Raw genomic sequence first — 56,333 nt, 5'->3', positions numbered from 1 at the left:
GCGTCCTCGGTGCCCTCCGGCACCCATTCGGACACCGGCACGTCCGGACGTACATCGATGACGAAGCGCGGGCGGCGCACCGGCACGTGATACCACTTCTCGCCCTTGGTCAGCGTGGGCGGCACGCAATGGATGACCACGGGGGTCAGCGCAAAGCCGCCGCGCACCGCCACATTGGCCGCGCCGCGCTGCAACTGCAGAGGCTGGCCTGGCCGCGTGCGGGTGCCTTCGGGAAAGATGATGAGATTGTTGCCGGCCCGCAGCGATTCGATACAGTCGTCCACCATGGCAGCCCCGCCGTCGTTGCGCACCCAGCCGGTAGCCAGCACCGGGCCGCGCGTGAACGGGTTGCGCGTCAGTGCGGACTTGACCACGCAGTCGGCCCGGCGGGTCAGCGCCATCAGGAACACCACGTCGATCAGCGACGGGTGGTTGGCCACGATCAGGAGGCCGCCGCGCTGGAGACGCTCGGCGTGGCGGACCTCGTGGCGGATCACTCCCACGACGTGCATGAGCCAGACGAAGAACCGGAACGCATGATGAATGACGGCGCGGCAGACACTCTGGCGCTTGGCATCCGTCCAGGGCAGCAGCATCAGCAGCGGGAACACCAGCACGCGCAGCAACAGCCCGCCGATGCCGAAGCTCGAAAAACAGAAACCGGTGGCGCACACCCGCCACGCGCGATCGAGCCGCTCAACCATGGCGGCGCCACCTCCAGATCGCGCGCTCGCCGCGATGCACCAGCTCGGTATCGCCAGCCAGCATGAAGCGCAGTACATCGAGCCCATGCGGCAATAGCGGATGCGCCGTGGGCGCATCGGCACCGCTGCGTGGGGCCACGATCTCCAGCGCCAAGACCGGTTCGCCGGCACGCGGGCGCCCGATGCGCCAGGCCCAGCCGAAAAGGCAGCCGGGTTCGTCGGCGAATTCGGCATACGCTTCGGGCAGCGGCGCGTCATAGCACACCAGCAGCACTTCGTCCGCACCGTCGCCCAGCGATGCACAGGCCTCGACCACCGCCGTCTCGACGGTATCGCGCCCGGCAGCTACCGCCTGCAGGTTCGACGCATCGCCACGGTCGATCGTGAACATCGCGCCAATGGCATTGTGGACGGACAGGCCGAAAGCGGTGGGCGAAAGCGGCTGCGCCGCCGCCAGTTCGCTGAGCATATCGAACGCACGCGGGGTATCGCCATGGCGCGACGCGAACACGGCAGGGCCATGGAAAGCCGAAGCGGGCGCGACTTCGCCAGAAGTCACGCCGTACGCTGGATGCAGGGCCGCCTTGCCCAGCGCATTGACGCGCCGGCGCAACATGGGAGCCATGGCGGCAAGCGCGGGGAGGTCGCCGCCCTCGGGCAGCCATGGGTCCCGGCTCCATGCCCGCCAGGCATCCGCCGTCTGCAATGCCGGCGCCGAGGCCGCCCATGCGCGAATTCCGAATTCCATTGCCATGCCGTGCGCATTGGGTGGATGGTGAGCCCGGAGCCTGCATCGAGGCGGTGGCCATGGCGTTCGCAAAGCGCGTGCCGCCCGCACGACCCCGGGGACATTTCCTTTTTTCCCTGAAATTAGCATCGAAATCAGGAGATTTCGGCGCTTTTATATTAAATGCAGTGCTTTCGCCGTCACCCTTCGAAGGTTGGGCGCCTGCATCAAGACCGGTCTCGCGCCAGGCGGGACAGGCCGGTAGCAGTGCAACTGCTGTTATAGGTGTCGGATAGTTGCGAGCTGCGACATACCCCACCAAAGATGGGATCGTGCCAGCACATCGAACTTCGACCCTCCATTTTTATCAGGGGCGAATTCTCGCACAAAGGCGTCCGCTATGGCGCAAACTGTAACGGTCTTGGGCAAATGTTACAGGGCGGGAGCAACCTGCCGGCTACCCCCGCCCCATGGACCTCTGCCGCCCCGTCTGGCGGGTATTCAGCGCGCCGGCAAGATGGTGCCGGTGACTTCACCAAATCCGACCCGATAGCCATCGCCCTGGCACCAGCCGGTCATGGTCACCGTATCGCCATCTTCCAGGAAGCCACGCGTCACGCCACCGGCCAGCGTCACGCGCTCGGCGCCGTTGCGCGTGGTTTCCAGCAGGCTGCCGAACGAATCGGGTGTGGTGCCGCTGATCGTGCCCGAACCCATCAGGTCTCCTACGCGCACATTGCAGCCCGACACCGTGTGGTGCGCCAGCTGCTGCGCCATGGTCCAGTACATCGCCTTGAAGTTGGTGCGGCAGACCGTGGTCGCCGTGGTTGCGCCCTGTGGCTGCAGCGCGACTTCGAGGGCGATATCGTAGGCGTTGCGAGCCGGTTGTTGCAGGTACGCCAGCGGCTCGGGGGATTGGGCCGGGTTCTCACTGCGGAACGGGTCGAGCGCATCCATGGTGACAACCCAGGGCGAGATCGACGTCCCGAATCCCTTGCTGTTGAACGGCCCGAGCGGCACGTATTCCCATTGCTGGATGTCGCGGGCGCTCCAGTCGTTCAGGATCACCATGCCGAACATGTGCGCGGGCGCATCGGCCGTGCTGACCGGCTCGCCCAGGTTCGACGGCTTCCCGACGATAAACGCCATTTCCAGCTCGTAGTCGAGCTTTCGGCATGGGCTGAACACCGGGCGCGCCTCGTCGGGCAGCTTGATCTGGCCGTTGGGGCGACGCAGCGGCGTGCCGCTGACCACCACGGAACTGGCGCGGCCGTTGTAGCCGATGGGGATCTCCAGCCAGTTCGGCAGCAAGGCGTTGGCCGGATCGCGGAACATGCGGCCGACGTTGGTGGCATGCTCGCGCGACGAATAGAAATCCGTGTAGCCCGGGATGTCGACCGGCAGATGCAGCTTCGCCGCCGACATCGGCACCAGGGCCTTGTCGCGCAGCGCGGCGTTGCCGGCAAGCGTCTGGTTGTCGGCGGACAGCAAGGCCGTCAGCGCGGCGCGTGTCTCGGTCCACACCGGTTTGCCCAGTGCGATAAAGCGGTTCAGGTTCGGCGCGGCAAAGGCGCCCTTCGTGGCGGCGGGCAGCAGGCCGGCATCGTCGAGCACGGACAGGTCCAGCACCTGGTCGCCGATGGCCACGCCCACGCGCGGTGCGCCGTTGCCAATCGAAAAGATGCCATACGGCAGGTTCTGCAGCGGGAAATGGGTCTGGCCGTCGTTGGCCGAGGCAACCCAGCTGGTCTTGGGGGCAGTCATTGTTCTGGAACTCCGGAAATCAGCGCACGTTCGGGTTGAAATGCTTCTTCAGGCCCTGCCAGCACGTGTAGTAGTCGTGCTGCAGCAGCGCCGATTCGGCGGCATGGCGAGTGGGCCGGATCACGCCCGGCGTTTCGAACATGAACGCCATCGTGTCGGTGATGTGGTGCGGCGTGGCGGTGTCCGATACCGACGCACGCTCGAACGTTTCCGCATCGGGGCCATGGCCGCTCATGCAGTTATGCAGGCTGGCGCCGCCCGGCGCAAAACCCTCGGCCTTGGCATCGTAGACGCCGGCGATCAGGCCCATGAACTCGCTGGCGACATTGCGATGGAACCAGGGCGGGCGGAACGTATCCTGCGCCGCCAGCCAGCGCGGGCCAAAGATCACGAAGTCGATGGTGTCCACGCCCGGCGTGTCCGACGGCGACTGCAGCACCAGGAAGATCGACGGATCGGGATGATCGAAACTGATCGAACCAATCGTGTTGAAGTGTCGCAAATCGTATTTGTACGGCGCGTAGTTGCCGTGCCACGCCACCACGTCCAGCGGCGAGTGGTCGATCTCGGCACGCCACAGGTTGCCCTGGAAGCGGGCCACCAGTTCGAACGTGCCCTCGCGGTCTTCATAGCTGGCCACCGGCGTCAGGAAGTCGCGCGGGTTGGCCAGGCCATTGGAGCCGATCACGCCGAGGTCAGGCAGCTTGAACAGGGCACCGTAGTTCTCGCAGATATAGCCGCGCGCCTCGCCGTCGGGCAGCTCCACGCGGAAGCGCACGCCGCGCGGAATCACCACGATCTCCTGCGGCTCGACGGCCAGGCGTCCCATCTCCGTGGCGATCAGCAGGCGGCCCTGCTGCGGCACGATGAGCATCTCGCCGTCGGCGTTGTAGAAGTAGCGGTCTTGCATCGACTGGTTGGCCAGATACAGATGGATGCCGCAGCCGGTCTGGGCCTCGGGGCCGCCATTGCCGGCCATCGTGACGATGCCGTCGACGAAATCCGTCGGCACCGACGGCATGGCCGGCGGGCTCCAGCGCATCTGGTTCGGCGACGGCGGCACCTCGTCAAAACGGCTCAGCCAGCGGTCCTGTTCGATCCGCACGAACGGCTTGTGCATGGCCGCCGGACGAATCCGGTACAGCCAGGCGCGTCGATTGTGGGCGCGCGGCGCGGTAAAGGCCGTACCCGAAATCTGCTCGGCATAGAGACCGTACGGGGCGCGTTGCGGCGAATTGCGGCCCACTGGTAATGCGCCTGGCAGCGCCTCGGTGGCGAATTCATTGGCGAAGCCGGACATGTACTCGGCGATACGGGTCTCGACTGCGTGCAGTTGTGTTTGCGTCATGGAGTCTTCCTCTCACACCTCCGCAGGCTTGAAAGCCGGCGTTTGTCATCGGTATGGCGGCGCCGCCATATCCATCGAATTACGAATAGTAAAATTGATTTACCAAATCGTAATCATGCAAGCGGGCGATGTCAAACCACAATTACGATAGGTCAGCGGGCGGGCGAGCGGAGACGTGCCATGGCGCGGGATGCCAAGCACAGTGGCCCCGGTCAGCACAGGGCCGGGAAGAAACGCGAAAGAGACGGGAAAAGCGAGGACAGCGGCGCGCGACGGCGCCCTGCGGGGGCAGCGGATCGGCGCACCCTCGGACATGGCGGCCGCAAGACAAGGCTACGCCCGGGCAAGCGACACCCGGCGCTGCAAACGGAATTCGTGACAGGACGGGGTGATCGCCTGTCCTGTCACGAATCCTGAGGGGTCAGACGGGCTTGTGGCCCTCCCCCGATGTGGGGCCCGAACCGAAACCACCGGACGACGGCGTCGATGTCGCCGGTGCGGCCGCCGCGGCAGGCTGGCCAGCCATCGAAGCAGCCGTCACGCCGCCATTGCGGCTGGCAATGAACGCGTTTACATCGGCAGCAAGATGCTGCGGCGCCAGCACCACTTCAAGCCCCAACGCCTCGCAGGCCGCCAGGAAAGTGGACATGCGCGGGTCGGCCTGACCCGATTCGGCACGAAGATATGCCTCGCGGGAAATCCCGGCCTTACGGGCGACGTCCTCCTGCTTCAGCTTGCGCGCTCGACGCAACGCCCGCAGTTGCCGGAACGGTTCGCTAGCGCCTCTTGGCACGGCTGTACTGTTCATGTCGGTCTCCAGTCACCAGTGAAAAAAAAGTGCGCGGACGTGCATTCGAGTATAGAGCACGCAAAGCGTTCCGTAAGGTCTGTTGTGGAACACTTTTACAGATTTCTTATGATGGCTTGATCTCTGCCGCCAGACTCTCATCCAAACGGCGGATAAAGCACAGCATCCTCCTCCCGCCCCCACATAACGGTAGTGCACGCTTTGCGTTGACGTCACATCAGTATCGTCCACGTGTGGCATAAGGCAAGTTGACAAACCGTCCGGTCGTGCTATTCTCGATCGCATGCAAAAGGGACAGCTCACGCGCACCGCGATCATCGAACAGGCTCTGCAATCGGCCGCGCAGGTCGGCTTCGAGCAGTTGTCGCTCGCCACGCTGGCCGCCGACACCCATATGTCGAAGAGCGGTCTCTACGCCCACTTCAAGTCGAAGGAGGCACTGCAGGAGGCGGTGCTCGCCCGGGCCATGGAGCGGTTTTCCGAGATCGTGGTGCAGCCGGCGATGCGTCAGAACCGTGGTGTGGCGCGGCTGCAGACCCTGTTCGATGGCTATCTGGCATGGATTGCGGGCGCCGTGATCGAAGGCGGCTGCGTATTCATGGCGCTGTCGCAGGAATACCGCAATCGGCCAGGCGTGATCCGCGACAGGCTCGTGCAGGCATTCAAGGACTGGCATAGCACCATCGTGCGCGTGGTGGCTGATGCCGTGGACGAGGGCGACCTGCGCCCCGACACCGATGCCCGGCAGTTTGCCTTCGAGATGGCAGGCATCGGCATGTCGTACCAGTCGTCGTCCCGGCTGATGGCCCGCGCCGACGCGGAATTGATGGCGCGCCGCGCGTTCGGGCGCCTGGTCAATGACTTCAGAGAGAATCGCACCCGAGAAACTGCCGGGACACACTGATCCGGCAGGGTCCAGTGGAATGCGATGGCGATTCCGGATTTCCACCCGCCACGGCGCAAGTGGCGTGGCGATGTAGAGGGGTGGTTCAGGCGGCATTTTTGCCCATTTTTCTTGCCCTGAAAATAGCACGACTGGTCGGTCGCAAAGCATAAAAAAGATAAGGCGCGCAACGTCTTATCACTGACCAGGTCCGTAAATGATCAGTTGGAGGTGTTCGTCGTGCCGCAAGTGCTGTCATCCGCATCCCAACGCGCCACCGGTCAGGACACTGGCGGCGCACTCTCCCATTCGCCACGGAAGGTAGCCGGCGCACTGGAAGCCAGTGTCATGGCGTGGCGCCGTCTGCGCTGGCAGGCTGGCAGCCTGTTCTTCCCCACCGCGACGGCTACGGCGCTTGAGCGGCTGTGGTTCAGTCCGCCGCGAGGCAAACACAGCCCGGAAGGCCGCCGGCTGCTCGATTCAGCGCGCTCGGAATGGGCTCTGGTGACCGGCCAGGGCGCGAGCCGGCGCGTACGCGTGTATCGCTGGGGCAACAAGGGGCCGGTGGTGCTGCTGGCGCACGGCTGGGGCGGCAATGCTGGTCAGTGGCACGCCGTGGTCGGCGGTCTGTTGTCGGCCGGCATGCGCGTGGTGGCCTTCGACGCGCTGTCGCACGGGGCATCCGATGCCGGCGCACGAGGGCAGCAGCAAACCTCGATCCTGGAAATGGCGCGATCGCTATTGGCCGTGGCCTGGCATGTCGGACCCGTGCACGCCGTTGTGGCGCATTCGCTGGGCGGTGCGGCGGCCGCGCAGGCGATTCGCGAGGGCCTGCCTGCGCGCGGGGTGGCAATGATCGGGGCGCCAGCCGACATGTACGACGCATGCGCCGCGATGGCCTGGCAGCTTGGCATCGCGCCTCACGTACTGGACCGCATGCAACGCCGCAGCGAACAGTGGCTGGGCGCGAGCTGGTCCACGTTCAATGTGCCCGATATCGGCCGTACGCGGCCGGTACCGCCATTGCTGGTGATTCATGACCGCGACGACAAGGAAGTCCGCTGGGAAGATGGCGCCGCCATTGCCGGCGCGTGGCCGGACTCGCGCCTGATTACCACCGAGGGCCTGGGCCACCGGCGCATCCTGCGCGACGCCGATGTCATCGCGCATCTCGCACGCTTCGTGTGCGGCCTGGCAGCCGCGCCGGCCCTGCCGCCCATGTCGTACAGGGCCCCCGCGTCGCAGTGATCAGAACCCTTGCAGCACCAGCTTGCCGATGGTCTGTCCGCCTTCCAGCAAGGCATGGGCGCGTCGCAGGTTGTCGGCACGAATGGCGCCGAGGTTGTCCCCCACTGTCGTCTGCAGCTTGCCGGCATCCACCAGGCGCGCCACTTCATTGAGCAGGCGATGCTGCGCGATCATGTCCGGCGTCTCGAACATCGCGCGCGTGAACATGAATTCCCAAACGAACGTGGCGCTCTTGCTCTTGAGTTCGCCCACGCTCAGCGGGCCGGCGTTCTCGACGATCGAGCAGATCTTGCCCTGCGGTGCAATGGCCGCGGCCATCGCATGGAAATGGCGGTCCGTATCGTTGAAGCAAAGGATGTAGTCGACGTGCGCAAACCCCAGCGCGCGCAGTTGCTTCGGCATGTCCTGACGATGGTCGATGGTGTGATCCGCGCCCAGGCGACGGCACCATGCCTCGGACTCCGGGCGCGAGGCCGTGGCCACCACGGTCAGTCCCGCCAGCACCTTGGCGAGCTGGATGCCGATCGATCCCACGCCCCCCGCCCCTCCAATGATCAGCACCGACTTGCCCGCATCGTCGCCTTTTGGCGAAACGCCGAGGCGGTCGAACAGGGCTTCCCAGGCCGTGATCGCCGTGAGCGGCAATGCGGCCGCTTGCGCGAAGTCCAGGGATGCCGGCTTGTGGCCGGCGATGCGTTCGTCCACCAGATGAAATTCGCTGTTCGCGCCGGGCCGCGTGATGCTGCCGGCGTAGAAGACCGGATCGCCCACCTTGAACAGCGTCACCTCGGGGCCCACTGCCACCACGGTGCCAGCCGCATCCCAGCCCAGCACGCGAGGGGTATCCTCGACCTTGGCCTTGGGCGCCCGCACCTTGGTGTCCACCGGATTCACGGCGATCGCCTCCACCTTGACCAGCAGGTCGCGGCCGGTGGCTTCGGGCTTGGGAATCTCCACATCGACCAGCGATTCGGGATCGGAAATGGGCAGGTAACGGGTCAGACCAATGGCTTTCATGTCAGCATCCTTTCGAAAAATGACGGATGCATGCATCGTAGCCAATCCCGACTCGATTGATTAGCCGGATAGTGTTGCAATCACTTTCCCTTTTTTCAGGAAAATGCGACCAATCAAAAAGCCCGCGCGAGGCGGGCTTTTCAACGATGCCATTGCAACGATGCGCAGGGATCAGGTCAGGTCATCCGGCACCGGACGATAGCCCATCGGGGTCGTCGCGGTGTCCTGAACGTACTTTTTTGCGTGGGCCTCGCGCATCGGCTTGAGTACGAAGATCGCCATCAGCGCCGAGACTGCTGCCATGCCCGATGCGAGCATGAACACCGCATGCCAGTCGCCAGTGGCCGCCGTGATCACGCTGGAGAACGGCACCAGCAGCGCGGCCGTACCCTTGGCCGTGTAGAGCATGCCGGCGTTGGTCGCCGCGAACTTCGGCCCGAACGTATCGCCACACGTCGCGGGGAACAGACTGTAGATTTCGCCCCAGGCGAAGAACACGATGCCGGTCAGGACCACGAATGCCACAGGATTGTGACCGTAACTGGCCAGCAGCAGGATGCCCACGGCCTCCACCGCGAACGCCAGGAACATCGTATTTTCCCGACCGATGTTATCTGACACCCAGCCGAAGAACGGACGTGTCAGGCCATTCAGCACGCGGTCGATGGTCAGGGCGAAGGTCAGCGCCGGCAAGGTGAGTCCCCAGATCGACACCGGCGAATCGTGCAGGCCGAAGTCCTTGGCGATGGGGCCCAGCTGCGCGGTGGCCATCAGCCCACCCGCCGCCATCATCACGAACATCGCGTACATGACCCAGAAGATCGGTGACGCCATTACCTGCCGCGGCGACGCGTTGTAGGTGGTCGCGGCCTTGAGCGTCGACTTCACGTCCGCCAGGATCTTGGCCGATGGCGGCAGCAACAACATGCCCAGGACCATGACGATGATGCCCTGTCCCAGACCGAAGTACAGGAACGTGGCCTCATAGCCGCTGCTCTTGATCATGTTGGCGATCGGCACCACGGTCGCGGCCGATCCTGCGCCGAAGCCCGCAGCCGTCAGGCCCGCCGCCAGGCCCCGGCGATTCGGGAACCACTTCAGCGCGTTACCGACGCAGGTGCCATACACCGCCCCGGCGCCGACACCGCCAATGGCGGCCGCCACGTAGAGCATCGGCAGCGACGATGCCATCGAGTTCAGCACCCAGGCCACCGCGCACAGCAGGCCACCGCCGACCACCACCGGGCGCGGACCGTACTTGTCCACCAGATAGCCTTCGATCGGCACCAGCCAGGTTTCGGTCACCACAAAGATGGTGAAAGCCACCTGGATCGCCGTGCGCCCCCAGTGGTACTTGTCGTCGATCGGGTTGACGAACAGGGTCCAGCCGTACTGCATGTTGGCGATCATCGCCATACAGATCACGCCGAATACAAGCTGCGTCCACGGCGATGAATACCAGGACGCGTGCGCGCGTGCGCTTTGCTGACTTTCCATGGTGTCTCCTTCTGGCGGGTGGGCCCGCTGTTGTGGATCGGCATCTGCATTGGTGCCGTGGTGTGTACTGCTGCTTTGTTTTTTGTATCGAACGGCTGGGCCGCTCTAGTGCTATACAGTATGTGGTATATCACGCAAGTCAAGGCGATTCGACGGGCTACCTGACCTATCAGGCAGACATTCGAAAGCACATAGTCGCGCGGCCGTGCCGACTGGTGCATCGGGTGCATGAAAGCCCCGCGACCGGACATACCAATCCCGATACCGATCAATAACTTAGGGTGGGTTCCGGCATCAATGGAAAATGCTGCGGCGCATGTCGCGGATTACCCCATCTAGGGAAAGTCCCGAGCGTTGCAACAACGCAGAATCATCAGCGGGCGCGCTGAATCCGACGCGGTTCAGGACAACGGCGCATGGATCGGGAAAGCGGTCGGGAAGCGAGATTCCGGAGAAATCCGGTGGAAACTGCCAGGGGGATGAGAGAGATGCCGAGCTGCGTCGCAACCTGAGATCGCGGGCGCAGGGGCATTGGCAATACGAATTGCGAACAACTGGGAAAACGGCCGCGGAGGACTGCGGGTGATTGCGGGTGACTCCGCACTGCGGGAGTTGCCGGCCGCCACAACTTCCCTGGTACTACCAACTACAGGTACTGCAAAAAATCGTCGAACAACGATCAGGCGTGCAGGAAGCGCGGCTGGAGGACCATATCCGATGCCGAGCTGCCGATGCCGGTGGACGACTCTTCCGACGAACCCAGACCAGCAAAGCGGCCATGTTCCTGAGCGGTGGTCAGCAGACCCATCGGCAGGAAGGTCGCGAGCACGTAAGTCACGGTAACACCCAGCGAAACAACACCGAGGGCGAGAAGGGTCAGCAGCGTGGCGTTCATGAAAACTCCTAAGTCGTAAGGATCAAGGTGGATTCATTATATGCTGCACTGCGAGGTCTGTAAATATTTGGTATGTGATATATCTCCAGAGGGATTGCTCTAAAAACGACAACGCACCCCGTGGGGTGCGTTGTTCGTCTCTTGGACGCAGCGAGAAGGCGCCGGATAAGTCAAATCATGGGCCGAAAGTGCCAGATACGACACAAAAATATTTTCTGCAGCGCGGCACGTGAATCCCGCTCATCGCCCTACCCCACTTTCTTCAACAGTTCCTGGTCGTACTCCTGTGCGCGCAGGTTGTCCCAGACCGCTGCCGCGTTGGGCTTCAGCGAGCGTGCCTTGCGCCGTACCAGCATGACATTGGAAGTGACCTGGGGCCGCAACGGACGCAGGACAGCGGCGGGAGCCATGCCACTGGCCTGCGCACGCGACGGCACCACGCCGATACCCAGCCCCATCGCCACCATGCCGAAGATGGCCGCGAAGTGCCCGAGCAACTGCAGCGAGCCCGGCCTGACGTGATACGTGGACAACGCGCGTTCTACCGCAGGCTGCACCCCGGAATTCTGGTCCAGCGACAGCACCGATGCATCGGCCAGTTCGCCCCACCCCAGCGAATCGCGCGACGCCAGCGGATGGTCCGCCGGCAGCACCGCTTGCAGGGGGTCGACGCACAGCGGTTCGCAGTACAGGTCGTCGCAGGGTGCCGGATTGCTGGCGATACCGAAGTCCACCTCGCCGCTGCGCACACTCTGCAGCACCGACTCATGCGAGCGGTCGCGCAGCGTGATGCCGATGCCGGGCCACGCCTTGCGGCAGCCCGCCAGCCACATCGGCACCGACATCGACGACAGCACGGGGTCGGTGGCGATCTGCACCGTGCCTTGGCTTGGCTTGCCGGTGCCGTGGCTGTCGCGCAGCGTCTGCTCGACTTCCTCGATCAGATGGCAGATGCGTTGCGACAGCATTTCGCCGGCGTCGGTCAGCTCTACCTGCCGCGTGGTGCGGTCGAACAGCCGCTGGTCGATTTCTTCTTCCAGTTCACGCACGCTACGGCTGATCGCCGATTGCGTAAGACCCAGTTCTGCCGCGGCGCGCGTAAAGCTTTTCTGGCGCGCCACCGCGGCGAAGGCCTTCAACTGAGGAAGCGAAACATTCATGGTGCCGCTCCTTCCTTGCTGGGTACTGCCGGGGTTGGGGGCCAGGATTATTCACCCTTGCCAGTGGAGAAACCTGCCATATAGGTACCGCTGTCGCTGACGGGGGCTGGCTGTGCCTCGGCATGGCCGGTGATAAAGCGTCGGCGCATCGGCTGCAGCACGAACTTCGCCGCCAGCCCCGCCGCCACCGTCATCACGGCCGCCACGGCAAACACCAGGTTCCAGCCGCCGGTATGCGACAGCACCGATGCCACCGGCACCAGCAGCGCGGCCGTGCCCTTGGCCGTATAGAGCGTGCCGGCGTTGGCCGCGGCGAACTTGCTGCCGAAGGTATCGGCACACAGCGCCGGGAAGATCGAGAAGATCTCGCCCCAGAACAGGAACGTCAGCGCGGCGAACAGCATGAACATGTACGGGTCGTGGCCGAATTCCAGCAGGCCGATCAGCGACAGGCCTTCGCCGATGAAGATCAGGAACATCGTATTTTCCCGACCGATGCGGTCCGAAACGAAGCCGCACAGCGGACGTGTCAGCCCGTTGCACAGGTTGTCGATCGACAGCGTCATCGTCAGCAGCGGCAGCGTCATGCCAAGCATCGTCACCGGCATCGACGCAAAACCGAAGTCCTTGGCAATGGGGCCCAGCTGCGCGGTGGCCATGATGCCGCCGGCCGCCACGGCCACGAACGAGATGTAGATCACCCAGAACACCGGCGTGCGCACCATCTGGCCAGGCGTGAATTCCACCGGGTTGGTCAGGATCTTCTTGTTGGCCACCAGTCCCTTGGGCGGCTGCGGCTTCACCAGCAGCAGCGCCATGACGAAGATCAGCACGCCCTGGATGATGCCGAACGTGAAGAACGCATGTTCATAGCCTGACTTCTGGATCATGTTGGCGATGGGAATCACCGTCAGCGCCGAACCCGCGCCAAATCCGGCGGCGGTCAGGCCGGCGGCCAGGCCGCGCTTGTCCGGGAACCACTTCAGCGCGTTACCCACGCAGGTGCCATAGACGCCACCCGCGCCGATACCAGCGATCACCGCTGCCGTATAAAGCATCGGCAGCGACGTGGCATAGGAATTCATCACCCACGCCAGGCCGGCGCAAATGGCGCCCCCGGCCACCACCGGACGCGGGCCGAACTTGTCCACGAGCCAGCCTTCGAGCGGCACGAGCCAGGTTTCCGTGACGATAAAAATGGAAAAGGCGACCTGGATCGCAGAGTCGCCCCAATGGTGCTTGGCGTTCATGGGCGTAACGAACAGCGTCCAGCCATACTGGAGGTTCGCCACCAAACCCATACAAAGTACACCGATGAATAGCTGGAACCAGCGATTGCGGAGGAAGCCTCCATTTGCATTGCCCATGGCGGGGCCTGCCGCATTGATGTGCGCCATGTCGTGTCTCCTTGCATTAGTGTCATGCGCGCTCTGCGGCGCGCGTGGTGGGCTTGGCCTTGGGGGATGCCCGCTTTCACTACTGAATGAGCGCGCCTGACATTGCGGCACGTGATTCGTGGATTGATGCTACTTCAAACTTAGATCAGCACAGCATAAAGTTTTTTATTATGATCATTGACGATCATTTATAGATTGCAGGAAATCGTGCAATGAAGAATGCGACGCTGCGCCAGCTGAAAGTCTTCGAAACGGTGGCCCGCCACCTGAGCTTTTCACGCGCGGCCGAGGAGCTGCACCTCACGCAACCTGCTGTTTCTACACAGGTTCGGCAGCTGGAACTGCATGTCGGCCTGCCCCTGTTCGAGCAGCTTGGCAAGCGCATCTACCTGACGCCGGCCGGCACGGAGATGCTTCACTACAGCCGCAGCATCATTCAGCAATTCCGGGAAGCGGAAGACGCGATGGCGCAGCTTAAGGGTATATCCGGGGGCCGGCTCAACGTCGCCGTGATCAGTGCGGGCGACTATTTCTTCCCTCGCCTGCTGGCGGAATTCATGAACCGGCATGAATCGGTGACATTGAATCTTGCGGTGCACAACCGCGAGGAACTGCTGCACCAGCTGAGCGGCAACCTGACCGATCTGGCGGTCATGGTACGCCCTCCCGAGGGCATGGACACCATTGCCGAGCCGTTCGCCCCGCACCCGTACGTCATCGTCGCCGCGCCCAACCACCCGCTGGTGGGCCAGCGACGTATCCCGCTGGCGGGCTTGACAGAGGAAGCCTTCGTCTCGCGCGAAAAAGGGTCGGACACGTGGAATTCGATGCAGGAAGGTTTTGCCGGCCGGCTTTCGAACCTGCGCATCGCGATGGAGATCAAGAGCACCGAGACCATCAAGCAGGCCGTGATCGCCAACATGGGCATCGCCTTCCTGTCTGCCCATACCGTCGGCCTGGAACTGCAGACCGGCAAGCTGGCCGTGCTCGATATCGAAGGCTTTCCGGTGATGCTGAACTGGTATGTGGTCCATCGCAAAAACAAGCGCCTGCCCCCGGTGGCGCTGGCGTTCAAGCAGTTCCTGATGGAGGAAGGCCACACGCTGATCCAGCAGATCACGGGCGTGGAAGGCCTGATCCGGCCCCATCACGGGTAAGTCATCTCTTGCATAAGCGATGACTTATGGTTTTTCGATGAAACTTTAATTATCGTAAATCGTTCCTGCTGTCTAAGCTTCGGACATCACACGCTGCCGTACAGACGTGTGCAACCACAGGAGACGATCATGAACCACCTCCAATCCGACGCGCCCGCCACCGTTGCAATGCCGACGGCCGTCAGCGAGATGCGCCACCTTGATCGTGAGATCCAGCTGGCCGCCTACAACGCCGCGTTCACCGAACTGGGCCTGCGCTTCCGCTGGGACGCCCCCATGTTCGAATGGCTGTGCGGCATCGACTGCGAAAAGATGCGCGTCACGCGCTATATCGAGCAGTACCATGCCCACCTGCTGAACGCGTACGACGCGCCGTTCCTGAGCCAGCTGATCTTCGACAAGAAGAACGAATACCTGCGCGCCATGGCCGGCGCCGGCGCGAACTAAGTTCCGCGGCACCGCCAGCGCAACAAGGGCCCCGTCACGGGGCCCTTGGCGTTTCTACGATGTCCTGCGCAGATAACGATCTCAGATCCTGCCTGCCCCGCGCGCCCACTGGTACTTGGCGCCCAGCACTGCCACCGGGATTTCGGTCGAATAGGCGTAGGCCGGCACGCCATGCTCGTACAGGTATTCGGCGGCTTCCTCCACCTGCACGTCGCCGGCCAGCGACGCCACGATCGGCTTTTCGATCCCCAGCGCCTTCATCTCCTCCTTGACCTCGACCACGAGCTTCGCGAACACCATCGGCGGCGTGATGATGGTGTGCCAGTAGCCCAGGATGATCGCGTGGATGCGCGGGTCTTCCAGGCCCAGCCGGATGGTGTTCCTGTAGGTCGACGGCGGTTCGCCACCCGTGATGTCCACCGGGTTGCCGGCCGCGCCGAACGGCGGAATGAACTTGCGGAACGCCGCGTCCAGATCGTCGGGCATGCTCATCAGCGACAGGCCGTTGTCCACGCAGGCATCGGACAGCAGCACGCCCGAGCCGCCCGCGCCGGTGATGATCACCACGTTCTCGCCCTTCGGCGTCGGCAGCTTGGGAATGCCCCGCGCGAATTCGAGCAGGTCGCGCAGCGAGCGGGCGCGTATCACGCCGGCCTGCCTGAACACGTCCTCGTAGATCTTGTCGTTGCCGGCCAGCGCGCCCGTGTGCGAGCTGGCGGCCCGGGCGCCCATGCTGGTACGGCCGGCCTTGAGCACCACCACCGGCTTCTGTTTCGATACGCGCGCGGCCGCTTCGGCAAACGCACGGCCATCCTTCAGGTCTTCGCAGTGCTGGGCGATGATCTCGGTATTGTCGTCCTGCTCGAAAAACGTCAGCAGATCGTCTTCGTCGATATCCGATTTGTTGCCCAGACCCACGATGGCCGACACCCCCATCCTGGCCGATCGCGAGAAACCAATGATGGCCATGCCGATGCCACCCGACTGCGACGACAGCGCCGCCTTGCCCTTGACGTCGTACGGCGTACAGAACGTGGCGCAGAGGTTCTTCGGCGTGTAGTAGAAACCGTAAATATTTGGCCCCATCAGCCGGACGTTGTACTTGCGCGCGATGGCCACGATCTCTTCCTGGCCTTCCACATTGCCGGTCTCGGCAAAGCCTGACGGAATCAGCACGGCACCCGGAATGCCCTTCCTGCCGACCTCTTCCAGCGCCTGCGCCACGAACCTGGCGGGAATCGCGAACACGGCCACGTCGATGTCGCCCGGCACATCGAGCACGCTCTTGCAGGCCTTCATGCCCATGATCTGGTCGGCCTTGGGGTGGATCGGATAGATCGTGCCCTGGTAGCCGCCGTTGATCAGGTTCTTCATCACCGAATTGCCAATTTTCCCGTCCTCGGCCGATGCGCCGATCACGGCCACGGTATCGGGCTTCATGATGCGGTTCATCTGGCGCACGATCTCTTCCTGGCTCGGGCGATATTTTTCCGCCGGCGGCGCGTGGTCGACCACGATGCGCACGTCGGCGGCGACGGCGCCGTTCGCGCTGGCGAACACCGGGTTCAGGTCGAGTTCGGAGATTTCCGGGAAGTCGCTGACCAGTTCCGACACCCGCTGGATCATGCTCGCCAACGCCTCGCGATTGGCCGGCTCGGCGCCGCGCACGCCCTTGAGCACCTCGGCGGCCGCGATGCCATCGAGCATCGACAACCCGTCGTCGTACGAAGCCGGCGCCATGCGGAACGTGACGTCCTTGAGCACTTCCACAAGCACGCCGCCCAGCCCGAACGCCACCAGCTTGCCGAACGACGGATCGGTGACGGCCCCGATGATCACTTCCTGCCCGCCGGCTATCATCTGCTGCACCTGCACGCCGACGATGTTGGCATCGGCCTTGTACGCCTTCGCGTTCTCGATGATCTTCAGGTAGCCCTGCTCCACTTCCGCCGCCGACTTCAGGCCCACCAGCACGCCGCCGGCCTCGGTCTTGTGCAGGATGTCGGGCGAAACGATCTTGAGCACGACCGGAAAGCCCATCTTGCTGGCCAACTCGACGGCACCCGTCGGCGATCTGGCCACGCCCTCGCCCGGCACCGCTATGCCGTAGGCATCGCAAACCAGCTTGCCCTCGGGGGCGGTCAATGCATCGCGGCCTTCTTCCTTGACCGTCGCGAGGATCTTGCGTACCGCGTCCTTGTCATGTGCCATGTCAGGTCTCCATCTGTTCTGGCGGGATCCCCGCCAATATTGAGGCGTACAAAGGGGCAGCCGCCCGGCGTCGGTTGACGCAGGCGGCATGCGGACTGCACTGGAGAAACTTTCAGGAAAGGTGCGGGGCTGGTGCTAGACCGCTCCGGCCGCCTTGAGCGCGGCAATCTGCGCCGGGGTGCGGCCCAGCCATTCAAGCACCTCGTCGGTGTGTTCGCCCAGCAGCGGCGAGCGTTCGACTTCCACCGGCGAATCGGACAGCGTGATCGGGCAGCCCAGCTGAACGTACTTGCCGCGCTGCGGGTGATCCAGCTCCACCAGGTAGCCACGGTCGTACAGCGAGCCATCCTCGATCAGGTCCTTCATCGACAGGATCGGGCCGCACGGCACGTCCACTTCGTTCAGGGCTGCCATGACTTCAAACTTCGTCCGGGTCTTGGTCCATTTCTCGACGACGCCGAAGCATTCGCCCAGGATTTTCAGCCGCGCCTCGGGAGTGGCGAAGTTCGGATGCGTGATCAGGTCCTCGCGGCCGCACAGGCGCATCAGCGGCTCCCACCCCTGCGGCTGGATGATCACGTACACGTAATCGTTGGCCCCGCCCGGCGCACAGCGCAGCGCGGCACCGGGCTGGCCGCCGCCCGACGCGTTCCCGGCACGCGGCACGACATCGCCGAATTCCCGGTTCGGATATTCCTTGAGCGGGCCAGCCGCCAGGCGCTGCTGGTCGCGCAGCTTCACGCGGCACAGGTTCAGCACCGAATCCTGCATGGCCACTTCCACGCGCTGGCCACGGCCCGACTTCTCGCGATGCAGCAGCGCGGCAAGGATGCCCACCACGCAATGCACGCCCGTGCCGGAATCGCCGATCTGGGCGCCGGTCACGGTGGGCACACCGTCTTCCTCGCCGGTGGTGCTGGCCGCCCCGCCCATGCACTGGGCCACGTTCTCATACGCCTTGCAGTCGACGTACGGGCCAGGGCCAAAGCCCTTGATCGACGCGTAGATCAGGCGCGGATTCAGCGTCCGCAGGCGGTCCCACCCGAAGCCGGCGCGGTCCAGCACGCCCGGCCCGAAATTCTCGACCAGCACGTCGCAGCGTTGCACCAGCTCCTCCAGCAAGGCCTTGCCCTCGGGCGTCTTCATATTGAGGGTCAGGCTGCGCTTGTTCGAGTTCAGCATGGTGAAGTAGAGGCTGTCCGCGTTCGGCACATCGCGCAGCTGGCTGCGCGTGATGTCGCCACGGCCGGGCAGTTCCACCTTGATCACATCCGCGCCCAGCCAGGCCATCAGCTGCGTGGCCGACGGGCCGGCCTGCACATGGGTCATGTCCAGAATGCGGACCCCTTCCAGAGCCTTGTTGTTCATGGCGTTGTCTCCTTGAGGATTCTCGTGAAGGCAATGTCTCCGCGACCGGCCTTGGCTTGTGCGAGGGATATCGCACACGCGCCGCGTCGTCGATCTTGCTAAACACCGTATGTGATATATCAGCGCACAACAAGAGAAAAAGGCGCACGAGGTTTAACTTTTGCTTCTGCGTCGCAGCAAATGCCTTCTGAATCTAAGCGTAATCCCTGCATTTACAACGTATCGCCATCAATATTGGCGGATTTATGCCATGCCCTTGTCAGCGCCGGTATTCACTGACCAAAGTGGTTTCGTGAGGCATTTCATCCACTTCCCGCTTGATTATATTGATATATTACATACCATATTTTAGGCTGAAATAAATATAGAGCGGACACCGCCGGCGCCGTCGTGCGCCCCATAGGAGGAGACACGTTGAACATTCACGAACATCAGGCCAAGGAGTTGCTTCGGCGCTATGACGTTCCCGTGCCGCAGGGCTGCGTGGCCTTTACGCCAGACGAAGCCGCCCATGCCGCCCGCAAGCTGGGCGGTCCGCTCTGGCTGGTGAAATCGCAGATCCACGCGGGCGGCTGCGGTGCCGGGCATTTCATCGAACAATCCGCCGGCGATGGCTCGGGCAAGAGCGGCGTGCGCGTCGTGACGTCGATCGACGATGTGCACGCGACCGCTTTGCAGATGCTGGGGAAGACGCTGGTCACCAGCCGGACCGGCCCGGCTGGCCGAACGGTGCGGCGCCTCTACATCGAAAAAGGCTGCGACATCGCGCGCGAGCTATACCTGGGCATCCTGATCGACCGCGCCACGTCGCGCATCACCATCGTCGCGTCCGCCGAGGGTGGCATGGACATCGAGGCCGTCGCCACCCTAACGCCCGAGAACATCCTGAAGGTGGCGATCGATCCAGCCAGCGGCATCCAGCCGTTTCATGCCCGCCGGGTAGCCAGCGGCCTGGGACTGTCGGGCAGGCAGGCGGGTGCGGCTGTGCGGTGCATCCTCGCTGTCTACCGCGCGTTCACCGATCTCGATGCATCGATCGTCGAGATCAATCCGCTGGCGATCACCGGCGACGGCGACGTGCTGGCGCTCGACGCCAGATTCGAGTTCGACGATAACGCCCTCTTCCGCCATCCAGAGATCGAGGCCATGCGCGACGAGAGCGAGGAAGACCCGGCCGAAGCCGAGGCCGCGCGCCACGGGCTGCACTACGTGCGGCTGGGCGGCAATATCGGCTGCATGGTGAATGGCGCGGGCCTGGCGATGGCCACCATGGATATCATCAAGCGCCATGGCGCCGAGCCGGCCAGCTTCCTCGACGTGGGCGGAATCGCCACCCCCGAACACGTGACCACTGCGTTCCGGCTGATCCTGGCCGATCCGAGGGTCGAAGGCATCCTGGTGAACATCTTCGGCGGCATCATGCGCTGCGACATGATGGCCGAAGGTGTGGTGGCCGCCGCGCACGACCTCGACCTGACCGTGCCGCTGGTGGTGCGGCTGGAAGGCACCAACGTCGAACGGGGCCGGCAGATCCTGCGCGATTCGGGCCTGCCGATCATGGCCGCCAGCCATCTTGCCGACGCGGCCGAGAAGGTGGTGGCCGCCGTGCGCGCCGCCCGGAAACACGGAGAACAGTGACATGGCTGTCCTGATCCATCAGAACACGCGCGTCATCTGCCAGGGCTTTACGGGCGCGCAAGGCACGTTCCACTCGGAACAGGCGCTGGCGTACGGCACGAAGGTGGTCGGCGGCGTCACGCCCGGCAAGGGCGGCGCGTCGCACCTGGGGCTGCCGGTCTTCGACACCGTGGCTGCGGCGGCCGACGCTACCGGCGCCGATGCGTCGGTCATCTACGTGCCGCCGCCCTTTGCCGCCGATGCCATCCTGGAGGCGGTCGATGCCGGCATTGCGCTGATCGTCTGCATCACCGAAGGCATTCCCGTGATGGATATGGTGCGGGTCAAGCGGGCCTTGTCAGGTTCCGCCAGCCGCCTGATCGGGCCGAACTGCCCGGGCGTGATCACGCCGGGGCAGTGCAAGATCGGCATCATGCCGGGGCACATCCATACGCCGGGCAGGATCGGCGTGGTGTCACGCTCGGGGACGCTGACCTACGAGGCCGTGGCGCAGACCACGGCGGCCGGGCTCGGGCAATCGACCTGCGTCGGCATTGGCGGCGATCCGGTCAACGGTACGGACTTCATCGACTGCCTGGAGATGTTCCTGGCCGACCCGCAGACCGAAGGCATCATCATGATCGGCGAGATCGGCGGATCCTCGGAAGAAGACGCGGCCAGCTTCCTGCGCGATGCCCGCCCGCGCAAACCCGTGGTGGGCTATATCGCGGGCGCCACGGCGCCGGCGGGACGCCGCATGGGGCATGGCGGCGCCATCATCCCGGGCGGCAAGGGCACGGCGGCGGCAAAGATCGACGCCATGCAAGAGGCCGGGATTCACGTGGCCGCATCGCCAGCGGAGCTGGGCGCGACCATGGCGGCAGCCATGCGATAGGAACCGGGGCGCAGCGGCGACGAAGGCGGGCGCCCCGGACCGGCCTGTCAGCCGGCTGCGGCCGCAGCGGCCGCCTTGGCTTCCAGTTCCGCGATGCGCTTGCGCAGCGCCCGCTCTTCCTGGAAGCGCACGGTCTCGTCGCGGATGATCGCCACGATGCCCGTGACTTCGCCGCCGTCGCCATGCAGAAGCGCCACGGTAAAGGCGATCGACATCGCATCGCCCTTCTTGTTGATCGCCGGCACCTTGAGCAGGTCATGGCCGTAGCGGGTCTGGCCCGTTGCCATGGTCTTGTCGTAGCCTTCCCAGTGCCGCGCACGGAGGCGCTCGGGAATGATCAGGTCCAGCGACTTGCCCAGGGCTTCCTCCTGGGTGTAGCCGAACATGTACTCCGCCGCCGGGTTCCACAAGGTGATGGCGCCGTCGGCGCCGGAGATGATGACGGCGTCGCCGATGGCCGACACCAGCTGTTCATAGTCGATTGCAGTCTGCATGGTCATTCCTGAGGAATGGTGGGTGGCCGTTTCGCCGTCCCCGGCTGCCCCCGGGGCGCCCCGGGCCGGGCACTCATTGTGGCACTGCCGGCGCTGCCGGGCCATCGGGCTGGTCCCTCGGGTCAGCCGCAACGGGGCCTTCAGCTTGCGGGTCCAGACGAAAAACGCGCCGGTGTACGTGGTTGTTCAACCACGCGCCCCGGCGCGCCTGTTCCGGCCCGCTGTCACCATCGGGGCGCTGGCAAAGGTGGCGTCCTGCTCAGATCACCTGCGCTTCGCGCAGACGGGCGATCTCCTCGGCGTTGTAGCCCAGGCCGGACAGCACTTCCTCGCTGTGCTCGCCCAGCAGCGGCGAACCCGTGATTTCCGGCTTCAGGTCCGAGAACTTGATCGGGCTGCCCACGGTCAGGTACGTGCCACGTTGCTTGTGCGGAACTTCCACGATCGACCCGCTCTTGCGCAGCGATTCATCGGCAGCGATTTCCTTCATCGACAGCACAGGCGAGCACGGAATGTCGAACTTGCGCAGGATGTCCACCGCTTCGTACTTGGTCTTGTCGGCAAGCCACTCTTCGATGGTATTGAAGATATCGAAGATGTGCGGCTGGCGGGCCTTGGCGGTGTTGTAGTTCGGATCGTTGATCCACTCTTCCCGGCCCAGCGCCTTGCAGATCGGCTCCCAGGCGTGGCCCTGGACGGTGAAGTAGATATAGGCGTTGGGATCGGTTTCCCAGCCCTTGCACTTCAGCACCCAGCCCGGCTGGCCGCCGCCGCCGGCATTGCCGCCACGCGGCACCACGTCGCTGAACGTGCCGTGCGGGTACTGGGGGTACTCTTCCAGGTAGCCCAGGGCGTCCAGGCGCTGCTGGTCACGCAGCTTCACGCGGCACAGGTTCAGCACGGCGTCCTGCATCGACACCGCAACCTTCTGGCCCTTGCCGGTCTGCTGGCGGCCGATGATCGCGGTCAGGATGCCGATGGCCAGGTGCATGCCGGTGTTCGAATCGCCCAGGGCGGCGGCCGACACGGTAGGCGGGCCATCCCAGAAGCCGGTCGTCGATGCGGCACCGCCGGCGCACTGCGCCACGTTCTCGTAGACCTTCAGGTCTTCATAGTGGTGGCCGTCGCTGAAGCCCTTGACCGATGCCACGATCATCATCGGGTTCAGTTCCTTGATGCGGTCCCAGGAGAAGCCCATGCGGTCCAGCGCGCCCGGGCCGAAGTTCTCGACCAGCACGTCCGATTCGCGGATCAGCTGCTCCAGGATCTTCTTGCCTTCCGGCTTCTTGGTGTCCAGCGTCAGCGAACGCTTGTTGCTGTTGAGCATCGTGAAGTACAGCGCGTCGGCGTCGGGCTGATCGCGCAGCTGCGTGCGCGTCACGTCGCCGGAGCCGGGGCGCTCCACCTTGATGACGTCCGCGCCGAACCATGCGAGAAGTTGCGTGCAGGCGGGGCCGGCCTGGACATGCGTGAAGTCGATGATCTTGATGCCGCTCAGTGGAAGATTCACGTTCGCTCTCCTATTGGAATAGAGGGTGAAATTCGGGTGGTCGGGTGGTTATTGCTTGCTGGCCGAGCTCTGCGGATTCAGGTTGGTCAGGCGGCCGCTTTCGGTGCCGGCTGCCGGATCGATGACGGCGTTGATCAGCGTGGGCTTGCCCGATCGCAGCGCCTCGTTCACCGCGGCTTCGAGTTCCGCCGGTGTGGTGACGTTGTGGCCGACACCGCCGAACGCTTCCATCATCTTGTCGTAGCGCGCGCCCGGCACGAACATCGTGACGGCCGGATCTGCGCCGCCGGTCGGGTTCTTGTCGATGCCCTTGTAGACGCCGTTGTTGTTGAACACCACGACGCAGACCGGCAGGTTGTAGCGGCAGATCGTCTCGACTTCCATGCCCGAGAAACCGAAGGCGCTGTCACCGCACACCGCCAGGACCGGCTTGCTGGTTTCCACCGCCGCCGCCACCGCGTAGCCCATGCCCACGCCCATCACGCCCCAGGTGCCTACGTCCAGACGCTTGCGCGGCTCGTACATGTCGATCACGGCGCGGGCGTAGTCCAGCGTGTTGGCGCCTTCGTTGACAAACGAGATGCCCGGGTTGGCCTTGACGACGTCCTTGAGCACGCGCAGCGCGCCGTGGAAGTTCATCGGCGTGGTTTCCTTGGCCAGCGTCTCGGCCATCTTCGCCAGGTTCTTTTCCTTGCGTTCGTCCACCGCGCCAATCCACTCGGCGCCCGGCTTGGCAAAGTCATTGCCGATCTTGTCCAGCAGAGCCGACACGCAGGAACCAATGTCGCCCACGACCGGCGCGGCGATGGCCACGTTGCTGTCCATCTCGGTCGGCGAGATGTCGATCTGGATGAACTGCTTCGGCTTGCCCCAGGTCTTGCCCTTGCCGTGCGACAGGAGCCAGTTCAGCCGGGCGCCGACCAGCAGCACCACATCGGCCTCCGCCAGCACATACGAACGCGCGGCCGACGCCGATTGCGGATGCGTATCGGGGATCAGCCCCTTGGCCATCGACATGGGCAGGTACGGAATGCCGGTCTTCTCGACCAGCGCGCGGATATCGGCATCGGCGCGTGCGTAGGCGGCGCCCTTGCCCAGCAGGATCAGCGGACGCTTGGCGCCCTTCAGCAGTTCGACGGCGCGGTCGATCGCATCCGGCGCCGGCAACTGGCGCGGGGCCGGGTCCACGACCTTGATCAGTGACTTGCGGCCCTTCTCGGCTTCCATCGACTGGGCCAGCAGCTTGGCCGGGAGGTCCAGGTACACACCGCCGGGACGGCCCGACACGGCGGCGCGGATGGCACGGGCGACACCGACGCCGATGTCTTCGGCGTGCAGCACGCGGAAGGCGGCCTTGGCGTGCGGGCGGGCGATGGCCAGCTGGTCCATTTCCTCGTAGTCACCCTGCTGCAGGTCGACGATCTCGCGCTCGCTCGAGCCGCTGATCAGGATCATCGGGAAGCAGTTGGTCGTGGCGTTCGCCAGCGCGGTGAGCCCGTTCAGGAAGCCCGGCGCGGACACGGTCAGGCAAACCCCCGGCTTTTGCGTCAGGAAGCCGGCAATTGCCGCGGCGTTGCCCGCGTTCTGCTCATGGCGGAAGCTGATGACGCGCATGCCGTTGGCCTGCGCCAGGCGGGCCAGATCGGTGACCGGAATACCAGGCAGGCCGTAGATGTTTTCGATGCCGTTCAGCTTCAGCGCGTCGATGACCAGATGGAAACCATCGGTTTGTGCCTGCTGTTCTTCTACAGCGTGACGCTGCAGTTCGTTTCCGACTTCTGCCATGGTTGCTTCCTTCTATGCAAATTGACGGGATTGGACTTTCTTCTTCAGGGTGGTCTTCAGCGGTCGCGCTCACGTTCGGCCTGGATGCTTTGGACAAAACGGAGCGGTGTCTCCTTCCTCGCGCTTCCCTGTACTCGATGACGCTGAAATACGGTATGTGATATATCAAAGATCGGCAAGTAAATTCCCACTATTTCGACGAACTTTCGTCGGTGCAGCGCAGCATTTCGTGAAAATTAGACGCAAATAAGGGAAATTACTGATCCCCTGCGGACATGCCTGGCTGTCTGGGCATGTCCGCCCTACTCCGCCCGGCGGGCGCCTTTGAACCGGCTCAGGCGCCCATATGGTTGACGAGCGAGCCGATCCCGCGGATAGACACCTCCACCACCGAGCCGTCCTTCATCGACCCGACCCCAATCGACGTGCCGACGGCGATCACGTCGCCCGGCATCAGCGTCATGTCCTGCGACAGCCGGCTGACCTGCTCCTCTGGCGAAAAAACGATGTCGGAGAGCGGATAGTTCTGGCGTTCGGCGCCGTCCAGCCGCGTCACCACGCTGGCGCTACGCCAGTCAAAGCCGGTGACGATGGCCGGACCGATGCAGCCGAAGGTGTCGGATCCCTTGGCGCGCGTCCACTGCGGGAAGTTCGGATCGGCATTGAGCAGTTCGCCCGCCGTGACGTCATTGACGATGGTGTAGCCGAAGATGTGCGAGGCCGCTTCGCTCAGCGGCACATTTCGGCATTCGCGGCCGATGACAATGCCAAGTTCGCCTTCGTAGGCGATCTTTCCGGTGTATCCGGCCGGGCGACGGATGGCGTCGCCGGGGCCAGCCAGCGAACTGGCCGGCTTCAGCAGGAACAGCGGATGCACAGGTACCGATTTCTCCAGGCGGGCGGCCAGCGCGTGAAAGTTGTTCCACAGCGCCACGATCTTGCCGGGCTCGCACGGGGCCAGCAGGTCCAGCGAGGCGTAGCTGTAGGTGTTGCCAGTGGGACGGGGGTCGGTGTAGCCGGGGCCATCGAATTCGATGACGCGGTCGGCATCGGCATCGTCAAGACGGCCGTAAGCGGTGTCGCCGTCGGGACGGCGGAAGCGGATCCAGGTTTGCACGGCAGCGTTCCTCCGGCAGGCGGGCAAGTGCCGCGCCTGCACTTTGTTCAGACTTCGGAGCCCCTCTCAGAGGCCGTCGAGACGGACGCCCGCCGTGGCGGGCGCCTCGGGTCAGACCGCTCCCGCTACGCGCAGCGCCGCAATCTGTGCCGGCGAGCGCCCAAGCCATTCCAGGATCTCGTCGGTGTGCTCGCCAAGCAGCGGCGAGCGTTCGACGTTCACCGGCGAATCGGACAACGTGATCGGCGAGCCGAGCTGCACGTATTTGCCGCGCGTCGGATGTTCCAGTTCCACCAGGTAGCCGCGCTCGTACATCGACTTGTCCTCGATGAGGTCCTTCATCGACAGGATCGGGCCGCACGGCACATCCACCTCGTTGAGCGCGTTCATCACCTCGAACTTGGTGCGGCCCATCGTCCATTGCTCGATGATGCCGAAACAGGCGGTGAGCTTTTTCAGGCGCACTTCAGGCGTGGCGAATTCCGGATCGGTGATCAGGTCTTCACGGCGGCACAGGCGCATCAGCGGCTCCCAGCCCTGCGGCTGGATGATGACGTAGACATAGTCGTTCGGACCGCCCGGCGCGCAGCGCAGCGCCGCACCGGGCTGGCCGCCGCCCGACGCGTTGCCGGCACGGGGCACGTGGTCGTCGAACTGATCGTTGGGATACTCACGCAGCGGGCCGGCATCCAGACGCTGCTGGTCGCGCAGCTTCACACGGCACAGGTTCAGCACGGCGTCCTGCATGGCAACTTCCACACGCTGGCCGCGGCCCGAATGCTCGCGCTGCAGCAGTGCGGCCAGGATGCCGACCACGCAGTGGACGCCCGTGCCGGAATCGCCGATCTGCGCGCCAGTCACTGTCGGCATGCCGGCGGCCTCGCCGGTCGTCGATGCGGAACCGCCCATGCACTGGGCCACGTTCTCATACGCCTTGCAATCCTGGTACGGGCCAGGGCCGAAGCCCTTGATCGACGCATAGATCATGCGCGGATTCAGGTCCTGGATATGGTCCCAGTCGAATCCGGCGCGAGCCAGCACACCCGGGCCAAAGTTCTCGATCAGCACGTCGCTCTGCTGGATCAGGTCTTCCAGCAGCGCCTTGCCTTCGGGCGTCTTCATATTGAGCGTCAGGCTGCGCTTGTTGCTGTTCAGCATGGTGAAGTACAGGCTGTCGGCGTTCGGCACGTCGCGCAGCTGGCTGCGCGTGATGTCGCCGCGGCCCGGCATTTCGACCTTGATGACGTCGGCACCCATCCAGGCCATCAACTGCGTGGCCGAAGGACCGGCCTGCACGTGTGTCATGTCCAGAATGCGAATACCGTCGAGGGCTTTGCGTTCGTTGTGGGTGTCGGCCATGGTGCGTCTCCTGATGTGTGTTTTGCTCTGTTGACATACAGTATGTGGTATATCACGAAGACGCAAGGGGGTTTAAACCCGAATTCAGGAGGTTTCGATGCTGCATCGCAGCAGGCGTAATCTGGCTGGTGTGCGCAACGGGCCTTACCAACAAAAACACCCCAACAGCCCTGAGGCGGTTGGGGTGCAAATGATGCTTTCCGTCCCGATCCCGACCCGGCGAGATGCCAGACGGCCAAGGCCGCCCTTCCCTCGCCCGGCGATCGTCAGGGGGCGTTCCCGCCGACTGGACGGCAACGGCATCAGGCGGCGGCTGGCAGATGGATCAGTCGAGGAAATCGCAGTGTTTTTCCACGTAGTCGGCCAGGTCGAGCGAATGCTGGCGCACCAGCCGTTCGGCCAGTTCGGTGTCCCGCTTTTCCAGCGCCTCGATAATCCGCAGGTGATCGACGATGGAACGCGCCGCGCGGTCGCTTTGCGAAATCGTCATTTTACGAATCGCGCGCACATGGACAAAGATGTTCTTGATCTGATCCATGATGATCTGCGACTTCGACAACTGCACGATCGCCTGATGAAACACGATATTGGCGTCGGAATATTCCTCGATATGCTCGGCCGGCGTGGAGTCGCGGAAGCTGTCGAACATATGGCGCAGCTTGCCGATCTCCTCGTCGGTGGCGTTCTGCGTCGCCAGGCGGGCGGCCATGCTTTCCAGCGCGGCCCAGACCTGGATCATCTCGACGATTTCACGCTTGGTCTTGCGGGTGATATAGATGCCACGGCGCGGCACCGTGCGCAGGAAACCCTCCTGCTCCAGCAGTGTCATCGCCTCGCGGATCGGGGTTCGGCTGACCCCCAGGGCTTCGGACAGCACGCGCTCGTCGAGCCGGACTTCCTCGCGTGACTGGTAGATATCGGCGTCAGCAATCGCCTGGCGCAGCATCGCGTACGCCTGGTCGCGCAGGCTGGCGCCGGCATTGATCGGTTGCAGCGACAGGGACAGCCCTTGCGGCTGGATTTCGGGTTGGCTTTGGGCAGACATGAATGCACTCGTCAGTGGCCGGTGCCCCGGACGCCGGTCTGGCGTCCGGTGGCACCCGTCCCGTGAACGTCAAGACACCAGTTTGGCATGGCGTCATGCGTTCTGCTCATCAATCTGGCGTTCTCCGCACCACATTGTGACGCAAGGGACGAGTCCGGCCTTTCGTATATGGTATATCACATCGACGGCACTGCCGAAGGTCATTGCCCTCGCTTACAACCGCCCGGCTTCAGGCGGCCTTGGCTACCTTGACCGGCTCGGCGCTGCCTGCGGGCGCCGACTGGGCCATCCGGTCGCGCTGTTTGATCAGACCCAGCACCGCGTCGATCATCGGCGTGGGCTGGCCGATCATCCGGCCCATCTCCTGCACGACGGTCAGCAGCGGGTCGATCTCCATGGCCCTGCCCGCCTCCAGATCCTGCAGCATCGACGTCTTGTGCGCGCCCACCGCCCCCGCGCCGTCGATCCGGCGTTCCACGTCCACCCGGAAGTGAACGCCGAACCGCTCGGCGATATCCTTGGCTTCGAGCATCATCTGCTTGGACAAGGCGCGCGTGGCCGGGTCGGACGTAATGATATCCAGCGTGCCATGCGTCAGCGCGCTGATCGGGTTGAAGCAGAGGTTGCCCCACAGCTTCAGCCAGATCTCGTCACGGATGTTGTCGCGCACCGGGGCATCGAGATCGGCCTTGGCCATCATCTCGGACAGTCGCGTGACGCGGTCCGAGCGGGTGCCATCGGGTTCGCCAATCGGAAATTTCTTCCCATAGACGTGCTTGATAACGCCCGGCGCCACGATTTCGGCCGCCGGATACAGCACGCAGCCGATGGCGCGCTCGGGCCCCAGGCCTTGCCACTGCTTGCCTCCCGGGTCCACGCTTTCCAGCGCCCGCCCGGCGAATTCGCCGCCGTGCTTGTGGAAATACCAGTAGGGAATGCCGTTGACGCCAGTCACCACGGCCGTCTGCGGCCCTAGCAGCGGCTGCATCAGGTCCACCACACCGGGCACCTGGTGCGCCTTCAAAGTGATGAAAACGTAATCCTGTGGCCCCAGTTCGCGCGGATCGCTGGTGCAACGCACCTTGGCCACCCGCTCCTGACCTTCGATCTGCAAGCGCACGCCATGGGCCTGCATGGCCGCCAGATGGGGCCCCCGGGCGATAAAGCTGACGTCGGCACCCGCCAACGCCAGCTGGGCGCCCATGTAGCCGCCAATGGCTCCCGCTCCGTAGATACAGATCTTCATCGGTTGTCTCCTGATTGTGGTGATAGTGATGTGTTGAAGCGAATGCTTTGGTATATCACATACTATATTTCACAATCGCTGTTCGACAACCTCGTTCTTTCACTCAGTGGCGCCGGCGCACGCTGTACCGGTATCGCCGCGTGCGGGGTGTGTACTACCATGTCTACCGTTGTCCGCTTGCGGGCCGCCGTTCCGCTTCCCGGCCCTCTTCTATCGTCACGGAGATCTGGAGTCCGCATGGAAACACTGCTCGAACTGGCGCGCGACCCATCCGCCTGGGCTGCCCTGGCCACCCTGGTCGCCATGGAAATCGTGCTCGGCATCGACAACCTCATCTTTATTTCCATCCTCACCAACAAGCTGCCCGAGCACAACCGGGAAAAGGCACGCCGCATCGGTATCGGCCTGGCGCTGATCCTGCGCCTGGGACTGCTGGCCACCATCGCGGTAATCGTGGCGTTGACGGAACCGGTGTTCACCATCATGGGCAAGGGTATTTCCTGGCGGGACATCATCCTGATTGCCGGCGGCGCCTTCCTGGTCTGGAAAGCCACGCGCGAAATCCACGAGCATGTGGCGCCGGAACCTGAACACGAGGACGAATCGGCCGGCGCCCGAGCCGTGCCGGGATTCGCGGCGGCCATCGGACAGATCCTGGTGCTGGATCTGGTGTTCTCGATCGACAGCATCATCACTGCCGTAGGCATGACAGATCACATTCCGATCATGTTCGTGGCGGTGATTGCCGCCGTGACCGTGATGCTCTTCGCCGCCACGCCGCTGGCGAACTTCATCAATCGCAATCCCACCATCGTGATGCTGGCGCTGGCCTTCCTGATCATGATCGGCATGACGCTGATTGCCGACGGGCTCGGCCATCATGTGCCCAAGGGCTATATCTATACGGCGATGGCGTTCTCGACGGCCGTGGAAGGGCTGAACATGCTGGCGCGGCGCCGGCGCGCGAAGGCCAGCGGCAAGGTGGCCCCACACGACTGAGGGCAGCCCGCGGCTACTCGTGAAATCGCGACGTAAAGCGTTCGCGCAGCACCCGCATGGGTGACTGGAACGTGCCGGCCGCGGTTTCCATATGCGTCCGCAAATGCGCCTCGCTGGCCGGCAATAGTGCTGCATACAGCGCCCCCGTACCGGCCCGCGCCTCGCGCCCGGGCCAGTCTGCCGGCAGCAGTTCGTCGGGCAGGCCGGGGTCACGCAACAGTACCCGGCGATATTCGTGGATCAGCAGGATCCGCACGAAAAACGCATCGGCTGCGGACAGCGACGGGGCTTCCTTGACCCATGACGCAAAGCGCCTGACATACGCCTGCCACGCCTGCGCCACCTCTTTCAGCCGGTAGGTCTGGTGGATCAGTTGTTCGAGCGGCTGCCGCGAAAACGACGCCACCGATTCGGCCCGCATCACGGCTGCGTGCTCCGTGGCACCCGCCGCCAGCAGGATTTCCGCCAGCGAGCCCTGGTCCGCATTCGGGTGGGCAAACACGCCCGGCGCCACCGGTCCGAAACCTTCCCAGAGCAGCTCCCGCCGCAGCGGCTGGCGCATCGATGCCTTTGTGTCGTTGCGCAACAGCACCAGCGTCCACTTGCCGTCCCAGGCCGGCGACGCCCCGGCATAGATGCGCTTGCCAGCGTGCTGCACGCGCAGCAGCCCGGCATCGGACAATCCGTAGAAGCTCTTGCGGCCTGCGCGCGTCGCCGCCAGCCAGTCGTCGGCAGTGAGGCGGAAGATCGCCGTGCGCACCAGCCGGTTGCTGAGGCCAAACGGCGCCGATAGCGCAATCAGGCTGCCCAGCCACGGCGCCTGCGGCCGCGGTGCGATCACATCGCCATACATCGTGACCAGCAGCGAGCCCGCGCCCAGCTTCAGCCCCTTTGCCAGCCGCGCCACGCCGGGCGACACACCTTCCGGCTTCAGCAGGTCAGCCATGGGTCTCCTTTGCGAAGTGATACACACGAACTCGTTGAATGAGTCAAATCGTATCACTATGATCCTGATCAATGTCAGGTCTGGCCGATCGGCCACGAACCCGAAGCGAATCACGGAGACATGCATGTACGCGCAACTGGTCGACACCGGTGTCACGAAAGTCCGCACGGCGAAGGACATGAGCGATGACGAACGCCGCTTTCAGCAGCGCATCGACGACGGCATCCGCATCGAATCGAAGGACTGGATGCCTGAAGCCTATCGACGCACGCTGGTACGCCAGATCTCGCAGCACGCGCATTCGGAAATCGTCGGCCAGCTGCCCGAAGGCAACTGGGTGACACGCGCGCCGACGCTGGAGCGCAAGGCCGTGCTGCTGGCGAAGATCCAGGACGAAGCGGGCCACGGGCTGTATCTATATAGCGCGGCTGAAACGCTCGGCGTGTCGCGCGACCAGATGCTGGCCGACCTGCATAGCGGAAAAGCCAAATATTCGAGCATCTTCAACTACCCGACGCTGAACTGGGCCGACATCGGCGCCATCGGCTGGCTGGTGGACGGCTCCGCCATCATCAACCAGGTACCGCTGTGCCGTTGCTCGTACGGCCCCTATGCCCGGGCGATGGTGCGCGTGTGCAAGGAGGAATCGTTCCATCAGCGCCAGGGTTACGACATCCTGCTCAAGCTGTGCAACGGCACGGCGGAGCAGAAGCAGATGGCGCAGGACGCGCTGAACCGCTGGTGGTGGCCGGCGCTGATGATGTTTGGGCCGTCCGACGCCGAATCGCTGCATAGCGCGCAATCGGCGCAATGGCGCATCAAGCTGTTCTCGAACGATGCGCTGCGCCAGAAGATGGTGGACCAGACCGTGCCGCAGGCCGAGTTCCTGGGCCTGTCGATTCCCGACCCCGACCTCAAGTGGAACGATGCACGCGGCCACTACGACTTCGGCGCCATCGACTGGGACGAGTTCTACAACGTGATCCAGGGCAATGGCCCCTGCAACCGCGAACGCCTTGGCACCCGCGTCAAGGCCTGGGAAGACGGCGCCTGGTTCCGCGACGCGCTGGCGGCCCACGCCGGCAAGCAGTCCGCCGGCCAGCCGGCGGAACGCCAGGTGGCCTGACGCCTCCCCGTCTGCATTTCAGCATCCAACAAGCAGGAGACCGCCATGAGCGAATGGCCGCTTTGGGAAATCTTTATCCGCAGCCAGCACGGGCTGGCGCACAAGCACGTCGGCAGCCTGCACGCCGCCGACGCCGCGATGGCCATCAACAACGCCCGCGACGTCTACACGCGCCGCAACGAGGGCGTCAGCATCTGGGCCGTGCCCGCCACGCATATCGCCGCCAGCAGCCCCGCCGACAAGGGCCCCCTGTTCGAGCCGGCCAACAGCAAGGTCTATCGCCATCCGACCTTCTTCCCGATGCCGGAAGCGGTCAAGCACATCTGAGGCACGCCATGCAAGTCAGCAAGCAAGCCACCTTCGAATACCTGCTTCGCCTGGGCGATACCGCGCTGGTGCTGGGCCAGCGGCTGTCCGAATGGTGCGGCAAGGGCCCGGCGCTGGAGGAAGACATCGCGCTGACGAACGTCGCGCTGGACCTGATCGGCCAGGCGCGCATGTGGCTGTCCCGGGCCGGCGAAGTGGAAGGCGCGGGCCGCACCGAAGATCAGCTGGCCTACCTGCGCGACGCGCACCAGTTCCGCAATCCGCTGCTGGTCGAGCAGCCCAACGGCAGCTACGCCGACACGCTGGCCCGCCAGTTCCTGTTCGACACCTGGCACTACTACCTGCTCGATGCGCTGCGGCAGTCCAGCGACGCGTCCATCGCCGCCATCGCCGACAAGGCCGTCAAGGAAGTGGCCTATCACGCCCGCCGCAGCGCCGACCTCGTCGTGCGCCTGGGCGACGGCACGGCGGAAAGCCATCGGCGCATGCAGGACGCCATCGACCGTCTGTGGATGTACACCGGCGAGCTGTTCGACGCCGACAGCGTGGACGCCAGCCTGATCGCGGCCGGCGTGGCCTGCAGCCCGGCCGCGCTGCGCGAGCCGTGGCGCCAGCAGGTGGCCGAAGTCCTCGAAGAGGCCACGCTCGCCACGCCGGACGATGGCTGGATGCAACGCGGCGGCCACGCCGGCCGGCACACGGAACACCTGGGCTTCCTGCTGGCCGAGATGCAGTTCCTGCAGCGCGCCTACCCCGGCGCCACGTGGTGAGCACCATGCAGGCCCGTGCTCATCCGCAAACCATGACGGACGCCATCTGGTCGTGGCTCGATGCCATCCCCGACCCCGAGATCCCCGTGATTTCCGTGATCGACCTCGGCATCGTGCGCGGCGTGCACTGGGAGGCCGACACCTGCGTGGTGACGATCACCCCGACGTATTCGGGCTGCCCCGCAGTCACGCTGATCCGCGAGCAGATCGTCCAGACGCTGGGCGCGCATGGTATCGGCCAGGTCGAGGTGCGGCTGCAACTTGCCCCGGCCTGGACTACCGACTGGATGACCGCGCGCGGGCGGCAGCAGCTGGCCGGCTATGGCATTGCGCCGCCCGCGCAGACCGTCATCGACATCAGCGGCATCACCCGCCGGCGCCAGCCCGCGCCGAAGGTGGCCTGCCCCCATTGCGGATCGGCCCATACGCAGGTGGTCAGCCAGTTCGGTTCCACGGCCTGCAAGGCGCTGTACCGCTGCGGCGACTGCCGCGAGCCGTTCGATTACTTCAAGGCGCATTGAGCCGCCGCGACAGGAAGACACAGACATGAGCACCTTCCATGCCCTGCGCGTGACCGATGTCACCCACGAAACCCGCGACGCCATCGCCGTGACCTTCGATGTGCCGCCGGAACTGTCCGAGACCTACCGCTACGCGGCCGGCCAGCACCTGACCGTGCGCACCCGGATTGCCGGCAACGAGGTGCGCCGCTCGTATTCGATCTGCGCCGCCGCGCAGGACCAGCGCCTGCGCATCGCCATCAAGCGCGTGGAGGGCGGCCTGTTCTCGAACTGGGCTACCGACACGCTGCGGGCCGGCCACACGCTCGACGTGATGCCGCCGTCCGGGCACTTCAGCGTGCCGCTCGATGCAGGCCATCGCAAGCACTACGTGGGCTTTGCGGCTGGCAGCGGCATCACCCCGCTGCTGTCGATCATCGAAACCACGCTGCGCGCCGAGCCCGACAGCCGCTTCACGCTGTTCTACGGCAATCGCGCGTCGTCCACGGTGATCTTCAAGGAGGCGCTGGAAGACCTGAAGGACACCTACCTGCACCGGCTGAACCTGGTCTTCATCCTGAGCCGCGAAACGCTCGACATCGACCTGTTCAACGGCCGCCTGGACGGCGCCAAGGCCGACGCGCTGCTCAAGCAATGGGTAGATCCCGCCGGGATCGACGTGGCCTTTATCTGCGGCCCGCAGTCGATGATGGAGGGCGTAGCGGACGCGCTGAAGCAGAACGGTGTCGACCCCGCCCGCATCAAGCGCGAGCTGTTCGGCGCGAGCACGCCCACGGCCCGCGCGCCGCAGCCGCAACGCGCCGCCGGCAAGCAGGATTGCGAGGTCACGGTGATCCAGGACGGCCGCTCACGCCGCTTTACGGTCGCCCGGAACACCCAGACCGTGCTCGACGCCGCGCTGGAACAGGGAATCGAGCTGCCCTACGCCTGCAAGGGCGGGGTCTGCTCCACGTGCCGCTGCAAGCGCGTCGCGGGCGAGGTCGACATGGACGTGAACTTCGCGCTGGAAGACTACGAAGTGGCGCGCGGCTTCATCCTGAGCTGCCAGAGCTACGCCGTCAGCGACAAGCTCGTACTCGATTTCGATCAGGAAACCTGACCGGCCCCGGCAGGCCACCCGCCCCCTTACCGCAAAACAACGCCCCTCGCGCTTCGGCGCAGAGATCTGGAAATATGGAGACACCCGTGACGCACGCATTGTTCACCCGCCATCAGGCCATGCTCGACCAGGCGCTCGCCGCCATCGGCCAGCGCGGCTACTGGAGCCCGTTTTCCGAAATGCCGAGCCCGAAGGTCTACAGCGAAACAGCCGCCGACGATGGCAAGGCCGCCTTCGATGCTCGCCTCGGGCAACCGTTTCCGATCACGCAGCCCGGCACCACCGGGCAAGCCGGCCAGGAAGTCTCGCCCTACGGCCCGACGCTTGGCGTGACCTATCCGCGCCCGGACCTCGACGGCCTGTTCGCCGGCATCGAAGCCGCCGCGCCCGCATGGCGCGAAGCCGGCCCCACCGCGTGGGTGGGCGTGGCGCTGGAAATCCTGACCCGCCTGAACCGCCGCAGTTTCGAGATGGCCCATGCGGTCATGCATACCACTGGCCAGCCGTTCATGATGGCATTCCAGGCCGGCGGCCCGCACGCGCAGGACCGCGGCCTGGAGGCCGTGGCCTATGCCTGGCAGGCGATGCGCGGCATCCCGGCCCGCGCCACCTGGGAAAAGCCACAGGGCAAGAACGCGCCGCTGCGCATGGAAAAGACCTTTACGGTCGTGCCGCGCGGCATCGGCCTGGTCATCGGCTGCTGCACGTTCCCCACCTGGAACGGCTATCCGGGCCTGTTCGCCAGCCTGGCCACGGGGAATCCGGTTGTCGTCAAGCCGCATCCGGGCGCCATCCTGCCGCTGGCCATCACGGTGCAGATCGCCCGCGAGGTACTGGCCGAGGCCGGCTTCAGCCCGGACATCGTGACGCTGGTCGCCAACAACCCGGACGAGCGCATGGCTTCCACGCTGGCGCTGCGCCCCGAGGTGCGGCTGATCGATTTCACGGGCAGCACGGCCAACGGGGAATGGCTGGAACGCAACGCCCACCAGGCGCTGGTCTACACCGAGAAGGCCGGTGTGAACCAGGTGGTCATCGATTCCACCGACGACCTGAAGGGCATGGTGCGCAACCTCGCCCTGTCGCTGGCGCTGTACTCGGGCCAGATGTGTACCGCGCCGCAGAACATCTACATCCCGCGCGATGGCATCGACACCCCGGACGGCCATGTCACGTTCGACGGCGTGGTCGCCGCGCTGGGCGAGGCACTGCAGAAGCTCACCGCCGACCCGGCCAAGGCCGTCGAGATCCTCGGCGCGATCCAGAACGACGGCGTGGCCCAGCGGATCGACGCATCGCGCGCGCTGGGCAAGGTGGTGCTGGACAGCCAGACCATCACCCATCCCCAGTTCCCCGAAGCGCGCGTGCGCACGCCGCTGCTGCTCAAGGTCGACGTGCGCGACGAGGACAGGTTCACGCAGGAACTGTTCGGCCCGATTGCCTTCGTGATCGCCACCGACAGCACCGATCAGGCGGTTGCCACCGCCCGGCGCATCGCGAAACAGCACGGCGCGCTGACGCTGTCGGGCTATACCACGCAGCGCACCGTGGAATCGCAGCTCGAAGAGGCCGCGCTCGACGCCGGCGTGGCACTGTCGCTGAACCTGACCGGCCCCGTGCTCGTCAACCAGTCGGCCGCCTTCAGCGACTTCCACGGCACCGGCGCCAATCCGGCCGCCAACGCCGCGCTGGCCGATACGGCCTTCGTTGCCAACCGCTTCCGGGTGATCCAGGCTCGCCGTCATCTGAAAGACTGAACCCCACGGCTCACGCCATCCCGAAGAATCGCCCGACATACCCTGGAGGAGACACCCATGGTCCAGCGCGCCCCCCAAGCCGATCAACTTGATCCGATCGAGCATGCCAGCCGAGACGAACTCCAGGCGCTGCAGCTGCAGCGCCTGAAATGGACGCTGCAACACGCCTACGACAACGTGCCGCACTATCGCCAGGCGTTCGATGCGGCCGGCGTGCAGCCCGGCGATCTGCGCCAGCTTTCCGATCTGTCGAAGTTCCCGTTCACCACCAAGAAGGAACTGCGCGACAACTACCCGTTCGGCATGTTTGCCGTGCCGCGCGAGGAAGTCGTGCGCGTACACGCGTCGAGCGGCACGACCGGCCAGCCCACGGTGGTGGGCTATACCGCCCGCGACATCGACACCTGGGCCACGCTGGTGGCCCGTTCGATCCGCGCCGCCGGCGGCCGTCGCGGCGACCTGGTGCAGGTCTGCTACGGCTACGGCCTGTTCACGGGCGGCCTTGGCGCCCATTACGGTGCCGAAAAGCTGGGCTGCACCGTGATCCCGATGTCGGGCGGACAGACCGAGAAGCAGGTGCAGCTGATCCGGGACTTCAAGCCGCGCATCATCATGGTCACGCCGTCGTACATGCTGAACCTGATCGACGAGATGGCCCGCCAGGGCCTGTCGCCGGCCGACAGCTCGCTGGAGATCGGCATCTTCGGCGCCGAGCCGTGGACGGACGCGATGCGCCAGGAGATCGAAACACGCGCCGGCATCGACGCCGTGGACATCTACGGCCTGTCCGAGGTCATGGGCCCCGGCGTGGCGTGCGAGTGCATCGAGAGCAAGGACGGCCCGGTGATCTGGGAAGACCACTTCTACGCGGAAATCATCGACCCCGTCACCGGCGAAGTGCTGCCCGATGGCTCGGAGGGCGAACTGGTCTTCACGTCGCTCACCAAGGAGGCGCTGCCCGTGATCCGCTATCGCACGCGCGACCTGACGCGCCTGCTGCCGCCGACGTCGCGCGCCATGCGCCGCATCGGCAAGATCACCGGGCGCTCGGACGACATGCTGATCATCCGGGGCGTCAACGTGTTCCCGTCCCAGATCGAGGAACTGATCCTCAAGCAGCCTGAGCTGGCACCCCACTACCAGCTGACCGTCACACGCGACGGCCATCTCGACCGCCTGGCCGTGGCAGTCGAGGTGCGGCCCGAAGTCACGCACCGGCTGTCCGATGCCGAACGCGAGGCGCTGGGCGCAAAGCTGCGCGACGCGATCAAGACCAACGTCGGCATCACGACCCGCGTGGACGCCGTCCCGGCCGACCGCCTGGAGCGCACCTCCACCGGCAAGGCCCGGCGCGTGCTGGACCTGCGCGCCGCCGCGCCAGTGGTTACGGAACCCGAACGCGCGGCCGCCTGACGCGCGCGGGCTCACGTCCGGCCTGCTTCCCCGATTACGCCCTGATGACTCCTCGCCGTCGCCGCCCGCCATGCTCGCGGGCGGCAGGCCGCAACGCCTCGACAGAAGGCGTGCCGGCCACGCTTCGCCATTGGAGACAACCATGACCGAACGGCAATTCGCCTCTATCACCCAACATCCCGACTTCCAGTTGCTGACCCGGCGCCGCGCGCGCCTGGGCTGGTCGCTGACCGCGCTGATGCTGGCCGTCTATTTCGGCTTCATCGGCCTGCTGGCCTTCTATCCGGCTGCGCTGGTGGCGCCCGTGCGCGGCGGCACCCTGACCACGGGCATCGTCGCCGGCGCCGCCGTCATCGTGGTGGCATTCGCGCTGACCGCCATCTACGTGCGCAAGGCCAACCGCGAGTTCGACGGCCTGAACGCCCGCATCCTGAAGGAGTGCGCAGCATGAAGCGATTCCCAACCTTTGCGCCGGCCCTCGCCTGTTTCATGGCGCTGGGCGCGGCCAGTGCCTATGCAAGCCCGGCCGTGGGAGGCAACGTGACCGTCCAGCCGCTGAACTGGCATGCCATCGGCATGTTCGTGGTCTTCGTGCTGTTCACGCTGCTCATCACGCGCTGGGCCGCCCGCCGCACGCGCACGGCTTCGGACTTCTATGCGGCCGGGGGCGGACTGACCGGCTTCCAGAACGGCCTGGCCATTGCTGGCGACATGGTGTCCGCCGCGTCGTTCCTGGGCATTTCGGCCATGATGTTTGACAAGGGCTTCGACGGCCTGATCTACGCACTGGGCGTGGTGGCCGGCTGGCCGATCATCCTGTTCGTGGTGGCCGAGCGCCTGCGCAACCTGGGCCGCTACACGTTTGCCGATGTGGTCGCCTACCGCCTGTCGCAAAAGCCGGTGCGCATCACCGCCGCGTTCGGCACGCTGACCGTGTCGATCATGTACCTGGTGGCCCAGATGGTAGGCGCCGGCAAGCTGATCCAGCTGCTGTTCGGCACCAGCTACCTGTCGGCCGTGCTCGTGGTGGGCGTGCTGATGGTGCTCTACGTGATGTTTGGCGGCATGCTGGCCACCACGTGGGTCCAGATCATCAAGGCCATCCTGCTGCTGGGCGGCACCACGTTCATGGCCTACGAGGTGCTGGCGCATTTCGGGTTCAGCCTCGACGCGTTGTTCGCCGCGGCGGTCGATGTCCACCCGAAGGGCCGGTCGATCATGGCGCCGGGCGGGCTGGTGGCAAACCCGGTCGAGGCCATATCGCTAGGCGTCGGGATGATCTTCGGCACGGCCGGCCTGCCCCATATCCTGATGCGCTTCTTCACCGTGGCCGATGCGCGAGAGGCCCGCAAGTCAGTCTGCTATGCCACCGGCTTTATCGGCTACTTCTACCTGCTGATCCTGGTGGTCGGATTCGGGGCCATCGTGCTGGTGGGCAACAACCCGGCCTTCCGCGACGGCGCCGGGCAGTTGATCGGCGGCAGCAACATGGTGGCCGTACACCTGGCCCAGGCGGTGGGCGGCAACATGTACCTGGGCTTTATCTCGGCCGTGGCCTTCGCCACCATCCTGGCCGTCGTGGCGGGCCTTGCGCTCTCGGGGGCATCGGCCGTGTCGCACGATCTCTATGCCACGGTCATCCGCAAGGGCCGCGCCACCGAGGCCGAGGAAATCCGCGTGTCGCGCTATGCCACGCTGGGAATCGGCGTAGTGGCCATCCTGCTCGGGCTGCTGTTCGAGAAGCAGAACATCGCCTTCCTGTCCGGCCTGGTGCTGGCCATCGCGGCCTCGGTCAACTTCCCGGTGCTGTTCCTGTCGATGTTCTGGAAGGGCCTGACCACGCGCGGCGCGGTGGGCGGCAGCGTGGTGGGGCTGGTGTCGGCCATTGCGCTGCTGGTGCTGGGACCGACCGTCTGGGTGGGCATCCTCAAGCACGGCCAGCCGATCTTCCCGTATGCCAACCCGGCACTGTTCTCGATGACGCTGGCCTTCGGCGCGGCCTGGCTGCTGTCCGTGCTCGACCGTTCGGAAGCGGCCGCCGGCGAGCGCCAAGCCTACCTGCCCCAGTACGTGCGGTCCATGACGGGCCTGGGCGCGGCCTCGGCCAGCCGGCATTGATGCCTGCGCGCGACGGCATCGCCATCGGCATGACCGTGCCAAGTTAGAATGGCCGCCAGCGTGGCAGCCGGACCGGGACCCACCGGACCGCCGGCCTGCCACCCCGCCCCATTCCCTTGTCGCACGGACCTTTGCCAGCATGTCGACCTCGCAGATCAGCTTTGAAGAGGCCATCCGCACCGCCGGAGTCGGAAAATTCCAGTACCGGCTCTTCGTGATATTCGGGCTGGTCTGGATGGCCGATGCGATGCAGGTGCTGTCCATCGGCTTCAGCGCCCCGTCCATCGCCAGCACCTTCGGCGTGCCGGTTCCGCAGGCACTGCAGACCGGCACCACGTTCTTCATCGGCATGCTGGTCGGGGCATTCTGCTTCGGCCGCATCGCCGACCGTGTCGGCCGGCGCCCGGCGCTGATGCTGGCGGTGGTCATCGACGCAGCCTGCGGTGTGGCTTCCGCGTTTGCCCCGAGCCTGGGCTGGCTGATGGTGCTGCGCTTCCTAACCGGCATCGGCGTGGGCGGCACGCTGCCGGTGGACTACACGATGCTGGCCGAATTCCTGCCGCGCGACCGTCGCGGCCGCTGGCTGGTGCTGCTGGAATCGTTCTGGGCGCTCGGCACGATCTGCCTGGCCCTGCTGGCGCTGGCCGCCGCCGCCCATGGCAACGATGCCTGGCGCATCATCTTCTTCGTGACCGGCATCCCGGCGCTGGTTGGCCTGATTCCGCGCCTGTATGTGCCGGAATCGCCGCTCTTCCTGAACCGCAACGGCAAGTCCGAGCAGGCCCGCCAGGTGCTGGAACGCGTGGCCCAGACCAATGGCCGCAAGGTGGCCATCCCCACGCTGCAATCCGAACGTACCGAGCGGCAGTCGGTCTTCACGCTGTTCACGGCCACCTTCCGGCGCCGCACCGTGGCGCTGTTCGCCGCCTGGCTGCTGATCTCGGTGGCCTATTACGCGGTGTTCGTCTACCTGCCCATCCGTCTCAGCGGTGCCGGCTTTGCCTTCATGCGGGGGCAGGCCTTCCTGGTGATCCTGGCGCTCGTGCAGTTGCCGGGCTACGCGCTGGCGGCCTATGGCGTGGAACGATGGGGCCGCAAGCCAACGCTGATCGGATTCCTGCTGCTCAGCGCCGTGGGTTGCATGCTGTACAGCCTGGGCACGGCGCCCGTGGTGGTGATCGGGTCCACGCTGCTGATGAGCTTCGCGCTGCTGGGCACCTGGGGCGCGCTGTACGCGTTCACGCCCGAGGTCTATCCCACCAACCTGCGCGCCACGGGCATGGGCACGGCGGGCGCCGTGGCACGTTTCGGCGGCCTGTTCGCCCCGGCGGTCATCGCGCCGGTCATGTCCACACATTTCACGCTGGCCCTGGCGATGATCTCGGCCATGCTCGCCACGGCCGCGCTGGCTGTCAGCGCCGTCAACGTCGAATCGCGCAATCGCGCGCTCGACTAGGGGGGCTTCAAAGCTGGCGCGCTGCTTGGAGAAACGACGAGGGCGGCGCGCCCAGCGCCTTGCGGAACATCGTCGAGAATGCGCTGGGGCTGTCATACCCGAGATCGAGGGCCACCTGGGTGACGGGCGTGCCGGCGGACAGCCGGGACAGCGCGGCCATCAGGCATGCCTGCTGACGCCACGCGCCAAATGACATGCCCGTTTGCTGCTGGAAGACACGCGCGAACGTGCGCGGGCTGCGGTGGAGATGCCGCGCCCAGTCATCGGCCGACGCACGGATGTCGGGCCGGGCCAGCAGCGCGGTGCAGAGCCGTGCCAGATCCGGGTCGCGCGGGATCGGCGCGAACAGCGGCAGGGTTGGCGCCTGCGCCAGTTCAAACAGGATCAACTGCATCAGCGCGCCGTCGCGGCTGTCGGACGGGTAACGGGCCGGCACATCCGCCGAGGCCAGCAGCAGCGCATGCAGCAGCGGGCGCACCACCAGTACCTCGCAAGCGGTGCCCCGGCGCGGCGCCGCGTCGGGCAGTATGTAGACGCTGCGCGTGCTGACGCCGTTCATGCGCACCCGATGCGGTTTCTGCGCGGGAATCCACACGCCCGTGTAGGGCGGCACGACCCACGCGCCCTCTTCCGTCCCGACCTCCATCAGGCCCGTCATGCCGTACAGGAACTGCGCGCGGCGGTGGCTGTGCGTGTCCAGCAGCGTGCCAAAGGCATAGTCGGTGCCGATGGCCAGCGCGGCGCACGGGCTGGCATCGACGCTATCGAGCGAAATATTGCGCATCGGACACATGGCTGCGACATCCCGGTGTCGCAAGGTTGGCAAAATCTCGACGATTATTGACCAACCTTCGCAAGCCAGCCAAGCGGCGCGGACCTATCGTATCGCTTCAACCCTGATACGCGATTCAATTTTCGACGATGTCCATGTACGCGATGCTGTTGGTCTGTGGTGGTCTGGCCGGTGTCACAACCGTGCTGTTTGGCTTTGGCGGCGGCTTTGTGGTGGTGCCGCTGCTCTATACGATGCTCACCATGACGCACGACGCCGGCACTCCCGTGGCGCGGTCGGCCATGCAGATCGCGGTGGCCACATCCTCGTGCGTGATGATCTTCGGCGCTTCGATGGCCACCTGGCGCCACCATCGCGCCGGCAATCTGGACTGGCCGCAGGCCCGTGCGATGGCTGGCTATATCGCGGCTGGCGCCATCGTGGGCGCGGCCGCCGCCAGCTGGCTCAGCGGCGACTGGGTGCGCTGGGCCTTCATCGCCTACCTGGCCCTGACCATCCTGGATAGCGCGCTGCGCCCCGGCTTCATGCATGCGCGCCCACCAGCCCCGGCGCCGATGCGCGCCGCAACCACGGCTGCGGTCGGCCTTGGCATCGGCACCATCGCCGCGTTCCTGGGCGTCGGCGGCAGCGTGATGACCGTGCCGCTGATGCGCCGGCGCGGCGCCACCATGACGCAGGCCACGGCCATGGCCAATCCGCTGTCCTTGCCGATGGCACTGGCCGCCACTGCCACCTACGTTGCGCTGGCCTGGCGGCAGGGCGCGACGCTAGGCCCCGGCCACGCCGGCTATGTGGACCTGCTGGCCTTCGCCGTGCTGGCGGGCGGTTCCTGGGCAGGCATCCGGCTGGCAGCGCGCTGGATCGGACGCATCCCCGACCGCATCCACGCCGTGACCTATATCGCCCTGCTGGCCGTGGTGCTGGCGGTCATGCTGGCGGTCTAGCCGCGCGGCCATTCCGATCAGTGCACCGCGCCGTGCATCGTCTCGCGTAGCAGCGCCGTGTCATACCCCAGCGCGGCCACGCGGGCGATCAGTGAGGTGGCCAGTGCGCGCGGCGGGCGGGCTTCGCGTGTGAGGATCCACAGGAAGCGGCCTGAAGGCTCGCCGACGATCGACCACGTGTAGTCGTCGGCGTGGTCCAGCACCCAGTAATCACCGAAGAAGAACGGACCGAAGAACGAGACTTCGAGCTTGGCCCCGCCGCTGCCCGGCACGATGCGGGCACGGCCTTCCGATATGCGCGCCTCGCCGTCGGCGCAGCCCTCATGGCAGGTGTTGCGCACCGATACCAGGCCGTCGTCGCGCAGCGCGTACTCGGCCGTCACGCCCTCGCAGCCGCGTTCGAAGCCGTTCTCGTAGCGCGCAAACTCGTACCACTTGCCAAGATAGCGATCCAGGTCCACCGGCTTCGCCGGCTCGGGCACCGCGGCATTGCCCCGTTTACCACCCGAGAACTTGCCATAGGCGCGTGCCGCGAGTGCCGCACCGGCCAGGGCAATACCTGCCGCAGCCAGCGGCGCGAGAGATCGTTTCACAGGGCACCTCCATTGAAATCGGTCAGGGATCGAACGGGCTCGGTCCTCTGGCAGATTGTGAAGCGCCTGCCCCGCGCGCCGGAATCAGACGGATGCCGACACCCGATGTGGGACACGGCGCCACCGGGGAGCCGCATCGAATCGATATTATTAATAATTTAGGTGACAATACCGACGACAATCGGGCGCGACTCGACTATCCTTGGGCCGACATTCCTCCAGGGGCGTCGCGCCCACCCTACCGCATCCGACCATGTCCGACGACGACCAGAACCCGAATGGCGCCACCCCGCGCCACGACATCGCCCCGGCCGAAGCCGCCACCGGCATCTCCAAAGGCCTGACCAATTACGGGGACCGGGGCTTCTCGCTGTTCCTGCGCAAGGCGTTCATCAAGGGCGCGGGCTATACCGACGACGCGCTGGACCGCCCGGTCATCGGCATCGTCAACACGGGCAGCGCGTACAACCCCTGCCACGGCAACGCGCCGCAGCTGATCGAGGCCGTCAAGCGCGGCATCATGCTGGCCGGCGGCCTGCCGATGGACTTTCCGACGATCTCGATCCACGAGAGCTTTTCGGCGCCCACCAGCATGTACCTGCGCAACCTCATGTCGATGGACACCGAGGAAATGATCCGCGCGCAGCCGATGGATGCCGTGGTCCTCATCGGCGGCTGCGACAAGACCGTGCCCGCACAGCTGATGGGCGCGGCGTCGGCCGGCATCCCGGCCATCCAGCTCATTACAGGTTCGATGCTGACCGGATCGCACCGGAGCGAGCGCGTGGGCGCCTGCACCGACTGCCGCCGCTACTGGGGCAAGTTCCGCGCCGAAGAGATCGACGCCGGGGAGATTGCCGACGTCAACAACCAGCTGGTGGCCAGCGTGGGCACCTGCTCGGTGATGGGCACGGCCAGCACCATGGCCTGCATTGCCGAGGCGCTGGGCATGACCGTGCCCGGCGGCGCCTCGCCGCCGGCCGTGACCGCCGACCGTATCCGCGTGGCGGAGCAGACCGGCACGGAAGCCGTGCGCATTGCGCGCGAACGCCTGACGATCGACAGGATCCTGACGCCGGCCGCCTTCGAGAACGCCATGCGCGTGCTGCTGGCGATTGGCGGTTCGACGAACGGTATCGTCCACCTGGCCGCCATCGCGGGCCGCATGGGCTATGACATCGACCTGGCGGAACTGGACCGCATGGGGCGCGACACGCCGGTGCTGCTGGACCTGAAGCCGTCCGGCGACCACTACATGGAAGACTTCCACCACGCGGGCGGCATGGCCACGCTGCTGCGCGAACTGAAGCCGCTGCTGCACCTGGATGCGCTGACCGTGACCGGCCGCACGCTGGGCGAGGAAATCGAGCGCGCCGGCCCCGGCTTCAGGCAGGAGGTGGTGCGCACGCGCGACAACCCCATCTATCCGCAGGGCGGCATTGCCGTGCTGCGCGGCAACCTGGCCCCGGGCGGCGCCATCATCAAGCAGTCGGCCGCACACCCCAGGCTGATGGAGCACGAGGGACGCGCCGTGGTGTTCGAGAACGCCGCCGACCTGGCCAACCGCATCGACAGCGACGACCTGGACGTGACGGCCGACGACATCCTGGTGCTCAAGAACATCGGCCCCAAAGGCGCGCCCGGCATGCCCGAGGCAGGCTATATCCCCATTCCGCGCAAGCTGGCCCGCGCGGGCGTGAAGGACCTCGTGCGTATTTCGGACGGCCGCATGAGCGGCACGGCATTCGGCACCATCGTGCTGCATGTGACGCCCGAATCGGCGATTGGCGGGCCGCTGGCCTACGTGCGCAACGGCGACCGGATCAGCTTGTCGGTGGCGCGACGCGACCTCACGCTGCATGTCAGCGACGACGAACTGGCGCGCCGCGCGCAGCAAACGCCGGTGGTGGCGCCCACCGCCGACCGTGGCTACCGCAAGCTGTTCCTCACCACGGTCAACCAGGCGGATCAGGGCGTGGACTTCGACTTCCTGCGCGCTGCCGAGACCCGGGGCAAGGTGCCGGGCAACGGCGCCTGACCTGCGGCGGGACACGCGCCATGGACCGGAAAATCGATCAGAATGTCGGCCTCGTTCCGACTCGCCACCAAGCGCCAGGGCCCAGCCCCGGTGCGATTCACCAGATGCCGATGCCCAGTTCCAACACGCGCAGCCCCGCCGCCATCGCCCAGGACCCGCTCGACGCGATGGTTGCCACGCTTGAGGAAGATATCGTCTTTGGCCGGCTGCACCCCCGCGAGCGCCTGGTCGAGGACGATCTGATGGCGCGCTTCGAAGTCAAGCGGCACGTGGTCAGGGACGCACTGGCCGCGCTGGATCGCCTGGGGCTGGTGGAGCGCCGCAAGAACGTCGGCGCGCTGGTGCGATCGTTCTCGGCGCAGGAAGTGACCGAACTGTACGAAGTGCGCGCCATGCTGGAGACCGAGGCAGCCCGGCGCATCGATCTGCAGCGCGTGCCGGCGCACCTCGACACACTGATCGCCATCCAGCAGCAGCACGACACCGCCGTGGCGGCCGGCGACGCGCGCACGGTGTTCCGCGTCAACCTGGCGTTCCATCGCGAACTGTTCAGCCTCTGCAGCAACCAGACGCTGCAGAAGGCGATTGCCGAGTTCGCGCGGCAGACCCATCCCATCCGCTTTGCGTCGCTGGTCTCGCCCGAATACCGCGAGCGCGCCCGCCTGGAACACTGGCAGATGATCGAAGCGCTCAAGGCCGGCGATATCGACGGGCTGGTGGCGCTGTGCGCCAGCCACCTGCTGCCGTCCCGCGATGCCTATCTGCATGCGCAGCAGTACCGGGGCTGATCCCCTCGCCTATTCCGGCTGGATTCCTGCCTGTTTCACCAGTTGACCCCAGCGGTCCACCTCGCCACGCAGCCGGTCGCCCAGTTGCGCCGGCGTGGATGCCTTGAGGTCGATGCCCTGGCTATCGAGGCGCGCCCTGGTCTGCGGATTGGCCAGCGCCGCCCGCACTTCGTCGTTGAGGCGTGTAACCACCGCCGTCGGCGTGCGCGCCGGCGCCACCAACGCCCACCACTGACCCACCTGCATGGCCGGCAGTTTCGCCTCGGTCGATGTCGGCACGTTCGGCAGCGCGGCGAGCCGCGACGGCCCCGTCACCATCAGCGCCGTGATCTTGCCGCCGCCGAGCAGGCTGCTGCCGCTGGCCAGCGTCGCAAAATGGCCAGAAACCAGTTGGGCCGAGACATCGGTCAACGCTGGGGCCGATCCGCGATAGGGCACGGCATCGACGGGGATGGCCGCCTGTGCCTCCAGCATCTTGGCCGCCAGATGGCTGATCGTGCCGCTGCCGCTGGTGGCCAGTTGCAGTGGCTTGCCGGACTGGCGGGCGTCGGCCAGGAATCGCTGGATGTCGCCGGGCCGGTAGCGCGTGCTGTCCGCGAACAGCACCAGCGGCGATTCGCCGAGCAGCGAGACCGGCGCGAAATCGCGCAGCACATCGTAGGACATCTGGCGAAACACCGATGGCGCCACGGTGTGGGCCAGCTCGATCACCCCAAGCGTGTAACCATCGGGCGTGGCCTTGGCCACCGCCTCGGCGCCGATGCGGCCCGAGGCGCCCGCGCGGTTTTCAACCACCACCGGCTGGCCCATCGATTCGCTCATCCGTTGCGCCACGGCGCGCGCCAGGGCATCGGTGCTGCCGCCGGCGGCCCATGGCACGATCAGGCGGACTGGCTTGTCGGGATAGCCGGCGGCATGGGCCACGGGTACTTGGGCCGCGGCCAGGCCGACGGAAAAGATGGCGGTCAGGTAGCGCAACGTCATGGGTCTCTCCGAGCCTCTAGTTTGAAATCTGTGCCGGGTCGCGGTCGCCGCGCGCCGTCAGCACCAGCAGAACGGTTTCCGATGCAGCGATGCGGCCATCGGCGCGCAGCATCCGGGCGGCGGCAAGCCCCGCGCCGGCGCAAAGCTCGACCCAGAATCCGGCGGCGGCCAGTTGGCCGGTGCCCGCCCGTGCGCCATCGTCGCCCACCACCACCGCGCCGCCACCTGATCGCGTGACCGCATGCACCTGCTGTGCCGTGACGGTGGACCCGGCCGTGGAAAACTGCTGTGTTGCCCCCGCAAAATCGGCCTGCTGCGACGCCCCGCCCAGCACGCGGGCCAGGCGCGGAAACGGCTCGACGGCCCACAGCTTCGGCACGCGGGCCAGATGCCCCATTCTCACGAGATCGCGCAGCGCGCTGTAGAGTCCCCACAGCAGGTCGCCGCGTGCGGTGGGCACCATCACATGGTCGGGCAGGCAGCCCTGGTGAACCCATTCGAGCGCGGCGGCCCGGTAGCCTTCCACGCCAAATGCCGGGCTGCCGACGGCTGGCAGGCTGTAGTTCGTCAGCGCGAAGGCACCTTCGTCACGAACGCGGCGCCGCACGTGTTCCCAGCGCGCGTGCCCGGTCTCGCAAATCACGCGGCGCGCGCCGTAGTGGCGCAGGGCCACGTCGAACACCGCTGGCAGGTCGCGATAGGTGGCCACCTCGCACGGCAGCCCGGCGGCGGCGCAATAGGCCGCGGCGGACACCGCCGCGTTGCCGCTGGACGCCAGCACCACATCGCGCGCTCCGGACGCCAGCGCCCGGCTCACCGCCTGGGCGGACATACGGTCCTTGTGCGAACCGGTCGGATTGGCGCCTTCGTTCTTGATCCACATCGCCGCCACGCCGGCCAGCGCGGCCAGCGACGGCACCGGCAGGCAGGGGGTGGCGCCCTCTCCCAGCGTCACGCCGTCCAGGTACGGCATCCAGTGGCCCCAGCGATAACCCTGGCTTTTTGGTGCAAAATCGGGCGCCGGGGTGCTGTCACCACTACCGTAGACCGCTTCGAGGCTGCTTGGCCGGCCCTGGCAGGCGCAGGCCGGGCAGCCTTCCGGCAGGTCGGCTACCGGGTAGACCTCGGCGCAAGTCACGCATCGCAAGGCGTGCAGTGCGGGATTGACGGTCGGCACAACGCCGGGTGTATGGATGTGGGACATGGCGACGGACTGGAATGGCATGACGGCGAGTCTACGGGCAGACATGCCGCCGCGACGCAAGCCACCCGGCGTTTTTGATAAGCCAAACTTATAGGATGAGGATGGACAAGACAGCCGAGTACGCCGGGCAGACCATCAGCGCGCGGCAGATCGAGGTGTTCCGCATGGTCATGCGGCTGGGCTCCGCGCGCCGGGCCGCCGAGGCGCTGCATATCAGCCAGCCAGCCGTGACCCAGATCGTGCTGCAACTCGAAAAATCGGCGCGGCTCAGGCTGTTCGACCGCAGCAAGGGGCGCATGGTCCCGACCGCCGAGGCGACCGCGCTGATGGACGAAGTCGAGCGCGTCTACGTCGGGCTGGACGCCGTGCAGCGCAAGATCGACCTGCTGCGCTCGCACGAGGACACCGTATTGCGCGTGGGCGCCCTGCACGCGATGGCCGCCAGCGTGATGCCGCTGGCGGTGGCCAACTTCACCCACAGCTATCCGCGCAGCCATTGCCGGCTGGAGGTGGACAGCTCCCGCGGCCTGCGCGAACGGCTGCTGCAACGCGAGCTCGACCTGGCCTTCATGGGCGACGAAGTGGACACCAGCGGACTGACCGCCTCGGAGTTCTACGCCATTCCGGCGGTCTGCATCGTCCCGGCCACACATCCGTTTGCCGCGCGGGGTCGCATCGGAGTGGCGGACCTGGCCGATGCCCCGCTGATCGGGCTGGATGCGGCCGACCCGGCCCAGCGGCAACTGCAATCCGCCTTCGCCGAGCACGGCCACAGGGCCCGGTTCGTCGCCACCACGCCATACAGCCATACGCAATGTGCGATGGTGCTGGCCGGCGTCGGGCTGGCCATCACCAACCCGCTGGTGGCGCGCACTTATACGGCGCTGGGGCTGCGCAGCGTGCCATTTGCCGGCGCGGTGCGCTTCCGGGCCATCCTGGCGTTTCACCCGGGCCAGGGACAGTCCACGGCGGCACAACAGTTTGTGCGGCTGTGCCGCCAGCGCGTGGAAGACCTGCTGCGCTGAGGCGCGCCGCTCAGCCGTTCCGGAACAGGAAGCTGTAGGCGCTCAATGCCGGCACGCCGCCCAGGTGGGCATAGAGTACGCGCGAACCGGCCGGGAATTCGCCACGCCGCACCATGTCGATCATGCCGTGCATCGACTTGCCTTCGTAGACGGGGTCGGTCATCACCCCTTCATACCGCGCGCAGGTGCGGATGGCATCGAGCGTGCCTTCCGACGGCAGGCCGTATTCCGGTCCGCCGTAGCGCGTGTCGAGCACGACATCGGCATCGACGATGTCGCGATCGAGTTCCACCAGCCCCGCCGTGTGTTTGGCGATGCGCAGGATCTGCGCGCGGGTCTGTGCGGGCTTGGCCGATGCGTCGATGCCGATCACGCGGTCTGCCCGGCCGTCGGCCGCGAAGCCCACCACCATGCCGGCCTGCGTACTGCCCGTGACCGAGCACACGACGATGTAGTCGAACTTGAAGCCGAGTTCGGCCTCCTGGGCGCGCACTTCCTCGGCAAACCCGACAAACCCGAGACCGCCAAGCGGATGCTCCGAGCAGCCGGCGGGAATCGGATATGGCTTGCCGCCCGCCCGGCGCACGCTTTCCATCGCCTCCTCCCAGCTCTTGCGGATGCCGATGTCGAAGCCGTCGGCCACCAGCCGCACGTCGGCACCCATCATGCGCGACATCTGGATATTGCCCACGCGGTCGTAGACGGCATCGGAATAGTTGACCCAGTTTTCCTGTACCAGCACGCACTTCAGCCCCAGATGCGCGGCCACGGCGGCGACCTGGCGGGTCTGGTTGGACTGGATGCCGCCGATCGACACCAGCGTGTCACAGCCTTGCGCAAGTGCATCAGGAATAAGGTATTCGAGCTTGCGGGTCTTGTTGCCGCCAAATGCGAGACCACTGTTGCAGTCTTCACGCTTGGCGTAGAGCGCCACCTTGCCACCGAGATGCTCGGACAAGCGCTGCATGGGTTGGATCGGGGTGGGACCGAACGTCAGGGTGTGGCGGGGGAAACGCTTCAGGTTCATGGCGGCTGCTCCGGGGTTGAGGGCGATGGACTCAATCCTAGAAAAAAAGCCGCGAAACGTGCTTGCAAAGAACGGGCCTTGCGAACACTGTTCATCAGAAGATCACCGCACAACGTTTCGATTGTTCCGCCAACTTGTCCATGAAAGAAACAAAATTTCGCACCCGTTCGGGACAATCCGCTACCCCGCCCGTGCCGGCCGCGCCGGCGCACGTTGACACCCTGGACCGCGCCGACAAGGCCATACTCCGCGCGCTGCAGCAGGATGCGTCGATCTCCAACGTGGCGCTGGCGGCCAAGGTGAACCTCAGCCCGCCGGCCTGCCTGCGCCGCGTGGAGCGGCTCAAGGAGATGGGCCTGATCCGGGGCATCGTGGCGCTGCTGGACCCCCGGGCGCTAGACGCGGGCATGCTGGTGATGATCGGCGTGGTACTGGACCGATCCACCCCCGAATCCTTCGCCCAGTTCGAGTCGGCCGCACAGAAGGTGTCGGGCTGCATGGAATGCCATGTGGTCACCGGCGAATTCGACTACTTCATGCTGGTGCGCACCCGGGACAGCGAAAGCTTCAACCGGCTGCACGCCGAGCAGTTGCTCTACCTGCCCGGCGTCAGGCAAATCCGCTCGTTCATGGTGCTCAAACAGGTGCTGTCAACGACGCAGTTCCCTTTTTGACAAAAGTGCCGGCAGCGATCTCGGGTAGACTCTCATGTCTTGGTTACCCACATCACGTTTTCATGCTTCCTACGGACCTGGCTGGCGCCGACGGCGACCAGAGTGCTTCGTTGCCGCGTTCCGAGCGGGCCTATCAACAACTGCGTGCCGCGATTCAGGCTGGCCAACTGCTACCGGGAACCCGTCTGCGTGAAGTCGAACTGGCCGAAACGCTCGGCCTGTCTCGCACGCCGGTGCGCGAGGCGCTGTCCCGCCTGGAATCCGAAGGGCTGGTCGTCAACGAGCCGAATCGCGGCATGATGGTCACCCGGCTCGATGCCAGCATGGTCAGCGAGCTGTATGTGATGCGCGAGGTGCTGGAATCCACCGCAGCCGCCCTGGCGGCGCGCCATGCCACCGACGTGGAAATCTCGCTGCTGCGCGATATCGTCGAACGCGACCTGTCGTTTGCGGCGGACCCCGACAAGCTGGCGATGAACAACCGCCTGTTCCACGAAACCCTGCACCGCTGCGCGCACAACCGCTACCTGCTCAAGACGCTGCGGTCGCTGCACGAGTCGATGGCGCTGCTGGGCCGGTCCACGCTGGCAGTGCCGGGCCGGGCGCGCGGGTCGTACGAGGAACACATGGCGCTGGTCGAAGCGCTGGAAGCCCGCAACCCCGAACAGGCCGAAATGATTACCCGCCGCCATATCCAGCAGGCGTACAAGGTCCGGCTGTCGCTGTGGATCGAGGAACAGTCGGGAAGCTGAACATCCCCCGGCGCCTTTCCGCCCGCGTTAAGCGATGATGGCCCCGCCTGGACGGGGCCATTGTTTTAAAAGCCCGAAAAGTGTGTTCCGCCGTTGCGCTTTTTCGCAACGATGCGCCGCGTTATGGTGTTGCCAGAGGCTGCAGGATCTCTCTCCCTTCCAGCCTTACGTCACCTCCGTGGCGGTTTTTTCATGATTGGCGCGGGCGCGTACGACTCTCAGGCGTACGGCAGGCCGGCGCGGGCGCGGCATCGTTGCCGCGCCTCATCTTTTTCCGCCGTAGCCCTCAAGGCAAGGAGTCGTCATGACTGACAAGCCCGTCAAGATCCCCGGCCCGGACCACCCCATCACCATCACGCCACAGCAAGCCCGCGTGGTCGTCACGGCCGGCGGCCGCGTGATCGCCGATACCACGCGCGCCCTGAACCTGCAGGAAGCGTCCTACCCCGCCGTACAGTACATCCCGCGCGACGATGTCGACATGTCGCAGCTAACCCGGACCACGCACGCCAGCCATTGCCCGTACAAGGGCGACGCCGCCTACTTCAGCATCGGCGCAGCCGGAACTCGCGGCAACAACGCTGTCTGGACGTACGAACATCCGCACGAGGCCGTGGCGCAAATCGCCGGCTATGTCGCGTTCTACCCCGATCGCGTCGACAGCATCGACATCCGGCGCTGATCGGCACGCGTCGAACAGCGTCTTCCGCATCGGCGCGGATGTTGGCCCTATGTCAACTGGCATGGCCCCTCGGGTGGCTGCCCCGAACCGGCAAATTCGCGAAGGACGCGCAGGGCGGCAGCATCCAAATTGCCGATGCTGTCGTCGTTAGTGGTGCCGGTACTCGTCCCTGTACTTTCCGCCAGCCTCCCCGACATCCTCTGATATATTACATATCAGTAAGGTTTATCGTGATGATCGAGGTACGCCGCCGAACTGCGCGCCGAACTGCGCCGCAGAAGTCGTCGGTTGAATCCGGGTACAGCCGAATATGACCACTACGCTTGTTTTTACGCACGCCGCGTGCCTGGAGCACCGCCCTGGCCCGCACCATCCGGAGTCGCCCGAGCGGCTGAAAGCGGTTGTGCAGGCATTGCAAACCCCGGAATTCGCGTCGTTGGCGTGGCGCGATGCGCCAATGGGCACCGTCGAGCAGCTGCAATTGATCCACGACGCGTACTACATCGACGAGATCGCAGAAAGCGCCCCGACCCAGGGATATGTAGCGCTGGACGCGGGCGATACGATCATGTCGCCGGGCTCGTGGGAAGCCGTCATGCGCTGCGTCGGTGCCGCTTGCGCGGGGGTCGATGCGGTGATGGACGGCCAGGCACGCAACGTGTTCTGCGCGACGCGGCCGTGCGGCCATCACGCAGAGCCGGCGAAGGCAATGGGCTTCTGCATCTTCAATCAGGCGGCAATCGCGGCAGCCTACGCCCATGAAATCCACAAGCTCCAACGCGTGGCCGTAGTCGATTTCGATGTGCATCACGGCAATGGCACCCAGGCAGCATTCTTCGACCGTCCGGAGCTATTCTACGCGTCCAGCCACCAATCGCCCTTCTATCCCGGTACGGGAGCCCGGTCCGAAACCGGGGTGAACCACAATATCGTCAATGTTCCACTGCCGCGCGGCTGCGATTCGGCGCAATTCCGTGCCGCGATTTCTACTCTGGTACTTCCCTCGCTAAGGGCGTTCGCCCCCGAAATCCTGATTGTTTCGGCTGGATTCGATGCACATCGCCTGGATCCCCTGGCAGGCATGAACCTGGAGGACAGCGACTTCCATTGGATTACCCGGGAACTGATGCAGATCGCCGACCAGTCGTGCAACGGCCGCATCGTGTCGATTCTGGAAGGCGGCTATAGCCTGGACGCACTGACCACAAGTACGGCGGCGCATGTCAGCGCACTGATGCAGGCGGACGCCGATTGAACGGACGTCCGCGTGCGGCGCGCTTCTTCCTGAAGATCAAATAAAAACCGGCCCGCCACACACCTGGATTTGGTGTGCGGCGGGCCGGTTTTTCAATGCATGCGGCGCCGGATGCGCCGCCCTTCTCTATCTGCTGGCGTCGCTCAGCCGTTCGCGTAGACCACCTTGGCCTTGCGCGCTTCCGCCTGCAGGCGGGTAAAGATGTTCTGGATTGCGGCTACTGCACGCTTCGCATCGTTGACGAAGCCCAGGCGTTGCGTGCCCAGTTCACCGTCGATCAGTTCACGTTCCAGTTGATCGGTCAGCTTGATATCGGATTGGGTGTTCATGGCGTCCTTCCTTTCAGGGATAACCCTTATGGGGTTTTCCCGAATTGTAGCAGAAGGATTGTCGCAGCGCAGCATTAGGTAATTCTGCGTAGTGCCAAGGCGCAACATGTGCTTTTTGCGGCTCATCCTCAGCCACCCGCATGGTCGCCAACGGGTTTCTCCGTCGGATGTCCGGGTATGTCGGCCGTCGAACCGGAGCATAAGCAAGGATTCCCGTCCCGACCCGCGTGTAATAGCCGTACCCGCCTAGCCTTTCAGAATGATTCCGGTCCGCGCTGAGCTTCGCTCACCGACGGGCAGGCGCCGCACATTGACATATCGGGAAATACCGATATACTGCCACCATGGACCTGCTCGACATTTTCAAAGCGCTCTCGAACCGGACTCGCCTCGACATCCTGCGCCGCTTGAAAGATCCCGTGAAGAACTTCCCCCCGCAGGATGAGGGCGACGTTCACACGGTGGGCGTTTGCGTGAGCAGCATCCAGGAAGGTGTCCGGCTATCGCAATCGACAGTGTCCGATTACCTTGCGACGCTGCAACGTGCGGGGCTGGTGGACGTCCAGCGCATCGGCCAGTGGACGTACTACAAGCGGAACGAAGCAGCCATCAGCGCCCTCGCCGAGTTGATCGGGAAGGAGCTGTAATTTTTTGCCCACGTATATCGATATTTCCCGATATCCCTTTTTTCCGAAACGATCCGGAGATACCTGGCAATGAAAGCACTGATACTGAATACCTTCGGCGGCCCCGATGCGTTCGCGCTGAGCGACGTACCGAAGCCCGCGCCGCAGGCGGGACAAGTCCTGGTCCGGGTCGAGGCCACGTCGATCAACCCCCTGGACTATCAGGTCCGGCGCGGCGACTATGCCGATCTGGTACCACTGCCCACCATCACCGGTCACGACGTCTCGGGCGTCGTCGAAGCGATCGGCGCCGGCGTAACGGCCTTCCGCCCGGGCGACGAAGTCTGGTACACCCCCCAGATCTTCGACGGCCCCGGAAGCTATGCCG

At 65.3% G+C, this 56,333-nt stretch carries 53 protein-coding genes (2 of these 53 running past the window's edge); 27 read left to right on the top strand and 26 right to left on the bottom strand.

What is annotated here, in order from left to right:
* The 5 genes from BLQ58_RS11870 to BLQ58_RS11850 all read right to left on the bottom strand — a co-directional run.
* On the bottom strand, positions 1 to 704 hold the 5' portion of the coding sequence (locus tag BLQ58_RS11870; protein WP_029050928.1) for a lysophospholipid acyltransferase family protein. It extends 73 nt beyond the left edge of the window; the window shows 704 of its 777 coding nt (coding positions 1-704); the start codon lies at positions 702 to 704; its stop codon lies off the left edge, out of view.
* Positions 697 to 1,452: a beta-ketoacyl synthase chain length factor gene (locus BLQ58_RS11865; RefSeq protein WP_254775906.1), complete on the bottom strand. Its 756-nt coding sequence runs from the start codon at positions 1,450 to 1,452 to the stop codon at positions 697 to 699. The genes BLQ58_RS11870 and BLQ58_RS11865 overlap by 8 nt, the downstream gene beginning before the upstream one ends.
* Positions 1,453 to 1,932: 480 nt before the next feature.
* Positions 1,933 to 3,195 carry a fumarylacetoacetase gene (gene fahA, locus BLQ58_RS11860; protein WP_029050930.1) on the bottom strand — a complete coding sequence of 421 codons (1,263 nt, stop codon included), beginning with the start codon at positions 3,193 to 3,195 and terminating at the stop codon, positions 1,933 to 1,935.
* A gap of 19 nt (positions 3,196 to 3,214) precedes the next feature.
* Complete coding sequence (gene hmgA, locus BLQ58_RS11855) at positions 3,215 to 4,543, bottom strand: homogentisate 1,2-dioxygenase (protein WP_029050931.1); 1,329 nt, start codon at positions 4,541 to 4,543, stop codon at positions 3,215 to 3,217.
* Between the two features lie 421 nt (positions 4,544 to 4,964).
* Positions 4,965 to 5,351, bottom strand: a complete 387-nt coding sequence (locus tag BLQ58_RS11850) for a helix-turn-helix domain-containing protein (protein WP_029050932.1) — start codon at positions 5,349 to 5,351, stop codon at positions 4,965 to 4,967.
* Positions 5,352 to 5,634: 283 nt separating this feature from the next.
* Between BLQ58_RS11850 and BLQ58_RS11845 the strand changes: the two genes are divergently transcribed.
* A complete protein-coding gene (locus BLQ58_RS11845) occupies positions 5,635 to 6,255 on the top strand; it encodes a TetR/AcrR family transcriptional regulator (RefSeq protein ID WP_049815839.1) in 621 nt (206 codons plus the stop codon).
* A gap of 327 nt (positions 6,256 to 6,582) precedes the next feature.
* Entirely contained in the window at positions 6,583 to 7,482 is a 900-nt protein-coding gene (locus BLQ58_RS11840) for an alpha/beta fold hydrolase (RefSeq protein WP_092597976.1), read from the top strand.
* Here the strand turns inward: BLQ58_RS11840 and BLQ58_RS11835 are convergent, their stop codons facing one another.
* From BLQ58_RS11835 to oxlT (BLQ58_RS11815), 5 genes are all read right to left on the bottom strand, one after another.
* Complete coding sequence (locus tag BLQ58_RS11835) at positions 7,483 to 8,499, bottom strand: zinc-binding alcohol dehydrogenase family protein (RefSeq protein WP_029051169.1); 1,017 nt, start codon at positions 8,497 to 8,499, stop codon at positions 7,483 to 7,485. It lies immediately after the preceding gene.
* Positions 8,500 to 8,670: 171 nt separating this feature from the next.
* Positions 8,671 to 9,996: an oxalate/formate MFS antiporter gene (gene oxlT, locus BLQ58_RS11830; protein WP_029051170.1), complete on the bottom strand. Its 1,326-nt coding sequence runs from the start codon at positions 9,994 to 9,996 to the stop codon at positions 8,671 to 8,673.
* 679 nt (positions 9,997 to 10,675) lie between these two features.
* Positions 10,676 to 10,891, bottom strand: coding sequence for a hypothetical protein (locus BLQ58_RS11825; RefSeq protein WP_029051171.1), 216 nt, complete (start codon positions 10,889 to 10,891; stop codon positions 10,676 to 10,678).
* A gap of 248 nt (positions 10,892 to 11,139) precedes the next feature.
* The gene (locus BLQ58_RS11820) at positions 11,140 to 12,051 is read right to left on the bottom strand and encodes a LysR family transcriptional regulator (RefSeq protein WP_029051172.1); all 912 of its coding nucleotides are present in this window, start codon (positions 12,049 to 12,051) and stop codon (positions 11,140 to 11,142) included.
* 47 nt (positions 12,052 to 12,098) lie between these two features.
* Positions 12,099 to 13,448 carry an oxalate/formate MFS antiporter gene (oxlT, locus tag BLQ58_RS11815; protein ID WP_029051173.1) on the bottom strand — a complete coding sequence of 450 codons (1,350 nt, stop codon included), beginning with the start codon at positions 13,446 to 13,448 and terminating at the stop codon, positions 12,099 to 12,101.
* Positions 13,449 to 13,660: 212 nt separating this feature from the next.
* Between oxlT (BLQ58_RS11815) and BLQ58_RS11810 the strand changes: the two genes are divergently transcribed.
* Positions 13,661 to 14,605 (top strand): LysR family transcriptional regulator, encoded by a 945-nt coding sequence (locus BLQ58_RS11810; protein ID WP_029051174.1) that lies wholly within the window; start codon positions 13,661 to 13,663, stop codon positions 14,603 to 14,605.
* A gap of 129 nt (positions 14,606 to 14,734) precedes the next feature.
* Positions 14,735 to 15,052: a hypothetical protein gene (locus BLQ58_RS11805; RefSeq protein WP_029051175.1), complete on the top strand. Its 318-nt coding sequence runs from the start codon at positions 14,735 to 14,737 to the stop codon at positions 15,050 to 15,052.
* 81 nt (positions 15,053 to 15,133) lie between these two features.
* On the opposite strand, the gene BLQ58_RS11800 is transcribed toward BLQ58_RS11805, so the two are convergent.
* Both BLQ58_RS11800 and frc (BLQ58_RS11795) read right to left on the bottom strand, forming a co-directional pair.
* Positions 15,134 to 17,263, bottom strand: a complete 2,130-nt coding sequence (locus BLQ58_RS11800) for an acetate--CoA ligase family protein (protein ID WP_029051176.1) — start codon at positions 17,261 to 17,263, stop codon at positions 15,134 to 15,136.
* Positions 17,264 to 17,398: 135 nt separating this feature from the next.
* The gene (gene frc / locus BLQ58_RS11795) at positions 17,399 to 18,631 is read right to left on the bottom strand and encodes a formyl-CoA transferase (protein WP_029051177.1); all 1,233 of its coding nucleotides are present in this window, start codon (positions 18,629 to 18,631) and stop codon (positions 17,399 to 17,401) included.
* 414 nt (positions 18,632 to 19,045) lie between these two features.
* Between frc (BLQ58_RS11795) and sucC the strand changes: the two genes are divergently transcribed.
* The gene (sucC, locus tag BLQ58_RS11790; RefSeq protein ID WP_029051178.1) at positions 19,046 to 20,269 is read left to right on the top strand and encodes an ADP-forming succinate--CoA ligase subunit beta; all 1,224 of its coding nucleotides are present in this window, start codon (positions 19,046 to 19,048) and stop codon (positions 20,267 to 20,269) included.
* 1 nt (position 20,270) lies between these two features.
* Positions 20,271 to 21,143 (top strand): succinate--CoA ligase subunit alpha, encoded by an 873-nt coding sequence (gene sucD, locus BLQ58_RS11785; RefSeq protein WP_029051179.1) that lies wholly within the window; start codon positions 20,271 to 20,273, stop codon positions 21,141 to 21,143.
* Between the two features lie 47 nt (positions 21,144 to 21,190).
* Here the strand turns inward: sucD and BLQ58_RS11780 are convergent, their stop codons facing one another.
* From BLQ58_RS11780 to BLQ58_RS11750, 7 genes are all read right to left on the bottom strand, one after another.
* Positions 21,191 to 21,637: a PAS domain-containing protein gene (locus BLQ58_RS11780; protein ID WP_029051180.1), complete on the bottom strand. Its 447-nt coding sequence runs from the start codon at positions 21,635 to 21,637 to the stop codon at positions 21,191 to 21,193.
* Between the two features lie 259 nt (positions 21,638 to 21,896).
* Positions 21,897 to 23,147: a formyl-CoA transferase gene (gene frc, locus BLQ58_RS11775; RefSeq protein ID WP_029051181.1), complete on the bottom strand. Its 1,251-nt coding sequence runs from the start codon at positions 23,145 to 23,147 to the stop codon at positions 21,897 to 21,899.
* Positions 23,148 to 23,195: 48 nt separating this feature from the next.
* The gene (gene oxc / locus BLQ58_RS11770; RefSeq protein WP_029051182.1) at positions 23,196 to 24,932 is read right to left on the bottom strand and encodes an oxalyl-CoA decarboxylase; all 1,737 of its coding nucleotides are present in this window, start codon (positions 24,930 to 24,932) and stop codon (positions 23,196 to 23,198) included.
* 334 nt (positions 24,933 to 25,266) lie between these two features.
* A complete protein-coding gene (locus BLQ58_RS11765) occupies positions 25,267 to 26,049 on the bottom strand; it encodes a fumarylacetoacetate hydrolase family protein (protein ID WP_029051183.1) in 783 nt (260 codons plus the stop codon).
* Between the two features lie 111 nt (positions 26,050 to 26,160).
* Positions 26,161 to 27,408: a formyl-CoA transferase gene (frc, locus tag BLQ58_RS11760; RefSeq protein WP_029051184.1), complete on the bottom strand. Its 1,248-nt coding sequence runs from the start codon at positions 27,406 to 27,408 to the stop codon at positions 26,161 to 26,163.
* A gap of 325 nt (positions 27,409 to 27,733) precedes the next feature.
* Positions 27,734 to 28,453: a GntR family transcriptional regulator gene (locus BLQ58_RS11755; RefSeq protein ID WP_029051185.1), complete on the bottom strand. Its 720-nt coding sequence runs from the start codon at positions 28,451 to 28,453 to the stop codon at positions 27,734 to 27,736.
* Between the two features lie 229 nt (positions 28,454 to 28,682).
* The gene (locus tag BLQ58_RS11750) at positions 28,683 to 29,699 is read right to left on the bottom strand and encodes a 2-dehydropantoate 2-reductase (RefSeq protein ID WP_029051186.1); all 1,017 of its coding nucleotides are present in this window, start codon (positions 29,697 to 29,699) and stop codon (positions 28,683 to 28,685) included.
* A gap of 237 nt (positions 29,700 to 29,936) precedes the next feature.
* Here BLQ58_RS11750 and BLQ58_RS11745 point away from each other — a divergent pair, with 237 nt between their 5' ends.
* Positions 29,937 to 30,698: a TerC family protein gene (locus tag BLQ58_RS11745; protein ID WP_029051135.1), complete on the top strand. Its 762-nt coding sequence runs from the start codon at positions 29,937 to 29,939 to the stop codon at positions 30,696 to 30,698.
* Positions 30,699 to 30,711: 13 nt separating this feature from the next.
* On the opposite strand, the gene paaX is transcribed toward BLQ58_RS11745, so the two are convergent.
* Positions 30,712 to 31,644 carry a phenylacetic acid degradation operon negative regulatory protein PaaX gene (paaX, locus tag BLQ58_RS11740; protein ID WP_049815885.1) on the bottom strand — a complete coding sequence of 311 codons (933 nt, stop codon included), beginning with the start codon at positions 31,642 to 31,644 and terminating at the stop codon, positions 30,712 to 30,714.
* Positions 31,645 to 31,768: 124 nt separating this feature from the next.
* On the opposite strand from paaX, the gene paaA reads away from it, so the two are divergent.
* From paaA to BLQ58_RS11690, 10 genes are all read left to right on the top strand, one after another.
* Positions 31,769 to 32,770, top strand: a complete 1,002-nt coding sequence (gene paaA / locus BLQ58_RS11735) for a 1,2-phenylacetyl-CoA epoxidase subunit PaaA (RefSeq protein ID WP_029051133.1) — start codon at positions 31,769 to 31,771, stop codon at positions 32,768 to 32,770.
* A gap of 45 nt (positions 32,771 to 32,815) precedes the next feature.
* The gene (gene paaB, locus BLQ58_RS11730; RefSeq protein WP_029051132.1) at positions 32,816 to 33,097 is read left to right on the top strand and encodes a 1,2-phenylacetyl-CoA epoxidase subunit PaaB; all 282 of its coding nucleotides are present in this window, start codon (positions 32,816 to 32,818) and stop codon (positions 33,095 to 33,097) included.
* An 8-nt stretch (positions 33,098 to 33,105) separates the two neighbouring features.
* The gene (gene paaC, locus BLQ58_RS11725; protein ID WP_029051131.1) at positions 33,106 to 33,867 is read left to right on the top strand and encodes a 1,2-phenylacetyl-CoA epoxidase subunit PaaC; all 762 of its coding nucleotides are present in this window, start codon (positions 33,106 to 33,108) and stop codon (positions 33,865 to 33,867) included.
* 5 nt (positions 33,868 to 33,872) lie between these two features.
* Positions 33,873 to 34,388, top strand: a complete 516-nt coding sequence (gene paaD, locus BLQ58_RS11720) for a 1,2-phenylacetyl-CoA epoxidase subunit PaaD (RefSeq protein WP_049815888.1) — start codon at positions 33,873 to 33,875, stop codon at positions 34,386 to 34,388.
* A 25-nt stretch (positions 34,389 to 34,413) separates the two neighbouring features.
* Positions 34,414 to 35,487, top strand: coding sequence for a 1,2-phenylacetyl-CoA epoxidase subunit PaaE (gene paaE / locus BLQ58_RS11715; RefSeq protein WP_029051129.1), 1,074 nt, complete (start codon positions 34,414 to 34,416; stop codon positions 35,485 to 35,487).
* 86 nt (positions 35,488 to 35,573) lie between these two features.
* Positions 35,574 to 37,244 (top strand): phenylacetic acid degradation protein PaaN, encoded by a 1,671-nt coding sequence (paaN, locus tag BLQ58_RS11710; RefSeq protein ID WP_029051128.1) that lies wholly within the window; start codon positions 35,574 to 35,576, stop codon positions 37,242 to 37,244.
* A 57-nt stretch (positions 37,245 to 37,301) separates the two neighbouring features.
* A complete protein-coding gene (gene paaK / locus BLQ58_RS11705; protein WP_029051127.1) occupies positions 37,302 to 38,657 on the top strand; it encodes a phenylacetate--CoA ligase PaaK in 1,356 nt (451 codons plus the stop codon).
* A gap of 142 nt (positions 38,658 to 38,799) precedes the next feature.
* On the top strand, positions 38,800 to 39,108 hold the full coding sequence (locus tag BLQ58_RS11700) for a DUF485 domain-containing protein (RefSeq protein WP_029051126.1): 309 nt from the start codon (positions 38,800 to 38,802) through the stop codon (positions 39,106 to 39,108).
* Positions 39,105 to 40,775 (top strand): cation acetate symporter, encoded by a 1,671-nt coding sequence (locus BLQ58_RS11695; protein WP_029051125.1) that lies wholly within the window; start codon positions 39,105 to 39,107, stop codon positions 40,773 to 40,775. Before BLQ58_RS11700 ends, BLQ58_RS11695 begins: the two co-directional genes overlap by 4 nt.
* 139 nt (positions 40,776 to 40,914) lie before the next feature.
* Positions 40,915 to 42,231 (top strand): MFS transporter, encoded by a 1,317-nt coding sequence (locus BLQ58_RS11690; protein WP_029051124.1) that lies wholly within the window; start codon positions 40,915 to 40,917, stop codon positions 42,229 to 42,231.
* Positions 42,232 to 42,238: 7 nt separating this feature from the next.
* On the opposite strand, the gene BLQ58_RS11685 is transcribed toward BLQ58_RS11690, so the two are convergent.
* Complete coding sequence (locus BLQ58_RS11685) at positions 42,239 to 43,015, bottom strand: AraC family transcriptional regulator (protein ID WP_029051123.1); 777 nt, start codon at positions 43,013 to 43,015, stop codon at positions 42,239 to 42,241.
* 143 nt (positions 43,016 to 43,158) lie between these two features.
* Between BLQ58_RS11685 and BLQ58_RS11680 the strand changes: the two genes are divergently transcribed.
* Complete coding sequence (locus BLQ58_RS11680) at positions 43,159 to 43,968, top strand: sulfite exporter TauE/SafE family protein (protein WP_029051122.1); 810 nt, start codon at positions 43,159 to 43,161, stop codon at positions 43,966 to 43,968.
* A 17-nt stretch (positions 43,969 to 43,985) separates the two neighbouring features.
* Here the strand turns inward: BLQ58_RS11680 and BLQ58_RS11675 are convergent, their stop codons facing one another.
* A complete protein-coding gene (locus tag BLQ58_RS11675; protein WP_029051121.1) occupies positions 43,986 to 44,561 on the bottom strand; it encodes a lipocalin family protein in 576 nt (191 codons plus the stop codon).
* Between the two features lie 253 nt (positions 44,562 to 44,814).
* Here BLQ58_RS11675 and BLQ58_RS11670 point away from each other — a divergent pair, with 253 nt between their 5' ends.
* Both BLQ58_RS11670 and BLQ58_RS11665 read left to right on the top strand, forming a co-directional pair.
* Positions 44,815 to 46,599 carry an IlvD/Edd family dehydratase gene (locus BLQ58_RS11670; RefSeq protein WP_029051120.1) on the top strand — a complete coding sequence of 595 codons (1,785 nt, stop codon included), beginning with the start codon at positions 44,815 to 44,817 and terminating at the stop codon, positions 46,597 to 46,599.
* A gap of 104 nt (positions 46,600 to 46,703) precedes the next feature.
* Positions 46,704 to 47,387: a GntR family transcriptional regulator gene (locus BLQ58_RS11665; protein WP_029051119.1), complete on the top strand. Its 684-nt coding sequence runs from the start codon at positions 46,704 to 46,706 to the stop codon at positions 47,385 to 47,387.
* Between the two features lie 9 nt (positions 47,388 to 47,396).
* Here the strand turns inward: BLQ58_RS11665 and BLQ58_RS11660 are convergent, their stop codons facing one another.
* Both BLQ58_RS11660 and BLQ58_RS11655 read right to left on the bottom strand, forming a co-directional pair.
* Entirely contained in the window at positions 47,397 to 48,371 is a 975-nt protein-coding gene (locus BLQ58_RS11660; RefSeq protein ID WP_029051118.1) for a tripartite tricarboxylate transporter substrate binding protein, read from the bottom strand.
* 16 nt (positions 48,372 to 48,387) lie between these two features.
* On the bottom strand, positions 48,388 to 49,575 hold the full coding sequence (locus BLQ58_RS11655) for a pyridoxal-phosphate dependent enzyme (protein WP_049815887.1): 1,188 nt from the start codon (positions 49,573 to 49,575) through the stop codon (positions 48,388 to 48,390).
* Positions 49,576 to 49,676: 101 nt separating this feature from the next.
* Here BLQ58_RS11655 and BLQ58_RS11650 point away from each other — a divergent pair, with 101 nt between their 5' ends.
* Positions 49,677 to 50,600, top strand: coding sequence for a LysR family transcriptional regulator (locus BLQ58_RS11650; protein WP_029051116.1), 924 nt, complete (start codon positions 49,677 to 49,679; stop codon positions 50,598 to 50,600).
* 10 nt (positions 50,601 to 50,610) lie between these two features.
* Here the strand turns inward: BLQ58_RS11650 and BLQ58_RS11645 are convergent, their stop codons facing one another.
* Complete coding sequence (locus BLQ58_RS11645; protein ID WP_029051115.1) at positions 50,611 to 51,627, bottom strand: 1-aminocyclopropane-1-carboxylate deaminase; 1,017 nt, start codon at positions 51,625 to 51,627, stop codon at positions 50,611 to 50,613.
* A gap of 140 nt (positions 51,628 to 51,767) precedes the next feature.
* Between BLQ58_RS11645 and BLQ58_RS11640 the strand changes: the two genes are divergently transcribed.
* The 4 genes from BLQ58_RS11640 (at position 51,768) to BLQ58_RS11625 (ending at position 54,990) form a co-directional block, all read left to right on the top strand.
* Positions 51,768 to 52,301, top strand: a complete 534-nt coding sequence (locus tag BLQ58_RS11640) for an Lrp/AsnC family transcriptional regulator (protein WP_029051114.1) — start codon at positions 51,768 to 51,770, stop codon at positions 52,299 to 52,301.
* Between the two features lie 62 nt (positions 52,302 to 52,363).
* Positions 52,364 to 53,053, top strand: a complete 690-nt coding sequence (locus tag BLQ58_RS11635; RefSeq protein ID WP_029051113.1) for a GntR family transcriptional regulator — start codon at positions 52,364 to 52,366, stop codon at positions 53,051 to 53,053.
* A 304-nt stretch (positions 53,054 to 53,357) separates the two neighbouring features.
* Positions 53,358 to 53,735 carry a DUF427 domain-containing protein gene (locus tag BLQ58_RS11630; RefSeq protein ID WP_029051112.1) on the top strand — a complete coding sequence of 126 codons (378 nt, stop codon included), beginning with the start codon at positions 53,358 to 53,360 and terminating at the stop codon, positions 53,733 to 53,735.
* Between the two features lie 310 nt (positions 53,736 to 54,045).
* On the top strand, positions 54,046 to 54,990 hold the full coding sequence (locus tag BLQ58_RS11625) for a histone deacetylase family protein (protein ID WP_029051111.1): 945 nt from the start codon (positions 54,046 to 54,048) through the stop codon (positions 54,988 to 54,990).
* 143 nt (positions 54,991 to 55,133) lie between these two features.
* Here BLQ58_RS11625 and BLQ58_RS11620 read toward each other — a convergent pair whose 3' ends face one another.
* The gene (locus BLQ58_RS11620; RefSeq protein WP_029051110.1) at positions 55,134 to 55,319 is read right to left on the bottom strand and encodes a hypothetical protein; all 186 of its coding nucleotides are present in this window, start codon (positions 55,317 to 55,319) and stop codon (positions 55,134 to 55,136) included.
* A 344-nt stretch (positions 55,320 to 55,663) separates the two neighbouring features.
* Between BLQ58_RS11620 and BLQ58_RS11615 the strand changes: the two genes are divergently transcribed.
* Entirely contained in the window at positions 55,664 to 55,966 is a 303-nt protein-coding gene (locus BLQ58_RS11615) for an ArsR/SmtB family transcription factor (protein WP_029051109.1), read from the top strand.
* A 69-nt stretch (positions 55,967 to 56,035) separates the two neighbouring features.
* Positions 56,036 to 56,333: the start of a zinc-dependent alcohol dehydrogenase family protein gene (locus BLQ58_RS11610; protein ID WP_092597973.1), read on the top strand. It continues 689 nt past the right edge of the window; only the first 298 of its 987 coding nucleotides appear in the window; it begins with the start codon at positions 56,036 to 56,038; its stop codon lies beyond the right edge, outside the window.

This window comes from Ralstonia sp. 25mfcol4.1, assembly GCF_900104095.1.
Classification (GTDB): domain Bacteria; phylum Pseudomonadota; class Gammaproteobacteria; order Burkholderiales; family Burkholderiaceae; genus Cupriavidus.
Note: the sequence above shows the minus strand (reverse complement) of the source record. Positions and strands in the feature narration are given on the sequence as shown.

Bases quoted from the DNA above. Each gene is read 5' to 3' on its own strand.
- paaD (WP_049815888.1), top strand. From the start codon at position 33,873: ATGCAGGCCCGTGCTCATCCGCAAACCATGACGGACGCCATCTGGTCG.
- BLQ58_RS11630 (WP_029051112.1), top strand. From the start codon at position 53,358: ATGACTGACAAGCCCGTCAAGATCCCCGGCCCGGACCACCCCATCACC.
- BLQ58_RS11625 (WP_029051111.1), top strand. From the start codon at position 54,046: ATGACCACTACGCTTGTTTTTACGCACGCCGCGTGCCTGGAGCACCGC.
- paaK (WP_029051127.1), top strand. From the start codon at position 37,302: ATGGTCCAGCGCGCCCCCCAAGCCGATCAACTTGATCCGATCGAGCAT.
- frc (WP_029051184.1), bottom strand. From the start codon at position 27,408: ATGGCCGACACCCACAACGAACGCAAAGCCCTCGACGGTATTCGCATT.
- hmgA (WP_029050931.1), bottom strand. From the start codon at position 4,543: ATGACGCAAACACAACTGCACGCAGTCGAGACCCGTATCGCCGAGTAC.
- BLQ58_RS11660 (WP_029051118.1), bottom strand. From the start codon at position 48,371: ATGACGTTGCGCTACCTGACCGCCATCTTTTCCGTCGGCCTGGCCGCG.
- BLQ58_RS11685 (WP_029051123.1), bottom strand. From the start codon at position 43,015: ATGCGCAATATTTCGCTCGATAGCGTCGATGCCAGCCCGTGCGCCGCG.
- BLQ58_RS11680 (WP_029051122.1), top strand. From the start codon at position 43,159: ATGTACGCGATGCTGTTGGTCTGTGGTGGTCTGGCCGGTGTCACAACC.
- paaA (WP_029051133.1), top strand. From the start codon at position 31,769: ATGTACGCGCAACTGGTCGACACCGGTGTCACGAAAGTCCGCACGGCG.
- BLQ58_RS11755 (WP_029051185.1), bottom strand. From the start codon at position 28,453: ATGTCTGCCCAAAGCCAACCCGAAATCCAGCCGCAAGGGCTGTCCCTG.
- BLQ58_RS11800 (WP_029051176.1), bottom strand. From the start codon at position 17,263: ATGGCACATGACAAGGACGCGGTACGCAAGATCCTCGCGACGGTCAAG.
- BLQ58_RS11695 (WP_029051125.1), top strand. From the start codon at position 39,105: ATGAAGCGATTCCCAACCTTTGCGCCGGCCCTCGCCTGTTTCATGGCG.
- BLQ58_RS11780 (WP_029051180.1), bottom strand. From the start codon at position 21,637: ATGCAGACTGCAATCGACTATGAACAGCTGGTGTCGGCCATCGGCGAC.
- BLQ58_RS11615 (WP_029051109.1), top strand. From the start codon at position 55,664: ATGGACCTGCTCGACATTTTCAAAGCGCTCTCGAACCGGACTCGCCTC.
- BLQ58_RS11835 (WP_029051169.1), bottom strand. From the start codon at position 8,499: ATGAAAGCCATTGGTCTGACCCGTTACCTGCCCATTTCCGATCCCGAA.
- paaX (WP_049815885.1), bottom strand. From the start codon at position 31,644: ATGGCTGACCTGCTGAAGCCGGAAGGTGTGTCGCCCGGCGTGGCGCGG.
- BLQ58_RS11690 (WP_029051124.1), top strand. From the start codon at position 40,915: ATGTCGACCTCGCAGATCAGCTTTGAAGAGGCCATCCGCACCGCCGGA.
- BLQ58_RS11700 (WP_029051126.1), top strand. From the start codon at position 38,800: ATGACCGAACGGCAATTCGCCTCTATCACCCAACATCCCGACTTCCAG.
- paaE (WP_029051129.1), top strand. From the start codon at position 34,414: ATGAGCACCTTCCATGCCCTGCGCGTGACCGATGTCACCCACGAAACC.
- BLQ58_RS11810 (WP_029051174.1), top strand. From the start codon at position 13,661: ATGAAGAATGCGACGCTGCGCCAGCTGAAAGTCTTCGAAACGGTGGCC.
- oxlT (WP_029051170.1), bottom strand. From the start codon at position 9,996: ATGGAAAGTCAGCAAAGCGCACGCGCGCACGCGTCCTGGTATTCATCG.
- BLQ58_RS11805 (WP_029051175.1), top strand. From the start codon at position 14,735: ATGAACCACCTCCAATCCGACGCGCCCGCCACCGTTGCAATGCCGACG.
- sucD (WP_029051179.1), top strand. From the start codon at position 20,271: ATGGCTGTCCTGATCCATCAGAACACGCGCGTCATCTGCCAGGGCTTT.
- BLQ58_RS11825 (WP_029051171.1), bottom strand. From the start codon at position 10,891: ATGAACGCCACGCTGCTGACCCTTCTCGCCCTCGGTGTTGTTTCGCTG.
- BLQ58_RS11820 (WP_029051172.1), bottom strand. From the start codon at position 12,051: ATGAATGTTTCGCTTCCTCAGTTGAAGGCCTTCGCCGCGGTGGCGCGC.
- BLQ58_RS11635 (WP_029051113.1), top strand. From the start codon at position 52,364: ATGCTTCCTACGGACCTGGCTGGCGCCGACGGCGACCAGAGTGCTTCG.
- BLQ58_RS11745 (WP_029051135.1), top strand. From the start codon at position 29,937: ATGGAAACACTGCTCGAACTGGCGCGCGACCCATCCGCCTGGGCTGCC.
- BLQ58_RS11655 (WP_049815887.1), bottom strand. From the start codon at position 49,575: ATGTCCCACATCCATACACCCGGCGTTGTGCCGACCGTCAATCCCGCA.
- frc (WP_029051177.1), bottom strand. From the start codon at position 18,631: ATGAACAACAAGGCTCTGGAAGGGGTCCGCATTCTGGACATGACCCAT.
- BLQ58_RS11865 (WP_254775906.1), bottom strand. From the start codon at position 1,452: ATGGAATTCGGAATTCGCGCATGGGCGGCCTCGGCGCCGGCATTGCAG.
- BLQ58_RS11640 (WP_029051114.1), top strand. From the start codon at position 51,768: ATGAAAGAAACAAAATTTCGCACCCGTTCGGGACAATCCGCTACCCCG.
- fahA (WP_029050930.1), bottom strand. From the start codon at position 3,195: ATGACTGCCCCCAAGACCAGCTGGGTTGCCTCGGCCAACGACGGCCAG.
- BLQ58_RS11670 (WP_029051120.1), top strand. From the start codon at position 44,815: ATGTCCGACGACGACCAGAACCCGAATGGCGCCACCCCGCGCCACGAC.
- BLQ58_RS11620 (WP_029051110.1), bottom strand. From the start codon at position 55,319: ATGAACACCCAATCCGATATCAAGCTGACCGATCAACTGGAACGTGAA.
- BLQ58_RS11840 (WP_092597976.1), top strand. From the start codon at position 6,583: ATGGCGTGGCGCCGTCTGCGCTGGCAGGCTGGCAGCCTGTTCTTCCCC.
- BLQ58_RS11845 (WP_049815839.1), top strand. From the start codon at position 5,635: ATGCAAAAGGGACAGCTCACGCGCACCGCGATCATCGAACAGGCTCTG.
- BLQ58_RS11750 (WP_029051186.1), bottom strand. From the start codon at position 29,699: ATGAAGATCTGTATCTACGGAGCGGGAGCCATTGGCGGCTACATGGGC.
- BLQ58_RS11665 (WP_029051119.1), top strand. From the start codon at position 46,704: ATGCCGATGCCCAGTTCCAACACGCGCAGCCCCGCCGCCATCGCCCAG.
- paaC (WP_029051131.1), top strand. From the start codon at position 33,106: ATGCAAGTCAGCAAGCAAGCCACCTTCGAATACCTGCTTCGCCTGGGC.
- oxlT (WP_029051173.1), bottom strand. From the start codon at position 13,448: ATGGCGCACATCAATGCGGCAGGCCCCGCCATGGGCAATGCAAATGGA.
- BLQ58_RS11850 (WP_029050932.1), bottom strand. From the start codon at position 5,351: ATGAACAGTACAGCCGTGCCAAGAGGCGCTAGCGAACCGTTCCGGCAA.
- BLQ58_RS11645 (WP_029051115.1), bottom strand. From the start codon at position 51,627: ATGAACCTGAAGCGTTTCCCCCGCCACACCCTGACGTTCGGTCCCACC.
- BLQ58_RS11650 (WP_029051116.1), top strand. From the start codon at position 49,677: ATGGACAAGACAGCCGAGTACGCCGGGCAGACCATCAGCGCGCGGCAG.
- paaB (WP_029051132.1), top strand. From the start codon at position 32,816: ATGAGCGAATGGCCGCTTTGGGAAATCTTTATCCGCAGCCAGCACGGG.
- oxc (WP_029051182.1), bottom strand. From the start codon at position 24,932: ATGGCAGAAGTCGGAAACGAACTGCAGCGTCACGCTGTAGAAGAACAG.